Below are 52,571 nucleotides of genomic sequence, written 5' to 3'. Positions count from 1 at the left end.
GCTAATTTGTTAGAAATTATGTCCCAGCCTCAATTATTTCAGTATATAAACTTTAACGTAATCATAATTTCAAATAACATTTTAAGATATTTATTTTTGTTCACATAATTACTGATTATAGGTAGTAAGTTTGTATAATATATCATTTATTGTCTTTCCTCTTTATAAAAAAAAGCAGAGCTATTGTAATTATTAAGATTACTAAAGTTATCAACAAAGATTTTTCTATATCATTAATTAAAAAAAGCAATATCATAAAATTGGAATTATTAGTATCATTAGCGAAAAGAACTTATTCAATTTAAAGTCATCCTTTCAACATTTTTATTTTCTTTGGTAATTCCTTAAAGTCATTAATATTAATAAAAGTACTATATTTATAATATTGATTTATCACAGTTTATTTTTTCAAAATACAATAGTTCTGATAATACAATATTACTTTCAATATTAGTCTGTTTAATATATTATTTTATATTAATTATAATTTGTTTAGTTATTTTTAAATATAATAGGAGGAATTATTATGAAAAATTTTAACTATACTGATACAGGAGATAAAATTATAATAGAAATGTCTTTTCCTCAAAAATTCTCTTTCGTAGGGAGAGCCGATTCAGTATTTAAAAAACTACTAGAAGATAATAATGCTAAAATAACAAAATCTGATAAAGAGTAAATTGAATTTAGAAATATTATTATATAAAATAAGTGGCTAATATCTAGCCACTTATTTTTTCGCAGAAAAAATCTTAAGGGGCTTGGGGATATTCCCCAACAAGCCGGCGACGCTACCACGTATGTGGCTAGCAAAGCCAGTGCTTGCCAAACCACTATATTACTTTAATAACCTTTACATATTTTATATGCTTAGGTTATTCAAGTAATAACTTTCGAAGAAAGCGTGGTGGGAATGAATGAGTGAACGAGACACATTTGTGGCTAGCGACGATGCTGTTAAGAAAAACCGTAAACCTAACCGTAAGGAGCGTAAACAAATTAGTTTTCGAGTGAACGAAGGCGAATATTTAAAGTTACAACAATCTGCGGAAACTTTAAATATGAGTGTGCCTGCTTTCGTTAAGAAAAAGGCACAGGGAAGTCGATTGGTCGCACCAAAATTTGATAAAGAAACGCGACAATCGATAGCTAAGGATTTAAGCAAGCTAGGATCAAATGCTAATCAAATTGCTAAATATTGTAACTAACATCAATATGAGGCGCCGAATTATGAAGCATTAGAATATAATATCGAAGAATTACGTAGAAGGTTGGATGAAATATGGAAAGTCCTAAAATAAATATGATTTTAAGTCTAATTTTATTTATTGTCTGTTTAATTATGATTAGCTATTTTATTTTTTATGCACATCAATTTTGGGCAAGTATCTTTTTTTTACTTTTAGCCTTTATAGATGTTATTAAATGCTATACATCTTATAAAGAAATGAAAGAACGTGATATAAATGGCCACAGCTAAAATAAGTTCAACGAAATCAACGTCACGGGCTATTAATTACGCTGAAAAACGGGCTGAAGAAAAAAGTGGCTTAAATTGTGACATAGACTATGCCAAGGGAAGTTTCAAAGCGACACGTGAACTGTATGGAAAAACGGGTGGCAACGAAGGTCATGTGGTTATCCAGTCATTTAAGTCTGGCGAAGTAACACCAGCACAATGTAATCAACTTGGAATGGAATTAGCCGAGAAGATAGCACCTAATCATCAAGACAAGAAGAAACTCGTTTTCAACTCGTTTCAAAACAAAGACAAAGGAGATAATTATGAGTCAATTTAACCGAATTTTTGACGGTAACAATTATTTCGAATGTGATAAATGTGGAAGTTTAGCAACCATCGATGAAGATGGGAAGTTAATGCGAATGATTACGAATATACAAGGTTTGCCAGTAATTTACGAAGAAAAAAATAAAGAATCGTTTATAGATGAAAACGGAAACTTAAAATGCGACTGTAGTGATTAAAAAATTTAATATCGCTTTATTCCAATTGCTTTATTGACGTTGAGCCTCGGAACCCTTAACAATCCCCAAAACTTGTCGAATGGTCGACTTAATAGCTCATGCTATGCCGACATTCGTCTACAAGTTTAGTTAAGAGTTCTTCTCAACTTCAATAAATTTTCTCGGCATAAATGCGTGTCTAATCTTTTTTAGAACGACTAATCAAAAAATAATCTAAAAAATCACAAACCAAAATTAAAAAAATAAAAAAGCCTAAATACTCTCTCGATTTGTGAGAAAGTATTTAGGCTTTTTGAATTAATAAATTTCTTACTTCTTATGTTTATTTAACAATTAGTACTGGGACAGAACTTCTTTTAGCAATCTTATGTGTAACATCTCCTAAAACATGTTTAATATTCAAATCGACTCTATGATTACTCATAATTACTAAATCAAATTCACCATTATTTATATCTCCAGAAGTAATTTTTTCTAAGATTGTATCTTTAATATGCCCAAAATCTACATCTATTTTATATTGAATACCTCTTTTTTCTAATTCACGTAAAAATGGAGTGAGTTTTTTTTCTTTTTCTCTAATAATATCTTCTTTATGCTTATTATAATACTTTATACTAATTGCAAGATCATTTTCTGTTACAACGTGATAAATTACAACAACTGAATCTTCATCGGTGACTTTTTCTAAATAGTCAGGGATAGCACTAAAATCATTTTCGAAATCATAGGGTAATAATATATTTTTGAACATCTACACCAGCCTCCTATTACTTATTATTTAGATGTCTATTACTTATATATACCCTGAATATATATACTTATTCTGGTTCTGTTGCAAAGTGAAAAATATAGCTAACCACTATTTGAAATTTTAAGATACTTTTTTAGAGCATTTAGAGAGATTTATAGAATAATAAACAGGTTAAAAAGTAATAGGAAAAATAGGATTTGGATAAAAAAATCAATCCTATTTATAGCATTGACGTCGACTGAAGCCTATGAAATCAACTAAAATAATAGTATTCAGACAATTTAAAGTGGTCTTGTAACAATTGTAAATAGTATGCAATATTAGAGGTTATAGTATCGATAAATTCTTATTCAATATTAACTATAAGTATTGTTATATCAGCGTTTATGATAATTTTAAAAAGAGCACTTAATTAAAAGAAAATAGAGATATAGATGTATTCTAATATTGATTGGACCATTTCAATTAATATTATTAAATAAGCAGTTAACATAAGTGATAATTATCAGAAGTTCCGTCACTATAAAACTAATTATTATCCATTTTTATCCTTTCTTTAAGATTGAGAGATAGTAAAAAAGTTAACTACACTTGTAGCTAACTTTTTTTGTTCGAAGAAAATAAAAATGCACCTAAGAATAATAAAGGAAAAATAACGAATAAACGAGTAATAAAAAAGTTGGTAGGTAAAAATATATAAATAATAAAAGATAATATGAAACAAAGAAAATATATTTTTTTATTTGTACTCATGTCATCACATCTCCAGTATTATTGTATTATAACTTTTTTAATTGTTCTTTAGGTTGCCAATCTCCGCTATTAGTTCAGAACATTATCTAAAGATTGCTACCAATCTAAAAATATAATACTAATGTAGGAGGCTAATAGATAAATGATAACTTTTATATACCAACTTATTTTATTTTTTATAATTATAGGAACGTATGCTTTAATGCGTGGAGGATATATGGATATTGAATGGAATTTTTTATTATCTATGTATGGCATGTTCGTTGGATACTTGGTAATGTTCTATTTTTCGATTTATACTAATACTGACTTTAGTAGAAGAACAATAAAAATAATAGCAACAATCAGTATTATTTTAATGACTATTATCTTAGTTATTTTAGGACATTTGTTGTTTATTTTATTAACAGAATAAAGATACAAAAGGGCTTTTCTAGACATGAATATATAATCTACTTTTTATTTTTATATAGATAATTACCAATAAATTCTACTAAAAAATGAATAATTGTACCTAAAATAATAGCTGATAAACAAAGTAAGGTGATACTATAATTGTCGCTTAATGAAAATAAAAAATACAATAAAATCAAAACTCCAACTAATGTTATTTTAAAAGTCTTTTTATCTACTTTTGCCATCTCCTTTTCTAAGTTTAAGTTAACAATAAATAATATTTATTATCATTTATGATTATCAAAAGTTATGTTAATGGAATAAATTAATAAACTTTTCATTAATAGAACAATAATATAGATGTCATACAGCTGAGACGTTTGAGCGTCTCAGCTTTTTGCATAATAAAAGAGCAGTTATAATCGATTGTTATTATGACAAATGTAATAGTTAAAATCACACACAGAATGTGCTTAACACGTCATATCACATATTTAAAAGGAAGTGAGTGACTTAATAAATATATTCAAGATAAGTTATAACTACAGATTATTTCATTTGTATATTTATATCATTTTGTCGATTATTTCATAATGTGTAAGATAGATATATTTTGAAGTAATTAAGTAAAAAATAAACAAATTTTTCAATTTAATTTAAAAATTTAAAAAATTCCGTGAAATATATTTCGTTTTTTAGTAAACTGTCTACTAAGGAAGAAAGTAAGTAGTGAGATATTGTTTGATTTGAAGCCATACCTCACATCTAAATTAAATATAAGGGGATGACAGTAGATTATGGATTTATTAATTGGTACGTTGTTTTTAGTTTTAGTCTTAGTGATTTTTACGTTATTTACATATAAAGCACCTAGTGGTATGCGTGCGATGGGAGCTTTAGCTAATGCAGCCATTGCGACATTTTTAGTAGAAGCTTTTAACAAATATGTAGGTGGAGAAGTATTTGGTATTAAATTTTTAGAACAACTAGGTGACGCTGCGGGAGGTCTTGGTGGTGTCGCTGCTGCTGGGTTAACGGCCTTAGCTATTGGTGTTTCACCTGTGTATGCATTAGTTATCGGAGCTGCTTGTGGTGGTTTAGACTTACTTCCTGGGTTCTTTGCTGGGTATATTGTAGGTTATCTTATGAAATATACAGAAAAATATGTTCCAGATGGTGTAGATCTTATTGGTTCAATCGTTCTTCTTGCACCACTTGCACGTTTAATTGCGACGGGTTTAACGCCAGTAGTGAATAATACATTACTAAAAATTGGTGACATTATTAAAAGTAGTACGGACACAAATCCAATTATTATGGGGATTATTCTTGGAGGCATTATTACTGTTGTAGGTACAGCACCGTTAAGTTCAATGGCTTTAACCGCATTACTTGGTTTAACTGGCGTGCCAATGGCCATTGGTGCTATGGCTGCATTTAGTTCGGCATTTATGAATGGTACGCTGTTCCATCGTTTAAAATTAGGAGATCGTAAGTCAACGATTTCAGTAAGTATTGAACCGTTATCTCAAGCTGATATTGTCTCTGCTAATCCGATACCAGTGTATGTGACAAACTTCTTTGGAGGAGCTGTTGCAGGTTTAATTATCGCTTTATCTGGTATGATCAATGATGCGACAGGTACAGCAACACCCATTGCAGGATTCTTAGTGATGTTTGGTTTTAATAGTCCAATGAAAGTGATTATCTATGGTGTTGTAATGGCAATTGTGGGTGGTTTAGCAGGTTTTCTTGGTTCTCTTGTATTCAAAAAATATCCGATTGTTACAAAACAAGATATGATAGATCGTGAAGCAAAAAGAAAAGTTAAAACAGCATAAATATGAGTGACTTCTTTGTCAAAATATGGCAAAGAAGTTTTTTGTTGTATGTTTTAAATTTTCTATCTTATGTTTTTTGTGTAATAATATAATAAAAAGTTACACATATTGTAACGTTCATACACATCATGTGTATTGAATTTTAAATGCTAAATCTCTGACAAAGGAGTGGGCTAAGATGCAAAATTTAAGAAATAGAAATTTTTTAACATTACTTGATTTTTCAAAAAAAGAAATGGAATTCTTACTTAATCTCTCTGAAGATTTAAAACGTGCAAAATATGCTGGTATTGAACAACAAAAACTTAAAGGTAAAAATATCGCTTTAATTTTCGAAAAAAATTCTACACGCACACGTTGTGCGTTTGAAACAGCAGCTTATGATCAAGGTGCTCATGTGACGTATCTTGGGCCTACAGGTACACAAATGGGAGTAAAAGAAACGGCTAAAGATACGGCTCGTGTTTTAGGTGGTATGTATGACGGTATCGAATATCGCGGATTTTCTCAACGTACTATTGAAGAAATTGCAGAATATGCTGGTGTTCCGGTTTGGAATGGTTTAACGAATGAAGATCATCCAACACAAGTGCTTGCTGATTTTTTAACTGCAAAAGAAGTATTAAAAAAACCTTATGAAGACATTCATTTCACATATATTGGTGATGGACGCAATAATATGGCAAATGCATTGATGCAAGGCGCAGCTATTATGGGAATGACATTCCATCTTGTGTGTCCGAAAGAGTTAAGACCTAAAGATGAGTTACTAAAAACATGTCAGTCATTGGCTGATAAAAACGGCGGTACTATTTTAGTGACTGACAATATTGACCAAGGGGTGAAAGGATCGGATGTGATTGCTACAGATGTGTGGGTATCGATGGGTGAACCTGACGATACTTGGGAAGAACGTATTAAATTATTAGAACCTTATCGTGTAACAAAAGAATTAATAGAAAAAACAGGCAATCCACATACCATTTTTGAACACTGTTTACCTGCTTTCCATAATGCAGAAACAGAAATTGGTAAACAAATTAAAGAAAAATATGGTTTGAATGAAATGGAAGTCACAGATGAGGTCTTCGAAAGTGATCGTTCTGTTGTCTTTCAAGAAGCCGAAAACAGAGCACATACGATTAAAGCAGTAATGGTGGCAACTTTAGGCGAATAGAGAAAAAAGGGGGACCTATGGATGTCTAAAATCGTGGTCGCATTAGGTGGCAATGCTTTAGGGGAATCACCGAAAGAACAATTAGAGCTTGTAAAAGGAACAGCTCAATCATTAGTTGGTTTAATAAACAAAGGATATGAAGTTGTCATTAGTCATGGGAATGGACCACAAGTGGGAAGTATTAATTTAGGATTAAATTATGCAGCAGAACATGAACAAGGCCCGCCTTTCCCATTCCCTGAATGTGGCGCAATGAGTCAGGCGTATATTGGCTATCAAATGCAAGAAAGCTTACTTAACGAACTCCATACTTTAGGTATCAATAAAGAAGTTGTAACACTCGTAACACAAGTCGAAGTAGCGAGCGATGATCCAGCGTTTCAACATCCAACGAAACCTATTGGCTTATTTTATACAGAAGAACAAGCAGATAAAATGAGACAAGAAAAAGGATATACATTTATGGAGGATGCAGGACGTGGGTATCGTCGCGTTGTGCCTTCTCCTCAACCTATTAATATTGTTGAACTTGATAGTATTGAAACACTCATTAAACATGGCACGCTTGTCATTGCAGCTGGTGGTGGCGGTATCCCAGTTGTTAAGGAACAAAGTGGTCGTTATCAAGGTGTCGATGCAGTCATTGATAAAGATAAGACAAGTGCATTACTTGCAGCTCATTTACAATCGGATCAATTAATTATTTTAACAGCTGTTGATTATGTTTATATTAATTACGGAAAAGACAATCAAGAAGGACTAGGTGACGTCACAGTCGATGATATGAAAGGATATATTGCCGATAATCAATTTGCGAAAGGCAGTATGTTGCCAAAAGTAGAAGCAGCTCTTCAATTTATTGAAAAGAATCCCAAAGGTAGTGTGTTGATTACTTCTTTATCAGGTTTAAATGATGCGCTAGAAGGTAAAATTGGTACACGTATTACAAAATAAATAGTTATATTAAATCGCTTGAGCCTAATATATGTATTTTACATATGTAGGCTCAAGTTTTTTTATGAGTTACTCAAATATCTAATAGTTACAAGTTCTACTTCGGATTGTCTGAGGTTATATTCATAGACCATTTCATTTTAAAACATCCTTTGATTTAATCAAAGAATAATGTAAACTTATTATTATATAAAGTTTACAATTATGAGTTTTATTAGTGTATTTTAAAAGATAGGAGTGACAAACATCATGACATTAAATCTAGCAGAACGTGTATTGAATGGAGAAGCGTTAACTAAAGAAGAGTGTCTAAGTCTATTTCAAGACGAAACGATTGATACGTTTGAATTATTAAATGAAGCCTATATAGTAAGAAAACATTATTACGGTAAAAAAGTAAAACTGAATATGATTTTAAACGCGAAAAGTGGCATATGTCCGGAAGATTGTGGTTACTGTGGTCAATCTGTCAAAATGAAAGAAAAACAACGTTATGCTTTAGTGGACCAAGAACAAATTAAAGCAGGGGCACAAGTCGCGACAGACCATAAAATTGGAACGTATTGTATTGTAATGAGTGGACGTGGTCCTTCGAATAAAGAAGTAAATCATATTTGTGATACGGTAGAAGATATTAAAGCTATTCATCCACAACTTAAAATTTGTGCGTGTTTAGGTTTAGTCGATGATGAACAAGCGACACAATTAAAAGAAGCCGGTGTTGATCGCTATAATCATAATTTAAATACAAGTGAACGTTACCATGAGGAAGTTGTTTCAACACATACATATGAAGATAGAGTGAATACGGTTGAAATTATGAAAGAACATAATATTTCACCATGTTCTGGTGTGATTTGTGGCATGGGAGAAACAGATGAAGATATTATCGATATGGCATTTGCGTTAAAAGAGATTGATGCAGACAGTATTCCAGTAAACTTCTTACATCCGATTAAAGGTACCAAGTTTGGTGGGTTAGACTTGTTATCTCCAACAAAGTGTCTACGTATCTTAGCTCTGTTTCGATTGATTAATCCTACTAAAGAAATTCGAATTGCGGGTGGTCGTGAAGTCAATTTACGTTCACTTCAAGCAACTGCACTTCAAGCAGCCAATTCTATCTTTGTAGGCGATTATTTAGTAACAGGCGGACAACCTAATGAGCTTGATTACCAAATGATTGAAGATATGGGATTTGAGATAGACGGGTAGTGAACATATTATAAAACACCTTCTAGCAGTTTTGGTTAGAAGGTGTTTTATTTAATATCTATTTTTCAGTATTTTTTCTTGCTTTATACGCATGAGTTGCTGCTGCACTTGCATTTTGAGAAGCTTCTGCGGCATTTTCATTGGCTGCTCTAGCGCTATGTGCCGCTCTTTCTGCCCATATTGCAGATGCTTGGGAATTGGATGCTGCTAATTCTGACGCGTATTTTGCTGCTTTAGCATCTACACTTGTTTGAGTAACAGTAGAAAGAATTTGTTGTTGTTGCCCTTCCATACGTGCTTGATGTGATTCTGTTTCATATAAATTAATGGCTTCTTTTAAAGTATCAGCGCGTTGGTTATAAAGATAACTAAACATTGAACGTAAAGAATGAATGTGAGTATAAGCTTTTGGAATACGTTGTTGGGCTTTAGAAGCTGCTACAGTGTGGTGTATATCAGTTAATGTGTGTTGATGACGTTGAATATTATGTTGATGCTGTTGAATATCGGGTTGATCTTTCAGCTCTTTTTCAGCTTTTTTATATCCTTTCGATTTAGTAATTGATTTGTTTTCAGGTCTGATATTTTTATTTTTGACGAACCAGACGATAAGTAAAATGAGTCCAATCATCATAAGGCTAGTTGAGTGATAGATAAACAATGATATGAGTATCATCACAAGACTCGGTAATAATAATATTAACATGTTTTTCTTTTTGACTTGTTTTAATGTTAAGTGTTTTATCTCTTGTTCTTCTTGACGAATGAGTTTATTTTGAAACTCTTTTTGATCATGTGCTTTAATTAATAATGCGATATCTGACATTAACTGTTCTTTTGTTTGATACATATATTAACTACTCCTTATTCCATATTGAAATCTGAGAATTTAACTTGTGTAACGTCTTTATCTTTAGGTGAGAGGTCAACGAGTTTTTGATGTTTATTATCTAATTTAATCATTGTATATTTATAATCGTCATCATCCGCATCATCTCCTCTAAGGGCTGAAGGATTTGCTGTAAAGGTTCCAATATACTCTACATTTTTAGTGGGATATTGAGATTGACCTGTTTCAACGCTTGTATAAAACATAAAACTATCTTTGTCGGTAGCGGATTGATTCATCGCCTTACCAATATCATTTTGGAAATCTTTTTTAGAAATGTTATTTGTAGTTAGTAATGTGAATAAAGGTTTTCCGTTATCTGTGGTTAATTCTATATAGCTTTTAACATCTTGATAAGGTGTTTCGTCATAGTCAACGTCTTTACTATCTAGTGTTTTTTTGACTTCGTTGGCATCTAACTTACTAATTAAGCTAGGTGGAATTTCTAAAGAATCATCGAATGCAATCATTTTCATCTTGCCGGCTTTCGTGAGGTATATCCAATCTACTTTTGATTCTCCATTGGAATTACTTACGGTATATAAAAAGTGTTCCTTTTTATCATTAATAATATCTTTAATAGAAATATCTTTTTTATGTTCGATACTTTGGCTACATCCTGTCAGTGAAAAAGTGAATATTGCTAAGCTCATTATGATGAGGAAAGGTTTGAATTTTTTCATAGTAACAACTCCTTAATAAAATTTTTAAAATGAACATGTAGGATGTATATATTACAACCTACATGTTATGAGGTCATACTTCATTTCTTAGATAAATCATTTGTAGTTTGATAAGTTCTACGGTGAATTGTTTTAATAGATGATCAGGAGAAATCAATCGTAACGAGCGATGATATTGAAAACATAAGTCAATTGCTTCATTAGGATTTAAATTCATTTGAACGTCATATGTTTTATCGTTTTTATTTAAAATTTTAATGTCATCACGTATTTTTAACGTTTCGTATAGCTTAAATGTCACTTCATATGTCACTTGAACACGTAAGTCATCTTGATGTGAATATTTAGGAGAACGTTTAATAAAGTAGCTATTTTTACTTTGTTCAAATTGAATTTGTAACTCAAGATCTGAGTGCAGCGTTGATTCATATAGATAATGTCGAATATTATCTATATCTCGTTGAATCGTTCTAGGATTCACATTAAATTCTGTTGCAAGTTCTAATTTGTTGACTGTTTCATTTTTTAATAATTTATCGTAGATATTTAATACTCTAAATGCTTGTTCCATAGGCGAAAGCTTCCTTTCACAAAACCTAAATTTATTATAAGAAACGACCTTAGACATGATAGGTCATTTCTTTAAAAGTTTTTATTTTATAAAAATTGTATTTTTCGCTTTAAATGGCGTACTATTTAAATTTGAAAATTTAAGTTAGTTATATCGTGTCTAACCTAGTCATTTCCCAGGACATATGAATAAAGAATGAACCATTCTATTAATTCAGATGGATTAGTCGATATGAGTTTTAAATAAGGGCGTAGTGTATGATTTTGATTCAATTTGTGAAAGATTTTAGTGAAATTGCAGTTTAATAATGTTTCATCGTTAGTGCATGATTGACCAAATTCAATACGTTCATATTGAGCGATTATCGTTTGTGGCGTTTCATTTAGATTATTGAGTTCTGTAATGATTTCGTGATATATCATGTCATTCACCTCCATTTCTCACGTTGGAAACTAAAGGCGCCTGACAAGGCGACTTCTTTATTATTAGAAGGGGAGGTACTTTTAAGAAATAGAAATCAGCATAATGAAAAAAATGCCACTCTTATCAATTGAGGTAAGGGTGGCACGATGTTGAGATAAATTTAGAAATGGTATATAAAAGTCTCGCGCATTCATGCGCGAGACTTTTTGTCATTGATATTTCTTCTTTATCCTGATATCAAATCTTTTTCATTTATAGAATAGTCTTGTTTGAGAAGAATATATATAATCATTTAATGACGTTTTTGAAAATTTTTTCCAAAAGAAGAAATTGCCTAATGATGACAATATGAAATGATATAATATCTTTGAAATGATAAGAAATTTTATAGAAAAGAAGGGGTATCATGTCTCAATATGTCATTACAAATGGAAGAATTTATACGGAAGCACAAGTTATTGAAAAAGGGTATCTTGTCGTAGAAAATGGCAAAATTAGTGATATTCAAAAAGGTGATTATAAAGGTCATTTAAATCAAATAGATGTAGCAGGAAAGCATGTGTTACCAGGTTTTATCGATATTCATATTCATGGTGGCTATGGAGAAGATGCGATGGATGCATCGTATGACGGCTTAAATCATTTAGCTAAACAATTATTGTCTGAAGGTACAACAACATTTTTAGCAACAACGATGACGCAATCTGATGAGAATATTGAAAAAGCATTGAACAATATTGTCGCTTGTTATGAAAATCAAACGTTAGGTGAAGCGGCTGAAATCGGTGGCGTACATTTAGAAGGACCATTTATTTCTGAACACAAAGTAGGGGCACAAAACCCTAAATATGTACAACGTCCTACTGTTGAAAAAATTCGACATTTTCAAGAGGTAGCGAAAGGATTAATTAAAATCATTACTTTTGCCCCAGAAGTCGAAGGTGCTCATGAGACGTTAAATGAATTGCGTGATGATATCATCTTTTCAATGGGACATACTGTTGCCACATTTGAAGAAGCAAATGAAGCGGTAGAACGAGGTGCGAAACATGTAACGCATCTTTACAACGCTGCAACACCTTTTGAGCATCGTAATCCAGGTGTGTTTGGTGCCGCATGGACCAATCAAAGTTTAAACACTGAAATTATTGGTGATGGGATTCATTCACATCCTGCTGCTGTAGATATTGCATATAAGCAAAAAGGAGCTACTCACATGTATTTAATTACAGATGCCATGCGTGCCAAAGGTATGAAAGATGGTGAGTATGATTTAGGTGGACAAAATGTGATTGTTAAAGGGAAAGAAGCACGTTTAGAAAATGGCACACTTGCAGGCAGTATTTTAAAAATGAATGAAGGACTGCATAATTTAATTCAATTTACGCATGATAGTTTAGACCACTTATGGCGAGTGGCAAGTTTAAATCAAGCCATTGCACTTAATATTGATAAGCAAAAAGGAAGCTTAAGCATAGGAAAAGATGCAGATATCGTAATTGTAGACGACCATATACAAGTAGATACAACGATTAAATCAGGTACCATTCATCATTTTTAAGACTACTCGCATGGTGAAAAATGAATAATTTAGTATCTCTTTATCTTTTTAGGTTTATATATATGAAGTTTAGTGTATATACATAGTAAATCTACATAATATATGAATTCTAAGTAAAGGAGGGATAGATAATGCAAAATGATTTAAGATTTCCAAGTGCAAAAAATTTCTTTACTACTTTAGGATGGTTATCGGTCATTGCTTTATTAGCAGTTGTAGTAGTCAATGCGCTTTATAATAGTTCTTTTAAAAGTTGGTCAGATATCAGTGTGAATTTCACTCAAACGGATTTAATTTTCTTGATTACTTTCGCAATTATTGCGATAGTTTGTATTATTATTTCATTGCTTTTAAAATTATTTAAACATCCATAGGAAGTAAAGTTAATATATTAAAAGGGACAGAACTCGAACGTTCTGTCCTTTTTAGTGGTTTAAATAATTAAATATGACATCATCAATAATAATATCTACATTCGGATGCGTTTGTAAAATAGAGGCAGGTAATGTTTCAGTTTTTGAACCATTCACTAAACGCTCAATAGCTTCTTGTTTACGTTCTCCAAAAGCTAATAAAATGATACGTTTTGCGCGCATAATAGATTGTAATCCCATAGAAATGGCTTGTTTTGGAACATCATCAATCGTATCAAAATGAATACTATTTGCTTTAATCGTAGAATCAGTTAAATCTACAACGCGTGTTTGACTATCAAAAGATGTACCTGGTTCATTGAAACCGATATGGCCATTTTCTCCAATACCTAATAATTGAATATCGGGTTGTCCTATAGAGAATAGACGCTGTTCATAAGCATATGCTTCGTCTTCAAGATCAGGTGCGTCTCCTCTTGGAATGTAGATATGATCTTCATTCCATTCGTTATGATTAAATAAAAGCTCATGCATATATGTGTAGTAGCTTTGAGGGTGTGATGAATTAAGACCCACATACTCATCTAAGTTAAATGTTTTAATATCATTTAAATTCACACGATTTGCCGTTAATAATTCAGATAATCGTGGATAAATCTCTGTCATCGTATTACCTGTCGCTAATCCAAGAGTAGCTGTCGGCGTGCTTTGTATTAACTTTAATAACTCAACTGCTACATAATCACTTGCGATAGATTTGTTTTTTAAATTGATCAATTTCATCATCTAAACGCCTCCATATGTTTATGAATGATTTTTTACTGCTTCAACAAATCGTTCGGTAATTTGTTTAGGTCGTGTAATCGCACCACCAACTACTGTACAATGAACACCAAGTTCGTTCACTTTTTTATACATGTCAGGTGTGATGACATTACCCTCTGCAATGACTTTTGTGTTTACTTGATTAAGTACTTCCTTTAAAAATTCAAAATCATTTTCATATAATATATGACCCTTTGTATAAGATGTATACCCTCTTAGAGTGGTTCCAATATAGTCAAAACCTAATTGATCTGCATAAATAGCTTCTTCAATCGTTGAGATATCAGCCATAATTTCAATATCAGGCGCTTTTTCTCTAATATATTTCACAAGTTCTTCAAGAGATTCTTTTGGACGTTTTTGTTTAGTAGCATCTAAAGCAATGACTTCACAACCGCTTTCAATGAGTTCATTTACCTCTTTTGAAGTTGCAGTTATAAATACACTTGAGTTAGTGTAATCTCGTTTAACAATTCCGATAACTGGTAAATTGATCTCCTTGCGAATAGCTACAATATCTTCTATAGAGTTAGCACGTATACCTACTGCACCGCCTTGATAAGCAGCTAAAGCCATTTTTGACATAATGAACGAAGAATGTAAAGGTTCTTCAGGTAAAGCTTGGCAAGAAACGATTAATCCTTGTGGTAACATATCATTCACTCCGTAACATTTATATTTATAAATAGAATATATCGAGTTTGTGGTTATTTATACAATACTGTTGAATTGATTTACTCATATCATAACATTAAGAAAATTATTATCAATTTAAAATTATAAATTGAAAAATATTTTCATTTATAATAAATTAGATATAAGCTATTTAATTGAGTAAAGAGGAGGATTGTAAAATGAAATTTGAAAATAGAGTTCAGCGTTGTCGTCATTTATTAACAAAAACAGATAAACGAATTATAGAATATATACAAAAGCATCCACTTGATGATAGTTTCTCAACAATTAATTCGTTGGCTTATGCAATTGAAACATCGCCAGCTACAATAACGCGTTTCAGTAACAAATTAAATTACGATAATTTTCAAGATATGAAGTTTAGTTTGCAACATGAAAAATCAGAGAAATCTGTAGAAAATGCACCATTAGTACAACTTATACATCGTTATCATCAAAATATCATTCAACAAACTGGAGAGTTTATTTCTGAGGAAAAAATTAAACGCTTAGCACATAATTTAAAAACATGTAGACAGGTGAATTTCGCAGGTTTAGGGAGTTCAGGTTTAACAGCAAGTGAATTTTATTATCGTGCCATGCGTATGGGGATAAAAGGTTTAGTATCCACAGATGCTCATCAAATGAAGATTTCTGCGTCATTATTATCATCGAATGATATGTTTGTAGCAATTTCAAATAGTGGGGAAACAAGTGAGCTTATCGATGCGGCTAAAATAGCACGAAATCAAGGCGCTTATGTTGTTGTAATTACTAATTTTGAAGGAAGCACAATTACTAAAAATGCAGATTTAGTGCTGATTACGTCTGCGCAGTCCAATAATAATGATTCAAGATTTATTAATTCACAGATTGCAACTCACTTTTTATTAGATCTTGTGAGTTACATTCTTCTTGGAGATCCTTACATGCATAAACTCTATCAACAAACACGTCAAGTTGTTCTAAACCATGGGAGCAAATAAATAAGAGGACTAGAATGCGTAGTCCTCCATGTTTATAACTACTATTGTATTGCACCGTACAAAGCTGCATTATTACCACTTCGAGTCGTCTGAAGACGTGCTATTCCATAATGAGGCGGAAGGTAATAATGAATTTTAGGCTTAATATATTTTAATAGTTTATCTTTTTGAGAAGAGATACCTCCACCAATCAAGATAAGTTCAGGATCATAGATAATTTGTAATTGAGCGATACCTTCAGCTACTGAATGGCTCCACTCTTCTAAAATATTGATTGCTACAGTGTCATTTTCTTCAGCTAATTCAAATAATTTTGGTACGTTAGTGTCATACTTAAAGTGATGTAATAGCATTAAATCTTTTAGCGCTGAAGTTGAAGCCCTTTGTTCAAATGTTTTGTCATCGGAAGAACGATAAAGCAAATAACCAATTTCATTTGCTCGATGACGTGCACCTTGATAGATTCCAATAGATTTATTATAAAATGCACCGCCAATTCCTGTTCCTAAAGTAAGACAAAAGATGTTATTTTCTTCATAATTATGCAAAGAAAGTTCCCCAAGTAATGCTGCATCTACATCGTTGTAAACAGTTATATTTGAGGACAATTCCTTGAAAACATTTAAAAAATTTGTGCCATCAAAATTTTGAATAGTTGGTCCAGTGTAAACAATTTCTCCACGAGTTGAATCTACAACGCCAGCACTTGAGATACCAATTTGAGGATTTTTAAGCTGATATTTTTTTATAAATGCATCAATGATTAAGTATATTTCGTTCGTTATTAAAATGTGAATATTGTCTGGAGTAGCAATAGTTTTATAATCAATAATGTTTAATTCATTGTTAATTACTGCAAGTTTTATATTAGTGCCCCCGATATCAACTGCAATTTTATACATATAAAAAACCTCCTTAGTTTTCTTTATAACTACTATAAATCATTTTTAGTCCTCTAGTTTTAATTTGAAAATTATTTTCATTAAATTTAGAATTATTTGTTAATATTTTTCATATAGTATTGTATAAAAATATGATAGCGTTTACAATTCGAAATATAAATAGAATATATTGCTGTTGAATTAATAATAAAATTATAAAAAATTCAGATCATATATTGGAGGATTTCGAATGGAAGAACAATTAAAAGGATTATATGCAGCATTACTTGTCCCATTTGATGAAAATGGTCAAGTTAAAGAAGAAGGATTAAAACAAATCGCAAAGAATGCAATAGAAGTTGAACAATTAGACGGTTTATATGTAAATGGAAGTTCTGGAGAAAATTTCTTAATTAGTAAAGAACAAAAGAAACAAATCTTTAAAGTTGTAAAAGAAGCGGTTGGAAATGATGTGAAATTAATTGCTCAAGTAGGTTCACTAGATTTAAATGAGGCCATCGAGCTTGGAAAGTATGCCACAAATTTAGGATATGATGCATTATCAGCAGTAACACCATTCTATTATCCGTTTTCTTTTGAAGAGATTAAGCAATATTACTTCGATATTATTGAAGCAACGCAAAATAAAATGATAATTTATGCCATTCCGGATTTGACTGGTGTAAATATTAGTATCAACCAATTTGAAGAATTGTTTAATAATGAAAAAATTGTAGGAGTAAAATATACTGCGCCAAATTTCTTCTTACTTGAAAGAATTAGAAAAGCATTTCCAGATAAGTTGATTTTGTCTGGATTTGATGAAATGTTAGTTCAAGCAGTTATTTCTGGAGTAGATGGTGCAATTGGTTCTACATATAATGTGAATGGCCGTCGTGCACGTCAAATTTATGATTTAGCTCGTGAAGGTAAAGTTGAAGAAGCTTATAAAATTCAACATGATACTAATAATATTATTGAAACAGTTTTAAGCATGGGTATTTACCCTACTTTAAAAGAAGTATTAAAAACACGAGGCATCGATGGTGGAGTACCTAAACGTCCATTTTCACCATTTAATGAAGCAAATCGTAAAGAATTAAATCAATTAATTGAAACTTATAACTTGTAATTACGACACAATTTAAACGACAGAATATAAACAAGGGGTGTTCCTTATGCAACATATAGGATTTGGGTTATGGAATTGGATAGCAGTTATCGTCTATCTTGTGGCAATGTTATTAGTAGGTGCCTATTTTACTAAACGTGCAAGCCAAGATACTGATAGTTTCTTTAAAGCAAGCGGACGTTTACCATCGTGGGCAATTGGTTTTTCTATTTATGCGACTACATTAAGTGCAATTACGTTTATGTCTACACCTGAAAAAGCTTTTTTAACTGATTGGGCCTATATAGCAGGAAATATTGCAATTGTAGCAATCATTCCAATATTAATTGCTTTTTATGTTCCATTCTTTAAAAAATTACATGTAACTTCAGCTTATGAGTATTTAGAAGCACGATTTGGACCAAGTATACGTTTAATTGGATCATTATTATTTATTATTTTTCACTTAGGACGTATTGCAATCGTTATTTATTTACCAACTTTAGCAATAACTGCTGTATCTGATATTAATCCATACATTGTAGCAAGTTTAGTAGGTATTTTATGTATTTTATATACATTTTTAGGTGGATTCGAAGGAGTCGTTTGGAGTGATTTTATCCAAGGTGTCATTTTACTTGGTGGAGCATTGCTTATCATTATCATCGGTGCTTTTGAAATAAAAGGTGGATTTGGCACAATTGTACATGATGCTATTGCGAATAAAAAAATTCTTAGCGCAGATAATTGGAAACTTAACTCAGCAGCAGCGGCGATCCCAATTATTTTCCTGGGAAATATTTTTAATAATTTACATCAATATACAGCGAGCCAAGATGTAGTACAACGTTATCAAGCATCAGAATCTATGGAAGAAACCAAAAAATCATTATGGACAAATGGTGTCTTAGCACTAATTTCAGCGCCTATTTTCTATGGCATGGGTACGATGATGTATTCATTTTATCAGCATCAAGAAACATTGCCTAAAGGTTTTAATACATCATCAATTGTTCCATATTTTATTTTGACTGAAATGCCCCCATTTATTGGTGGATTACTTATTGCAGCAATATTCGCTGCAGCACAATCAACAATTTCATCAAGTTTAAATTCAATTTCAGCATGTACTTCTGAAGATATTAAACATCGCTTCTTTGGAAAAAAGGATGATAAATCAGAAGTGAAATTTGCTCGATTAATTATTGTGATAGCAGGTTTATTAAGCTATGGTATTTCGATGTATTTAATTGCAGCAGATTCTAATAATTTATGGGATTTATTCTTACTTATTACTGGATTATTTGGTGTGCCGTTAGCTGGAATATTTGCAGTTGGGATATTCACAAGACGTGCAAATACATTTGGTGTCATTGTCGGACTATTTGCAGGAGTAATTATCGCTTATTTACTTCATGGAATAGGTGGAGGAAACTCACCATTTTACGTATCAATTATTTCATTTTTAGTTGCTTTTATTTTAGGTTATATCGTAAGCTTGCTTGTACCATCTAAAAATGTAAAAGATATTACTGGTTTAACGATTTACGACAAAAATAAAGCTTCTACATATATATCTAAAATAGCAAAAAGAAATTGATTTTTAATATTAAGAGAGTAGGAAAATGAATTCATTGTCAATTCAATCTTACTCTTTTTTCTATGCTATGATAAATTTATATACATCACTTATATTGGAGAATAACAATGAAAATAATAAAAATTATTGGTATGTTTCTTTTAGCGATAATCATTATGGGAATTTCTCAAATAATCTCGCTATTATTTGATATAATTATACCATTTTATGGAATCGGAACGATTTTATCGAGTATCACTTATATTTTACTTACATTTCTCGTCGTAAGATGGATAATTACTCATGTATTTAAAGAAACTCTATCTTCATATCGAATGACAAAACCTGTATTTCATCCGATTTATTTGATTTTAGGGATTGCATTACCGTGCGTAATATATGCGATTTATTTTATTTTTATACCGGGAGATTTTAAGGTACATCATTTTAATTCAATCAGTAAGACGATACACGACTTGAGTTACATTATTTTTATGCAAGCTGCAGCTGGTGCTATTGTCGAGGAAATGGTGTGTCGAGGTCTTTTAATGGGCTATATTGAAAAGAAAACAAACATTCGAATAGCAATCATCGTTACTTCACTGTTCTTTGGCGTCATTCATTTATTGAATGGTGCTCTAAATGTGACAAGTTTCTTTTTATTGTTAGTTAGTGGCACTTTAGTTGGTATGATGTTTGGTATAGCAACGTATCGATTTAACACCATTTGGGCGAGTATCACCTTGCATTTCTTTTGGAATGTCTTTCAAGTTGTTTATATCACTACAAAAGAAACTGACTATAACGTCTTTCAATATGTTTTACGTTTTAAAAATATGGTGCTTACAGGAGGACAGTTTGGTTTTGAAACATCTATCGTCTCTACGATAGGCTATATCATTGTGATTATTGTTCTGTTAATGTGCTGTACGCCATATAAAGGTAGCAACTTATAACACATTCAAAAGTAGTTGTAATTGTTTTATACTTAAAGTAAAGATAAATAAACGTAGTTAAGGAGAAAAGTTATGAAAAAGATAGTGGTAGTAACGCTTATTCTCATATTATCTATTGGCTTAGTGGGATGTCATCGATTGTCTAAAGAGGATAGTGACCCTTCGGACAAAGCGGATACACAAGAAGAACATTCAACAGAAGAAAATAAGAATTCTGATGATCAAGATATCAGTCTAGAACCAGATACAAAGATACCGGATCATGTTTTTGAAAAAACATCAGTACGACATACACAGATTTCTGAAAAAACGATTAAAAAAGATATTAAAACGTATATTAACATTGATAAAAAAATCAATGATACGATGAATACATATAAAATGAAATTATATTCCAATCAAAAGTTATCTAACACAGAAGCGAACAAATTAAAAAAGCTTGTTCAATTAGAGAATGAGAATGATACAAATTTTGCACAATACATTCAAAATAATCAGATGCCAAATAATGATTATGTGATCTATACTGATAAAATAAGTCGTTATATTTCAACAGCCAATCGCATAGAGCAAAAAAGTTTAGAAATCTCATTAAAATCGGATGATGATACATCTATTTTTAATGATATTGAGCAAGTGAATAAAGATCAAGACATTGTAAATGATCAAGAAAAACAAGATATTGCCAATTTCTTGGAAGATAAAAATATTAAAACTGAAACATTTAATGAGGATTCAAATCATATTGATATAGATTGATCGAATGAATTAAAAAAGGAGTGGACCGACGAATTCAAAATGAATTCCGTTCCACTCCTTTTTTGGCGAAATAGTTGTCGACTTCATTTAACAGGTATCCTTTTTTAGCTAAACATTGCGATAAAGTAACTCACAATAATCACAATACCCGTTACACCATTATGAATCATATGAACCATCATACTATCTCTAACGTTATGACGACGATGATAAGCGAGATAGAACACCATCCCCATTATGATATACATTAAGACCGCAACCCAATTTGAAATACCATGTTGGGAAGCAAAAATAAGTGAGGATAAAATAAATGGTAACCAGAAACTGCTACGTTTAAATAGCGTTTCTTTAAAGATACCTCGATAAATTAATTCTTCTAAATAGGGCGCTACAAACGTAAGGGTGAGTGCAAATACTATGACAGGAAACGCTTGTCCAAGTTGATCGGGAGAAGGTTTCGCGCCTTGAAAGTTACCCAGTAATGCCTTATCATTTTCTGTCTGTGCTTGACCTGTTATTGCCATCATTAGAAAACTCATTCCAATGACAATAACGCGAAGTAATAGTGCCCATCCGATATTAATCATAATATCTTTGCGTTTAAACGGTTTAATTGGCTCATATGTATGCCGTTGATAATAACGTCTAACCAGCCAAATAACGACAGCGGCTAACAGCATAAATAATAATGTTGCTAATGTTCCACTTGTAACATCCATTTTTGCAGAAAAATTAGTAATAAATAAAATAAGAACAATAGGAATCTGAGCAAGTAACATCCATCCTATAAAAATAAGAACATTTAAGAAGCGATTCCCTTTAGGATAATGTTCATCTTTTTTATGATAATGAGAGTCAAGATTTGAATCTGAATGCATACGTGTTTCTGTAATACCTTGTTGAGTCATGGTTGTATCACCTCTAATGTTTTTATTTGAACTACGTATACTGCAACTTGAACATAACATACTCTGATTTCAACCTACAACTTACTTTATAAAATATTTGAACTATTTATGAAAAGAGTGAGACAAAACTCGTTGTCCCACTCTTTATTTTGAATTAACCAATATTTAAATGTTTACCAGGTAAAGCTTTCAATAAATATGAATCATGTGTAATGATAATTAACTGTAAATGTTGAAATTCTCTTAACATTTGTAAGATGATATCTTCGTTCACCATATCTAAATTTGTTGTTGCTTCATCTAAAATCAAGACATCTGGTTCTACAAGCAAAGCTTTTGCTATCCATAGCCTTTGGAATTGGCCACCACTTAAAGTACTCACTTTTTTACCAAGTAATTGTGATTCTAACTTACATTGCGACATGACTTCTTTTATTCTGTCCTCATGTATAGCTTTAGGATAATGAAAATGAATTAAAGGTTGTTTTAATATCCAATGAACTGTTTTATTTGGATCAAGTGTACTCGAATGATATTGAGGCACATATTGGATATGTTTCATCCATTTGTGTTGTGAAATATGGCCAAGTTCTAAATCGTTATATATGAGTGTACCTTGATAATTTGAATCTAATCCTGCAATAATTTGAGCCAAAGTAGACTTTCCGCTTCCACTTACGCCACTTATCAATAAATGATCGTGTGTCTCTAATGTATAATTAAAATTTTTAAATATCTGTTTATTAGAAAAAGCTTTATTTAACTGTTTAATCTGTAACATATTGATATCTCCTATTAGCTAGTTCAATCAATTGCTTCGTGTAAGCATGCTGAGGATCACGTAAAATATCAGAAGCACGCCCTGTTTCTACAATGTTTCCGTTTAGCATGACACTGATATGTGTTGCATAGTTTAAGACTAAGTTTAAATCATGAGTTACAAATAGCACTGTCATATCATGTTCTGTCACTACATGATGCAGTAGAGCCATTAAACTATGACGATTGTGTTGATCTAGCGCACTAGTCGGTTCATCTGCAATTAAAAACTGTGCTTCTCTTACAATAGCCATGACAAGTGCAACTCGTTGTGCCATACCACCACTCAATTCAAAAGGATACTGATAATAAATGGATTCAGGTTGGTCCAATCCGAGATGTTTAAATTGACGTAATACAAATGCTTTTTGTTGATCACGTGTTAATGAAGATGACATAGAGTCAAACAATGCATCAAAGTGTCGCTTGATACGAACATTTTGGAAAAAATTACGATTCGCATCTTGGAACATTGCATCTGTTTGCGTTAAATCGAGATGAATCTCACCACGATAGGTTAAATCATCTTCTTTCATATTCAGTACAGTACGTGTAAGTAAAGATTTACCACTCCCACTTTCTCCAATTAAACAATGAAAGCTTCCTTTTTCAATCTTTAAATGTATCTGTTTAAGTAATGGTTCATGTTTGTGATAAACAGATACATCATTGATATAAAGGACTGTATCTAATGTAGGTGACGACGATTGAGTATTTGACATATGAGTGCGAACCCTCCTAATAAGACACCTGGAAAGATAAATAACCAGGGCGCAGAATAGAAATAACTTTTACCGTCATGTAAAATGGCGCCTAATTCAGGAATAGGGGGTTTTACTCCTAAACCAATAAAGGCGAGACCGGAAATACTTAACATTAACTTACCAAAATCTGCAGTAACAAGTGCCATAATGTCACTGATGAGATGTGGCACAATGTGATGTATTGTAACTTGGAACTTCGACATCCCACTAAGTGGCGCAAATTTAACGAACGGTTGTGTCATCGTGTCACGTGCTAAATTTCTGAAATACCGCAAATAGCGACCGAGCCAGCCGATGATGAGTGCAAGACATAATCCTACTACAGAATTATTAATAAAACCAAGGACGACAAGCGCGATAATGATAGCTGGTAAAGCGATTAACATATCTGCAAGTGCCATAATGATAGAATCTAACCATTTACCTACTATAGCTGAAATAAGACCAATGATCAGTCCAAGCACGATTGTCCCTATCATAATGAATGCAGTAAGACCAAGTGTAATCAAGCTACCTACAAATAGTCGTGTTAGAAAATCTCTACCCAAATCATCCGTACCAAGTAAATGATGTAAACTTGGGGGACGTAATGCTTGAGATTGATGAATTTGATTTGCTTTATCATATAGGGCATAAGCGAGTACAGCTAAAATGATTATTGCAATAGGCCATATGAAATGTTTAATCTTCATACGTTACTCGCCCTCCTAACGTTTTCGACATATTCAAACGAGGGTCACTTTTTTCTAGTAAAATATCACCCAGGAAATTCAATATCATAATGATTGTAATCATCATCATTAGAATACCTAGAATGAGTGGATAATCCCGAAGATTAATACTAATAATAAGCAATTTTCCTAACCCTGAAATACTAAAAATGACTTCTAAAATAATGACTCGACTGAATAAACGAATAAAATTATTAATTGTAATCGTAAGTAATGGCGCTAAGATGTCTTTAACTTGTACGTAAATACGATCTTTTAATTTAAACTGACGTAATGAGGCAAGTTGGTATGCTTCATTACGAAGTGTACGTTCAAATAGATGACTGCTGAGTAAAACCATATGACTCCCTTCAACTAAGACTAAAATAGCGATAGGTAGAATAAAGTATTCAAAGCTATAACTTCCAACAAATGGTAGAAGATGCCATTTCACACCGAAATAGTAAATAAAAATAATGGCTAACCAATATTCTGGTAGTGATGTCACCACTTGAGACGCACGTAATATGAATATAGACCACTTTTTCTTAGGATAATTCCCACAGAGATAGCCAATAATATAGCCAAGTGGAAATAAGATGATGGCTGAGATAAAAATAAGTTTCAAGGTAGGAGCAACGGCTTTAGCAATACGGTCAGTGACAGGCTCGCCGTTACTAAAGCTCGTGCCTAAATCGCCTGTAAATGCATGGCCTAACCATTGTAAATAACGAATAGGCAATGCTTGGCTTAATCCAAGTTTATCTTGAGCCATCTTAATTCGTTCATCTGTGATTTGTGCCACACCATGTTCATGTAGATATTGAATCGCTGGATTTCCAGTTGTATGTTCAAGTAGCACAAATAAGATAAACGAAATAATAATGAAATATAATATAAGTTTAAGTAAATGTTTAATCATACTAATCATGATGAGATACCTTCAATTTATCGTAATTAATGGGTGCATCCGTTTGTCCTGAGAATTCGAATTGCTTAATTTTAGGACTTGTAACAAACACTTCGTTTGGATAAGCAATTGGCACTTCAAGATACTGTTGATTGATGCGATGTGAGATGTGATTAAATGCACGTTGTTGATCATCCTTATTGGTAATGGTTGAGAAGCGGTTAAGCATTGTTGTTAGCTGAACATCGTTTGCGAACATACCGGGCTTATCTCCGTCTTGCTTAAAGCGTGCATTTAAAAAGTTATATGGCATGAGCGCATTCGTATAAGAACGATAGAAAATAAGATCATAATCTTTTCGGATAGTGAGTGTTTCATAATACGTTTGGGCATCTAAAACGTTAATATCCAAATGAATACCTACGTTTTTCAAATCTTGTTGCATAATTTCTGCTTTTGTTTTCCATTCAGGAAATTCATCAGTTTGTAGCGCTAATTTTAAAGAAAGGTCTCGTCCATTTTTTTCAAAGTAGCCCCGATCATTTTTTTTATAGCCTAATTGTTCTAATAAGCGTGTCGCTTGAGTAGGATTATATGAATGGGTGTGTTGATTTGTATCATTCACGAATTCTACGCCGTCTTGGAATAATCCTTTAAGCTGCTTATTTGATGATAAATGATCAGTATTAATCGCTTTACTAATTGCTTCACGTATTGTTTTATTTTTTAGGAACATGACTTCTGGATTAAAGGCCATGAACTGTGTTTCTGTACTTGGATATTGTTTTACCTTTAAATCTTGATTACGGTATGATTCCTTGATTTGTTGAGGAGTCAAATGTCCTAGTGAACCCCCTGTAATATCAATAGAATGACTTTCCATTGCAAGATGTCTCGAATCGCTATCTTCAATTGTTTGAAAAATTAAATCGTAATCCAGTGGATGATGGTTGCGATAATATGGATTTGGTTTAAAAGACACAGTCTCATTTGTTGAATTTGCTACTTTGAATGGACCTGTACCAATCGCTTTTTCAAATTGACCTGTCGTTTTACCATCTTTGACGGCATTTGGACTCATGATACGAAGGGGGCGGACTTGTGATAACTCATTTAATACCTGATTAGATGGTGTTTTTAAATGAATGTCTACGGTATAGTTATCTTTAAGAGTGACCGATTTCAGTTTATCCAAGGTTTCCATAGGATTCGTTTTATCGGTTGCTTTCGCACGTTCAATTGAAAATTTGACTGCTTTTGCGTTAAAAGTTGACCCATCATTAAATTTAATGTTGTGTTTTAAATGGAATGTATAATCTTTTCCATTATTAGATACTTCCCAAGATTTAGCTAAACCAGGCTCAATCTTTCCATTTTCTCCATATGTAACAAGAGGTTGATATATTGCACTGTAGACAGGCATCGGAACATCAAACGCTTGTGCATCTAACTGGGTCGGGTTAAATTCTCGTGCAAGAGATACTTTCACTTCTTTGTGTTGATGTTGATCATGTGTACATCCAGTTAATAGTAGGGAGGCACACATTGCGAATGACAAAAGCAGATGCTTTTTCAAATTTAAAACCTCTTTCAATTTATATTCGTCACTTATTAATGATACATGGAAACATTTATTTTGAAAATAAAAATGTCTACAAAATTATATGTTTTGTAGACAAAAAGAATCGTTTTAATTATAGAATTTGTATCTTACATATCACTAATTATCTTATTTTCTAATGTGTTTCTCCTAAAGCTACCTTAACATCAGGGTGGTCTGAAATCGCATTGATTGCTGCTGTAAGTCCTTTTGTAATCGTATCTAAAGACAGCGAAGGTGTATTAGGTTTATCTATGACTTGTTCTGGAATAAAGGGCACATGGATAAAGCCAAATCGTAAGTTAGGATAATACTTATCTGCAAGGTAGCCTAATTGATAAAGCACATGATTGCAGACAAATGTGCCTGCGGTATTCGATAAACTTGCTGGAACACCCGCTTTTTTAATTGCTTCGGTCATTGCCTTAACAGGAAGATTTGAAAAGTAAGCTGGCGCTCCATCTGGATGAATGGCAACATCAATGGGTTGATGTCCTTTATTATCTGCAATACGTGCATCATCAATATTAATGCCTACACGTTCAGGTGTAATATTGAAACGTCCCCCTGCTTGTCCAATCGATAATACCACGTCGTAATGATGATGTTCTAATTCATGTTGAATCACATCTTTTGATTTGTGAAATACAGTTGGGATTTCTAATGTTGTAATGGTATGTGCCCCAATAGTAGGGTCCAGTTGTCTAACCGCTTCTAATGCCGGATTTACCTTTTCTCCGCCAAACGGATCAAATGCAGTTACTAAAATATTCATAAGAAAACCTCTCCTTTAATTTTTTAAAATGCCCAAAAATACATTAATATGATATGAACTACAATTAATATTAAAGCAATAGGAGCTTGAGCTTTTATAACACCAAATTCTTGTTTCATTTCTAAAAGGGCTACTGGTAATGTATTAAAATTAGCAGCCATAGGTGTTAATAAAGTACCACAAAATCCACCAGTCATTGCTAGAGCACCTGCAATAATTGGATCACCACCTTGAGAAATCACAAATGGTAAACCAATACTAGCCGTTATAACAGTAAAAGCAGCGAATGCATTACCCATTAACATAGTAAACAACACCATTCCTAAGATATATGCTGTTACACCTAAAAGATGATTACCTTCAGGTAAAAAAGATGAAATTCCTTTAGAAATGACCTCTCCAACACCACTTACTGTAAATAATACTCCTAGAGCAGCCAAAAATTGTGGTAAGATTCCTGTCGTTCCTACTTGTTGAGTCAGCCTATCACTATCATATAAAGCAAAAGATAATTTTGGTTTAATAATTAATACTGCAGTAACTAATCCAATTATTGATGAAATTCCTAGTCCTATGGCACCACCTAAAGGGGTCCAATTTGAAACAACCACAGCAACTACTGCTAATACTACAGCAGGAATAAATAATTTATTACCATATTTATGAGATCCATCTTCTACTTCTTTATCGGTTACATCAATAATATTTTTAATTGTAACTTGTTTAAAGAGCGTTAAAATACCCATCATAAGAACTAAAATACCATTGATTGCATTTGGGATATAAGGACCAACTATAAATAAGATTCCTAAAATAGTCCAAAACGCAGCAGTTCCTACACTTTTCATTTTATCTTTTGAATTTAAAGCACGATAAGCTGTATAAAAAAATTGTAACCCAATTAGTATGTAAAATATTTCTAAAATGTGGTTTAAAGTAGATTGAGACATTATTTATTCACTCCTTTATTACCATATTTTTTATTAAAGTAACGATCTAATAATATATTTTTAATCCATACTAAAATTAGAGTAATAATAGCGATAGGAATTGATGCAAGTACTAAATTAATTGCATTAACTTTTATGTGAAGAGACTGAAAAGTACCGACCATTAGTAAAATGCCTGCAGCTCCAACGAATAAATTTTGGCCAAAGAAGTTACCATAATTTTCCATTGCAGAGGCTTCAGCTTTTAATTTTTCAATATCTTTTTCATCAATGTCTTTTTCAGAGAGATTGTAACGTGTTCGAAGTGTGCCTTGGACCATTGGATTGATTAATGGCCTGACAAATTGGGGATGTCCACCTATACGTATTGAAGCGACACCAGCTATTTCTCGAATAATTAAATAGAGAGTAAGCAAACGTCCAGTTGTAATTTTTTTAACATTACTAATTAACTTTGAAGATTGTTGTTTTAAACCAAATCTTTCTATTAAACCTACCATTGGCAAAGTTAACATAAAGAGAGTTACGAGTCTTTGATCTACAAATGCTTTTCCTAAAGTAGAAAGCACTTCAGTTATATCCATTCCTGAAACTAAGCCAGTCACTACTGCAGCAAGTAAAATTATTGCTATAGTATCGAATTTAAGAAGAAAACCTACAATAATGATTAAAATTCCAATTAACTTAAACCATTCCATTAAATCACTCCTTATTTATTAATTAGTATGAAATATAATTTGATATTATATTTTTATACCAGTTAGTAGTTTTAATTTTCTTAATATTAGCATAATTTTATTTTATATTAAAGAGTACATAAAAGATAAATAATATTAAATATAGAGATGTAATAAATTAAAATAAGAAAATTTAGATGTGAATTTTTTCGGATTTAAATATGAAAGAAATTACATATCTAAATCTATAAGAAATCGCTTACAATTATAATAGGAGGATTAATAAAATTGCTAAGTAACAGACAAGTGAGAATTTTAGAGCTTTTAATTAATCAAGAAGATTATCTAACTATTTCAAGTATCGCTAAAAAATTTGGAATTACACAAAGAACTATACAATATGATTTTGAATTTATTGAAAGTATACAGAATAAATTTAATTTTAAGTTAATTAGAAATAAAGCTTTAGGAGTTAAAATTCAGATTGAAGATAAACGGTTATTTCAAGAATTAAAGAATTATACTTCTCAATATATACATTGACTTTACTTTATTTAATAGCTTCTTTATTTGCTGGTATAGGTTATGTAGATAGTAAAATTAGTAGCGGGCAAAATTTTATAGTATTTTCATTAATACAAGGGGTAACGTTTGCAGCCGGTGTGTTTATTATCTTAACAGGTGTTCGTTTGATATTAGCTGAAATTGTGCCAGCATTTAAAGGTATCTCTGAAAAATTAATTCCTAACTCTAAACCTGCATTAGATTGTCCTATAGTATTTCCGTACGCTCAAAATGCTGTATTAATTGGATTTTTCGTCAGTTTTATCACAGGGGTAATTGGAATGATTATTTTATTTTTAACTGGAGGAATTGTAATACTACCAGGAGTAGTTGCTCATTTCTTCTTAGGTGCTGCTTCAGCTGTATTTGGTAATGCTCGTGGAGGTATTAAAGGAGCAATAGCTGGTTCTGCGTTAAATGGTATTTTAATTACATTTTTACCATTATTGTTTATTCCTTTCTTAGGAGATTTAGGATTAGCGACAACTACCTTCTCAGATACAGACTTTTTAGCTGTGGGTATTGTTTTAGGTTATATTGTAAAATTCGGCGGTATTGTAGGTGCAATCTTATTTATAGTCATAATAGGCATATTAGCAATATTGTTAAAAAGAAAAACAAAAAATGAAGTGTCAGAATAAATAAATAAAAAAACATCCTCGTGCAACATTTTCACGAGGATGTTTTTTAAATTGTTATCCATTCACCTTTTCAGTATACAATCCTTTATCCTTTCTCGAAAAGACTACCAAATCGTCACTATGTATTAAGTCATCGGTGAGTTGTAATTCTGTAATAGTATTCGAGTCATAATATTTAATATAGAGTGTTTTTGTCGTTAAATTAAAGACAGTTTGATATAACGTATAATAAAATCCATTGTCTGAAGGACGAACAGCGCCTTTTGGTACACTCACATGGTCTAAAATTCTAAATGCATCTAAGATAGGATGGTCATCGCTATCTGGTAATAAGTGATGAACAAGATAAGCTGCGCGAACAAAGCGTTCGCCAGATGTATAACCTCCAGGTAAACCGAATGTGCCATTCATATTCCCTAAGTTCAATTGTTTTGAAAATGTATTGTCAATGTTATATGGTGTCACATGCATATAGTGTTTCAAATTTTCATAATGCCAATTTAAATCTGGGTTATTTGTGAGTACGCCAATTGGATTATCAATCACGACGATGCGACCATCATTAAATGTCACTTCCACAGTGCGCCCTGTCGCATCAGATAAATGATAATGTAATGGAGGAACTTCGTTAATATCACTATATGAATAGGCTACAACGTTAACTTGTTTCGCATTTTCAATAAGTTCTTCAATAGTTCTGTTATAGCCGAGCGCCCACACAAGGACTTCTGTTTGCGAAATATTGATATAGCCTTCACGAATGTCTGTCGCATATGACGCATATCCACGATCGTATTGATTTGACATGGCAAGTCCATGTTCATTGACGCCATCTCCAAAAACAAATCCCTCCATATCAGAACCAGCACCTGCAAAGGCATACAACGTTTCCCCTTCATAGTCGACATGCGATTTAAAGGAGTATCCTCGAGGTTGAACTGCAGGAAAGCCGTTCAAAGGATAATCGTAATCCATCGTTCTTCCAAAAATAACATCTCCATTGCTGGCTTGAAATGTAATGCCTGTACACATATCGTCGTCTCCTCGTAAATTAATTTTTAATTGCTGTTTTAAAATATAAACCTAAAACAAATGTTAACACATAAGCAACGCTACTAATTACATATGCCCACATCACTCCTTGATTATCTACAACAAGAGAAATACCTAAAGTACCAAGTGAGAAAAATACACTGTTTAATAAATTATTCAGTATATAGGTGGATGTTAGGGCTTCTTTTGGTACTTCACGTTGTACAACTGAGTTTAAAGAAATATAGCGTGAATCTTCGAAAATTCCCATTAATAATGAAATTAGTAAAGCAAGTAACACAGATTGATGTAGGATAAAGCTGGCATTAATAAAAGCTAATATGAGCGGAATATAAATAATAATAGGGTAACTTATTTTTGTGAAAAATTGATCTTTATCATTCATCCATAACCCAGCAATAATTGTCCCACTAAAGAAGGCAGCATTGATGAGTCCAAACCAAAAATCATCGACATGTAAAAATGTTCTCGTATATGTAAGAATAATTGCAGCAACCCAAATGGACGTTGCGACAGATTCGAAAATTATAGATAGATTTAGATATAAACTCAGTTTATTGAAATAGTTATGACGTAATACAGTTTTAAAGCTATTTAATATATTTTCTTTTTCATTATTATAAATATGCCGTTCTGAAAGTTGAATAATAAAGAAGTAGGATAGGATTTCTAGTACAAGCGCAAATAAAAATAAATATTTAGCGCCAATCAGACTCATCAGAAATCCACCTAATGCCCATGTCGACAATTGAACCATACTACTCATCATATTCATTAAAGCGTTCGCCGACGTTATGTATTCTTTCTTTTCAATAAAAGGAATCATCGCGTTCTTAATTGGATTGGTAAATCCATCAAATAGAGCATTTATAAATAGTAGAATAAAAATAAATATTGGAGATTCCTCGAATATAAGTAGACTTGCGATGATGGATAGACTCACAAGTTTAAGCCCTTGGAAAATCCATAATACTTGTTTTTGAGTAAAATACTGATAAATATAATTTGAAATAAAGCTACTAACAAAGAGACCGGAAGTAAAAATAATTGGAATCATAGAAGCGGCAGTCGTTTTTGAGGTCATACTATATACTATCGAAATTAAGCCGACAACGGTTAACACGTCTCCAGTATTTGCGAATAGCTGACTATAAAAAAGATGGAAGTAATCTTTACTGTGCTTCTTCATAACAATCACCTTAGGTAAGTTTCAATTTAAGTTATTATAGCACAGTAATTATGTAAAAGTACCCTTTAAAAGTAGGTTGATACTTATAAAGGGTACATGTCATTATGCGTGAATATGTTCAGGAACATCTTTAAAGTTTTCTAAACGACGATTCCATTCCTCATCACTAATATGGTGTTTTGCAACGTAGCGATTACGTTCATGTTTGGCACAGTCATATGAACATGCGCCAAGATATTTTGCTTCATTTTTTTCGGATACTAAAATTTGTTTATTACATTCTGGATTTGCACAGTTAATATAACGTTCGCATGGAGTGCCATCAAAGTGTTCTTTACCAATCACTGTTTTATCTACATGGTTCACATCGACACTAATACGTTCATCGAAGACGTACATTTTGCCATCCCAGTACTCACCTTTTGTTTCTGGGTCTTTACCATACGTAGCAATACCGCCATGTAATTGTCCTACATTTTCAAAGCCTTCTTTTACAAGCCAGCCTGAGAATTTTTCACAACGGATGCCACCCGTACAATACGTCACAATGTTTTTACCATCTAATTTTTCTTTATTTTCACGAATCCAATCTGGTAAATCTCTGAAGCGTGTAATATCTGGGCGAATGGCGCCGCGGAAATGACCTAAGTCAAATTCATAATCATTACGTGCATCTAAAATAACAGTATCGTCATCTTCTAATGCAGCTTTAAACTCACTAGGTGAGTAATATTTACCAGTTGTCACACATGGATCTACATCATCTTCTAAACCTAAAGCAACAATTTCTTTTCTAGGACGTACGTGCATTTTTTTGAATGCATGCCCCTCAGCTTCATCAATTTTGAAAGTCATATCTTTAAAACGTTCATCTGCATGCATATGTTCAATATATTGATCTGTATCTTCTTTTGTACCAGATAATGTACCGTTGATACCTTCTGTAGATACTAAGATTCTACCTTTTAAGTTATGCTCTTTACAAAATGCTAAATGTTCGGTAGCAAATGTGTCAGGGTCATCAATTGTTGTATATTTGTAATACAATAACACTCTATAATCCATTTTCTGATTCTCCTCTAAAAGTTAATTTATCTGTATGTTAAACGTATCTAAATTGTTATTTATATAAAAATCGACATTATAATATTTTAACAAAATTATAACTTCTTTCAATATTTGCGCTCATAAATCAGTCAATTGACCTATACAAGGAGAATCATTTTACTTATTGAAATCGATTACATATAGTAAGCTTAAGTTTAGAATGTTTCAAGCGTATAATAAACTATGTAAATGAATGACATAAGGAGGCTTATTTAATATGTTGGATAATAAATTACCTAAATTAACGTATAGTGGTAAATCTAAAAGTGTGGTTCCTATTGTTTCTGAAAGTGAATTACAAACAGTTACAGCTGAACCATGGTTAAAAATTTCAGATGAAGGACTTCAACTTGAAGGACTTATTTTTGATAGAGCACATAACTTATTTTTATGTGAAGTATTTGGTGGAAAGATTTTTAAAGTTAATCTGCCAAGTAAAGATATTTCTGTAGCGTTTCAATCAGAAAAACAAAATCCAGCCGCAGTAAAAATTCATAAAGATGGACGACTGTTTACATGTTACTTAGGTGACTTTGAATCTACAGGTGGTATTTTCGCAACAGATGAACATGGAGAACACTTTGAAGACATTATTTCAGACATCAATACAGATTATTGTATTGATGATATGGTATTTGATAGTAAAGGTGGTTTTTATTTCACCGACTTTAGAGGGTATTCAACGAATCCTAAAGGTGGCGTCTACTACGTTTCTCCTGATTTTAAAACGGTGACACCCGTGATACAAAATATTTCTGTTGCTAATGGTATCGCACTTAGTACCGATGAAAAAGTACTGTGGATAACTGAAACAACGACGAATCGACTTCACCGTATTCAATTAGAAGATGATGGTGTGACTATTGCACCGTTTGGAGCAACCATACCGTATTATTTCACTGGTCATGAAGGACCTGATTCTGTTTGTATTGATAGTGATGACAACTTATATGTTGCAATGTATGGACAGGGTCGTGTTCTGGTCTTTAATAAGAGAGGGTATCCTATTGGTCAAATCTTGATGCCAGGTCGTGATGAAGGGAAAATGTTGCGTTCTACACATCCACAATTTATTCCAGGTACAAATCAATTGTTAATATGTACCAATGATATTGAGAATAATTCAGAAGGTGGATCAATGATTTATACAGTTGAGGGATTCGCTAAAGGACATGAAAGCTATCAATTTCAATCGTAAATAGCTATAAATTACAATTAAAAACATCCTTACTTATCGTAGTGAGGGTGTTTTTGAATTGTATTATTGTGGATAGGATTTTAATTAAAAAAAAGATAAGTATCATGTGAAACATAAATAGATATCGATTATACTAAAGAAAAGAATATGACATACATCATGTATGAGAGGAGTATTGGATGAAAGACAATTGGATAAAACATAAAGCAGATAGTCTCGTAGGATCATTCTATGACCAACAATCATATCAATTTCAACAAGAAGGGTTTGAAACGACACTTTCCTTTGGAACAGCAGGTATTCGTGGTCAATTTGGTTTAGGTCCAGGACGTTTAAATCGATATACCATTCAACGTCTAGCTTTAGGAATTGCATATTATTTACAAGATAATATGACACAACCTTCCATTGTCATTCATTATGACATTCGTCATTTATCAGCAGAATTTGCAGACATTATTGCGCATATTTTAGCGTCTCATCATATTAAAGTATATGTATCGGATACATATCAAACGACTCCGCAGTTATCTTATGCAGTGAGATATCTTCAAACGTCTGCAGGCATTATGATTACAGCTAGTCACAATCCTAAAGATTATAATGGCATTAAAGTATATGGTGCTGATGGAGCACAGCTCGACGATGTCGCCTCACTTGAAGTGGCTAAGTATATTGAACAATTAGATGATCCACTTCATTTAGACATTGAATTAAATGAGACGTTAATTAAAGAAAATATTTTACCTTTACCAAAAGATATTAATCAGTACTATTTTGCGGAAATTAACCAATTGATTGGTGACATACCTCCATCAAACTTAAATGTGGTGTATACGAGTTTACATGGTACAGGAACACCTATTATTCCGAAGTTGCTAAGCCATCTTCACTTTAATAAGATTGAACTTGTTGACTCACAATGTAAAATTGATCCTGATTTTAGTTCTGTAAAAAGTGCCAATCCAGAAGAACATGAAGCGTTTGATTTAGCTATCAAACAAGCCCAATACTCTAAAGCGGATTTAATCATTGCGACAGACCCTGATGTGGATCGAATGGGATTCGTTGAACGAGATCATGATGGTCATATTCACTATTTTAATGGCAGTGAGATTGGTGCGTTAATGATTAAATATTTAGTCGATCATACGACGCTTCCTAAACATCCAATCATGATTCAATCCATTGTAAGTGGTGAACTAGGGAAACGTTTCGCAAAGCAACATGGGGTTACTGTGAAGGAAGTCTTAATTGGTTTTAAATTTATTGCTAAGGCGATTCGTGAATTACGTGAGGATGAAACATTTATTTTCGCTTATGAAGAAAGTTATGGTTACCTTGCGGGTGAATTTGTAAGAGATAAAGATGCGATTCAAGTTGTTCCGTTAGTCATTAAATATGCGTCTATTTTAAAAAATGAAGGTAAAACATTACACGATGCCTTAACGGATATATATGAGGAAGTAGGATATTATCGCGATCAACCTACATCTAAAATATTTGAAGGAAAAAAGGGGCAACAAGAAATTGCAACGTTAATGGAACACCTTCGTCAACACATTCCAGATACGTTGGGCGGATTAAAAGTGATCGCAGTTGAAGATTATCAAAGCCAAGAGAGAATAAATAAAGATGATGGTACTACTGAGTCGATAGCTTTACCAAAGTCAAATGTGATTCGGTTAATCTTTGATGAAGGATTTGTCGCATTACGTCCTTCAGGAACAGAGCCTAAACTCAAATTCTATCTTTCACTTAATGTTGATGATTTTGAACAAGTGTCGCATGATATCTATCAATATATATTTAATGATAATAAATAAAAATAGAAAAATAAGTGTAAAAGAATAACACCTTATATCGAGTCTTTATACTCAAGATATAAGGTGTATTTTAATTAATTTATTAATATTTTCTTAAAAAGTCGAGTTGGCGATGATACAATTTATCTGCAATATAAGCTTGGACGCGTGTAAGCACTTCTTCAATTTCTTGTGTCAGATTAGATAATACACGTACTGTAAAACCATGTGTAGGTAATTGTGTAATACCAATACGGCAATCGTATTGTTTTGTATAATCTTTAATTTCATCATACACATCTTCAATGAATTTTTGCGTTATATCAGGGTGTATACAATAAGCCGAACCAAGATGGGTATAATTTTCCATATAGCCAACCGAACTCATTTTTGTTTCACTTGGATGCATGCGTAAATTATCATAAGTGATAAGCGCATCATCTACATAGATTTCATTAATTAAATGCATGTAGTCGTAAGTGAATGGTGTGTCTTTTTCAGAATAGCCTGGGGTTAAAATATCGGTATAGAACATGGATGCACATTTATCTAAATTAAAAATGTTATGTTGGAAAAACTTTGCTCTTTCATAAGCAATAATAGGGTCTCCTACATATTCCATATAACCATCTTTTGCTATATTGAATGTTTGATATTGTTTCACGCAATCGTTTAACGTCTTATAAATTTTAGTTGCACCTTGAGAGGTCAAAGTGACTTTAGCATCTTCTTCAACATTAATATCCATACGATAACGATCGCCATCTAAATAACCACCGCCAACATTTACGATATAAAATGTTGGAATCGTAGAGAAATTTAAATAAATTGGACGAATAACCTTTAACGCTTTTTCGAAAAAGATATTACGGGCAACAGAACGCTCACCATTATTAAAAACAGTGAGATTCAATTGTCCAGTCCAAAAAGGTTTTGAATCGAATTGATGTTGTACCATTAAGCTAATCCTTTAAGTAATACATCGCGTTCAATCCATTCAATGACATTATCTAAACCATCGTCGGTTTTTAAATTTGTAAATGTGAAGGGACGATTGCCACGAAATGTTTTAGTATCTTCTGCCATTTGGTCAAGTGATGCGCCAACAAATTCTGCTAAATCTGTTTTATTAATGATAAAGTAATCAGATTTAATCATACCTTGTCCACCTTTACGTGGAATTTTTTCACCTTGAGCTACATCGATGATATAAATAGAGAAATCTACTAATTCAGGACTGAAAGTAGCAGCTAAGTTATCGCCACCTGATTCGATGAAAATAAGTTCAATATCCTCATGACGATCTAATAATTCATCGATTGCAGCAAAGTTCATTGATGCATCTTCACGAATTGCTGTATGTGGACAGCCACCCGTTTCCACACCGATAATTCTATCTTCTGGTAAAACACCAGTATTCACTAAGATTTTTTGGTCTTCTTTTGTGTAAATATCGTTTGTAATCACGCCAATACTCATATCTTTTGATAGACGACGTACAAGTTTTTCAATTAATTGTGTTTTACCTGCACCTACAGGACCGCCTACACCAATTTTAATTGGATTTGCCATGTATATTACCTCCTATGAAATAAAGATTCTCACGTTTACGTTTTCATGCTCCATTTGATTCAGTTCTAAGCCAGGAGCTGTTAAACCGAAATCATCTTCGCTTAATGTGAGAATGTGTTGTCGTGTCCGTTCGATATGTGGAATCATCTCCGTCACAACTTGTTGTCCTATTGTTTGACCTAAGGGAATTGCACGTACTGCATTTTGCGTTAAACTGGAAACGTTCTGATATAGATAGTAATCAATAATCGTTTCAATATCGACGCCTAAATAATGTCCTAGCATTGTAAAACAAATAGCTGGATGCAGTTTTGCACGTTTATCTTTCATTTGTTGATGATACCAATTAATCCATGGACTATCATAAAGTTCTATAGCAAGTTTTACCATACGTGTACCCATTTGTTTAGTACCTACACGTGTTTCTCTTGGTAAACTTTGGACATAAATTAATTGATCAAGGTGTAATACTTTTTCTGTATCACCATTATTTAAAGCGTTATAAACTAAACGCATTGCAAGGCCATCTGAATAGGTTAACTGCTCATTTAGAAAGAGTTCTAACCATTCTCTAAATGATGTAGCATCATGAACTGTCTGACGTTGAATATACGTTTCTAGTCCAAATGAATGACTAAATGCGCCAGTAGGGAATTGTGAATCACAGAACTGAAATAGTCGTAAATGTGAATGATCAATCATGTGAATGACCTATATGTCTGAAGGCTTTATTCACTTTTCGATCTTCATGGCTATAGGGAATACCTAGCGTTTTTAATAAATCTTCTACTAGGTAGTCATATTGTACAAGCATTTCAGTTTCTGTGAATTGCGCAGGTAAATGACGATTACCTAATTGATGCGCAATATCTCCCATTTCTTGTATGTTACGCGGCTTAATGACAAGTAAATCTTCCGAGTTTACATCTACTACAATCATATTGTTGTCATCTTGATATAAAATATCGCCATATTGTAAATCGATAGGTTGTTTTAAACGAATACCGATTTCATTACCGTGATCTGTTGTGACACGTTGAATACGTTTAACCAAATCAGAGTTTTCAAGATATACTTTTTCTACATGCTTTTGTTTTTCCTCTGCAGAAAGGTTAGCGATATTGCCTTGAATGTCTTCTACTATCATCTGAGTACCTCCTAGAATAAGAAGTATCTTTGTGCTAATGGTAATTCAGTTGCTGGTTCACTTGTGATTTTTTCACCATCTACAAATACTTCATATGTTTGTGGATCAACATCTAATTTAGGTGTTGCATCGTTATTTTTCATATCTTTTTTAGTAAGATTACGGATACCATGGACTGGTCGAACCATACGTTCTAAGTTTAGTTGGTTATAAATACCATTTTCGTATGCTGTTTTAGAAACGAATGTAATCGCAGTGTGTTGTTTATTTGCACCATATTGACCATACATTTTACGATATTTCATAGGCTCTGATGTTGGAATAGAAGCATTTGCATCACCATTCACAGCTGAGTTAATCAATCCACCTTTAACAACAAGTTCAGGTTTTACACCGAAGAAAGCTGGATTCCATAGAACTAAGTCAGCTAATTTACCTTTTTCGATTGATCCAACATAGTCAGAAATACCATGTGTAATCGCAGGGTTAATTGTATATTTTGCGATATAACGTTTAATACGATTGTTATCGTTATAGTCAGTATCACCTTCTAGAGCACCACGTTGTTCTTTCATACGATGAGCTACTTGCCATGTACGTGTAATGACTTCACCCACACGTCCCATAGCTTGAGAGTCAGAACTTACCATGCTAAATACACCCATATCTTGTAATACGTCTTCAGCTGCAATCGTTTCTTTACGAATACGTGAGTCTGCGAAAGCAATATCTTCAGGGATAGATGCATTTAAATGGTGTGTAATCATAACCATATCTAAATGTTCATCTACAGTATTATGTGTGTAAGGTAATGTTGGGTTTGTAGATGAAGGTAAAATATTCGGATACGATGCAGATTTAATTAAATCTGGCGCATGTCCACCGCCAGCACCTTCTGTATGGTACATGTGTAAAACACGGTCTTTTACAGCGGCCATTGTATCTTCCATGAACCCAGCTTCATTTAATGTATCAGCATGTAATGCAATTTGTACATCAAATTCATCTGCTACATCCAATGCATGACTTAACGCTGAAGGAGTTGCACCCCAGTCTTCATGTACTTTTAAACCGATCACACCAGCATGAATTTGTTCAATTAATGCAGTGTGGTTTACAGCTTGTCCTTTACCAGTGAAACCAACATTAATTGGTAAATCTTCAGCAGCTTCTAGCATACGATGGATATGCCAAGGTCCAGGTGTAACGGTTGTAGCTTTAGCGCCTTCTGATGCACCCGTACCACCACCAATATGTGTTGTCACACCACTTTCAAGCGCAACTTCTGCTTGTTCGGGGTTAATAAAGTGAACGTGTGTATCGATACCACCAGCTGTTACGATTTTACCTTCAGCAGAGATAATATCAGTTGTTGAACCAATAATAATATCTACGTTATCCATGATATCAGGGTTACCTGCTTTACCAATTGCAAAGATATAACCATTTTTAACACCGATATCTGCTTTAACAATTTTGTCATAATCTATAATTAATGCATTTGTTAATACTAAGTCAGCCACTTTGCGGTCATCACGTGTAACGTTAGGGTTTTGAGCCATGCCATCACGAATAGATTTACCGCCACCAAACGTTGCTTCTTCACCGTAATTTGCATAATCTTTTTCAACAGTTGCAAATAAGTTAGTGTCACCTAGTCGTACTGCATCGCCAACAGTTGGACCATATAAACTTGTATACTGAGATTGAGTCATTTTAAAGCTCATTACTGTTTACCTCCCATTTTGTTCACATTTTTTTCGCCATTATCACCTTTTGGCGCAGCATATTCATCATTTTCACCAGTTGGACGATAAACGCGATCTTCGTCAATTTCACCGTTAACTAAACCTCTGAAACCATAAATTTTACGGTTACCAGCATATTCAACGAGTTGAACTTTTTTCTCATCACCAGGTTCAAAACGAACAGCAGCACCAGCAGGAATATCTAAGTGTTTGCCATATGCTTTTTCCCGATCAAATTTTAAACCTTCATTGGCTTCAAAGAAATGGAAATGTGAACCAACTTGAATTGGACGGTCTCCAGTATTTTTAACATTGATCACTGTTTCAAAATGACCTTGATTAATTTCAACTTCTGTATTTTTTATTTTAATTTCACCAGGTTTCATTTAAAAATCCTCCTTACACGATTGGATGATGAATAGTGATTAATTTAGTTCCATCTGGGAATGTTGCTTCAATTTCAATATCAGTCAACATGCTATCGACACCTTCCATGACATCATCTTTATTTAAAATTTGTTTACCGTAACTCATTAAATCAGCTACAGTTTTACCATCACGTGCACCTTCTAGTAATTCATCACTAATAAGTGCTAATGCTTCTGGGTAATTTAATTTTAAGCCACGTGCTTTGCGTCGACGCGCTACTTCAGCAGCTACCACGATCATTAATTTATCTTGTTCTCGTTGAGTAAAATGCACTGTTATACCTTCTTTCTTTTAAAAATAAGTACTGCAACATTAATCATAAAACTGTAGAATATTTTTAACAAGTAATTTATCTTTTAAATTTATTTAAAATCACTTTTTAAATTAAATTTGTATATATTTTTAATGTTACAAAAGTGTTTAAAAGATATAATAATTAGAAAGGAAATGAATAAAATAATAAAGGTGAGTTTATGAAATATGTAGAGATTTTCTTAAAAAATATTGCTCAAGTCGTATTTATGAATAATAAATGGTCAGGGCTGTGTATTCTTATAGGATTATTTATTGCAAATTGGAAAGTTGGATTAGGAGCAGCAGTGGGAAGTCTCATTGCACTTGTTCTAGCGCCGTACTTTAATTATAGTGAGGATGAAATTAATAATGGATTAGCTGGATACAATTCAGTATTAACAGCAATCGGGTTAGCATTATTCTTAGAAGTATCTTTAATGAACTGGATTGTACTTATTGTGGCAACGATTCTTACTTTACCAGTTGGAGCTGCAATCCGAGAAATTTTAAAACCATATGGTCTACCCATGTTAACTTTTCCATTTGTCTTTATGACTTGGTTAATTTTAGCAATGGGCATGCAATTTTCAAAAATGCATATCACAATAGATATTTTGCCTACTAAAATTAAACATCCAGACATCAGTCATTCACATGTGAATTTTATTAGTGGTATCATTACAAATTTTAGTGAAATTTTCTTAGTGACATCAATCATGGGTAGTCTGTTAATTATGATTGGTATTTTTATTGGTTCAGTAAAAGGCGGAATCTATGCAGTAGTATCAAGTGTTTTAGCAGTGATATGTATCACATTACTAGGTGGAGACTATCCCACTATTACTGATGGATTGTATGGCTATAACTCAATATTAACGGGTATTGCTTTGGGTGCGACGTTTAAAACAAAATTCAGTCGGATTCTTGCAGTGATTACTGGTTTATTATTAACAGTAGTGATGCATGGTGCATTAGCTACAACATTAGCTCCAATTGGTCTTCCTATTTTCACCGCTCCATTTATTTTTGCAACGTGGCTTGTGATGTTTGCAGGTAAAGAGCAACATGAAGTTAAAAGTTAGAACATATTAATGAGAGTGAGACCGCATTTCTTTTTGAATGTGTTGTCTCACTCTTTTTTTATTATTTATGCTAATTTAGATATGATATGGATGAGAAAGAAAAAGGAGAGGGTTAATATGAAACGTATTTATGTTGTGGGAAGTATGTCGATGGATTTGGTTGTGTCGACTGACCAAGTGCCAAGTAAAGGTGAAACAGTATTAGGAAATACATTTTTCACTACACCAGGCGGTAAAGGCGCGAATCAAGCAGTGGCAGCAGCAAGATTAGGTGACCATGTTCACATGGTAGGGTGTATTGGCGATGATATGTTAGGTAAACAAATTCTTGAAAATCTAAAGCATAATCATGTAAATGTTGAATATGTAAAAAAAGTAAAAGGACCTTCAGGTACCGCCCACATTACACTAGCTGATAATGATAATAGTATTATTGTTGTACCTTCAGCAAATCATAAAGTCACAGTCTCTTTGGTAGACTCAGCTTTGTCAAAAGCAAATAAAGGAGATATTGTGTTACTTCAACAAGAGATTCCAACTGATGTTGTTGCTCACACTGTTCATTATTGCTATGAACATGAACTTACTTCTATTTTAAATCCAGCTCCATATAGAGACATTTCAGATGATATATTGGAACAAGTAACATATTTAACACCAAATGAAACTGAAAGTGAAAATATGTTTGAAGGAGACATTGATCAAGCGTTAGAACGTTATCCTGATAAATTGATTGTGACACAAGGTGCATTAGGTGCTGTATTTTACGATGGTTTAGAACAAATTGAAATTCAAGGAATTGAACGAGAAGTAAAAGATACCACAGGCGCTGGGGATACATTTAATGGTGCGCTTGCAGTCGGATTACAAAAAGACGATTCACTTGCTAAAGCTATTGCATTTGCTAATGTCGCCGCTAGTCATTCAGTTACAGCACTTGGCGCACAAGGTGGTATGCCCACAATAAATGATATAGCTCAAGATTTAGATATGTAGGTTTTGTATATAAACGTGTTAAGTCTATTTTAAAATAAGCGTATTCAAAAGTTGAAACACATCTATTATAAATAATATAAAATTATTATATAATGTTGGAAGGTATTATAATATTTATATAACTTAAAGGAGTAACTATATGACTAAGACATATTTACTTAGCACGCTTATTGTTTTAATATCTATAGTTTTATGTGCATGTCAATTTTCAACATTGTCATCATCAAAGAAAGACACTAAAAAGGATAAAGAAAATATCGCAAATATATATGCGAAAAAAAGTACTCAGAATAAAAAAGATTGGCAAGTGTATCAAGGTGATATTGCACATGTATTTTATCATCCAGTGATTACTGAACCTAAAGTAGCTTTTACACAAGAGAAGAATCAAGCTAAGGGTAATTTTGATTGGATGATTACAGCTGATGAGTTTAAGCGTTCATTAAATGAACTCTATAAACACCATTACATATTAATAGATCCACATGAGGCTTATGATTTAAAAGGAAAGACAGTTACTAGAAAAGAATTAAAATTACCTAAAGGTAAGAAACCATTAATTTTATCCATTGATGATATGAATTATTATGAGTACATGAGAGGTCATGGATATGCAGATCGTTTAGTGTTAGATCAGAAACAACATGTCGTTTCTGAAACTAAAGATAAAAATGGTAAGGTAACAACAAGTGAAACAAATGATATTGTACCTATATTGAATCAATTCGTGAAAGACCATCCTGACTTTTCACTCAATGGTCAAAAAGGCGTCGTTGCGCTAACAGGATACAATGGCGTGTTAGGTTATCGAACAAATGAGTTAAATAATAAAGATTATCTAAAACGTAAAGAAGATGCTAAAAAAGTTGTCAAAGCAATGAAACGAGATGGTTGGACATTTGCAAGTCATTCATGGGGACATATCGATTTTGCAAATAGCTCATATCATCAAATTGTTCGTGACACGAAACGTTGGAAAAACGAAGTAGAGCCCATTATAGGAAAAACAGACTTATTTATATATCCACACGGTGCTCAAGATAGAGGGTCTAAAGCATATCAATATCTTGTTCATGATGAAGGATTTAAATTTTTAGCAGGTGTAGGACCAAATAATTTTACAGATATCGGCAATGATAGTGTCTATCAAGATCGTGTTGCGATTGATGGATTAAATTTATATGATTTTAAATATAAATTAAAGCCATTTTTAGATCCGAGTAAGGTGTATAGTGAGAAAGATCGTCAATATTTTAAAGGAGATAAATCCTATCAATAGTATGCTATAAACAAAAGAGTTGGACAAAATTCATAAGACCATTTGTTCAACTCTTTTTTATTTTATAATTAAAGAATATATATTAGATACTTAGTTGTAATTCGCCTATAAAGTTGTTATAAAATATATTATACAATATTATAAAAATAAAAAGTAGGTAATATAATGTTTTTGAAAGTAACACAAAGTATTGGAATACTTAGTTTATTTACATTATTAGGAACGTCAATCTCTCATGCAGCAGAAACACCCGTTGATATTACAAATAAAGAAGGTAATGTCGCAGTAAGTTCAAATTATGAACCTGATGGTGTAACGCTTACGACACAACAAGGCCAAATATTATATAATTTCCAAGGAAATAAAGAAGCGGATCCTGCTTCTTTGTCTAAAATGATGACCCTTTATTTAACATTAGAAGCAGTTCATCAAGGAAAACTTAAGTTAGACGATAAAGTTAAAATCACGAGCGCGTATGATCAATTATCTAAAAAGCCAAATTTAACATCTGTCCCTTTAAATCAAGGTCAAATATATACTATTAAAGATTTATTAACACAGGCAGCCTTACCTTCAAGCAATTCAGCCGCAATGATTTTAGGAGAACAAGTGAGCGGCAATACGTCAACGTTCACAGACAAAATGAATGCACAAGCTAAGGCTTTTCATATGAAACATACACATTTTGTGAATCCAGCAGGTGCTGCTAATGATTTACTTGGACAACAAGCACCAAAGAAATATAGAAAAGATATTTATCCTAAAAGTACGTCAGAAGATATTGCGATATTATCTCATCACTTAATCGCCAAACATCCGAAAATTTTAAACATAACGCAACTTAGTCAAGATACTCAAAAAGGTTATACTTTTAACAATACTAATTTATCAATTAAACATGAGCCACTTTACTTAAAAGGTACAGATGGATTGAAAACGGGTACGAGTGATAAAGGATATAATATTGCTTTAACTAACCAACAAAATCACCTTCGACTCAATGAAGTGGTTATGAATGTGGCACCGTATATGGATAATAATGCCAAATACAATCGTAATCGAATAGGGAATGCGATTTTTAAACATTATCGCGAAGAATATGAATACAAAAAAGTATTATCTAAAGGAGAACATAAGATTGACGGTAAGACATATAAAGTAGATAAAAATTTATATGATACCGTTCCTAAAGATAACAAAAAATGGGATATACGAATCAATAAAGATGGAAAAGCCTATGTGCATTATAAACGTGATTTCTTACCAGAAACGACGTATCCACGAGTAAATGCTAAAAAAGTATGGAAATGGTTCTAAATAAAAGCGGGATACACTTTACCGTACTATTAATTGTGAGATGAATGTCAAACAATTTAATAAGTCAGTACGATATTTGTTTCCCGCTCTCGTTTTATTTTAATAACTTTAAATGAACTTCTCTCGCTCCACAAATCATGGTAACGATATCTGAAGACACGTCATCAATGGATTGTTGACCATACTGAATCCAGTTTAGAATAACGCTTAAAATGCCTCCAGCTAGAAATTCTCCATAAATGAACTCATCTATGTAAAATTGTCCAATTTGTTTATCAAATTCAATTTGTCGTTTAACCACTGCATAAATTTGATTATATAAAATTTGATAAACTTCACTATAAATATTGATAGAAATGACACTTTTTACCATTGCTTTGTTATCACTAATGAAAAGTAAAATATCTTTCATAAATTTATTGAAAAATTGTCTCGGATCTTTTGGATCAATTTCAGGCAAATGTAACGTTCGAAAATATTCAATTAATGTACCAACAATATGATTAAGTAAATCATACTTATCATTGAAATGACGGTAAAATGTAGAACGACGTACATTTGCTTTTTCGCATAAATCTTGAATCGTGATATTGTCAAAAGATTTCGTTTCAAGCAAATCTGAGAATGTAGTAATGAGTGCTTTTTTTGTTCGTTGTACACGTAAATCTTGATTATTCATGTTGTTCACCTCTCATTTAGGACATTTTATCAAAAATGTCACTTAAGTTACATTTTCACTTAACTGACTCACAATAATATTTTATAAAATGATTATAATATAAGCGAAGGGTAGATTAATTTCTAAAGCATTTACTTATAGTTTACTACTTTTCATAGATAACTAAAAAATATAAATTGGGAAGTGAATCATATGTACTATAGTAATGGAAATTATGAAGCATTTGCACGTCCGAAGAAACCTGAACATGTAGAACAAAAGTCTGCTTATTTAATTGGCTCTGGATTGGCTTCTTTAGCTGCTGCATGTTTTTTAATTAGAGATGGGCAAATGGATGGGTCAAACATTCACATTTTAGAAGAATTATCTAAATCTGGTGGAAGTTTGGATGGAACTGAACTTCCAATGAAAGGCTATGTCATGCGTGGTGGCAGAGAAATGGAGAACCATTTCGAGTGTTTATGGGATTTATTTCGCTCCATCCCATCACTTGAAATTGAAGATGCTTCAGTTTTAGATGAGTTTTATTGGTTAAATAAAGAAGATCCAAACTACTCACGATGTCGTGTTATTGAAGAAAGGGGTCAACGCTTGCCTACAGACGGAGACTTTACTTTAACGAAACAAGCAATGAAAGACATACTTCAATTATGTTTGATGAAAGAAGAAGATTTAAATGATGTAACAATTTCAGATGTCTTGTCAGAGGATTTCATGAATTCGAACTTTTGGATTTATTGGAAAACGATGTTCGCATTTGAACCTTGGCATTCTGCGATGGAAATGCGTCGTTATTTAATGAGATTTGTGCATCACATTGGAGGATTAGCTGATTTTAGTGCTTTAAAATTTACTAAATACAATCAATACGAATCACTCGTACGCCCTATGGTTGCATACTTAACGTCCCATGGTGTGCAATTTGAATATAATGTTCAAGTGCTTGACGTTAAAGTAGATGTTACTACCAAAGACAAAGTTGCTAAAACAATTGAACTAAAACGAAATGGTAAAAAAGAAACGATTCAGCTCACACCCGATGATCTCGTATTTATTACTAATGGTAGTATCACAGAAAGTTCAACATATGGTGATAATGACACACCCGCACCTCCTACAAAAGATATTGGCGGAAGTTGGAACTTATGGCGTAACTTAGCCAAACAAAGCCCTGAGTTTGGTAATCCTGAAAAGTTTTATAAAGATTTACCAGATAAAAGTTGGTTTGTCTCAGCAACGGTAACGACAAATAACAAGACGGTCATTGAAGCTATCGAACGTTTATGTAAACGGGATCCATTAGCTGGAAAAACAGTTACAGGTGGGATTATCACAGTGAACGATTCTAAATGGCAAATGAGTTTTACTGTGAATCGTCAACAACAATTCAAACAACAACCTAAAGATGAAGTGAGTGTATGGGTATACGCTTTATATTCAGATGAGAAGGGCGATTATATCCATAAACCGATTGTTGAATGTAGTGGTCATGAAATATGTCAAGAATGGTTATATCATATGGGATTACCTATTGATCAAATAGAATGCCTCGCAACACAACATTGTAATACGATTCCTGTATATATGCCTTATATTTGTTCATATTTCATGCCAAGAGCGATTGGCGATCGACCACTTGTTGTCCCTCAGCACTCTCGTAACTTAGCCTTCATTGGTAACTTCGCAGAGACAGAAAGAGATACAGTGTTTACTACAGAATATTCTGTAAGAACAGCGATGGAAGCAGTTTATCAATTACTGGACATAGATAGAGGTGTTCCAGAAGTCATGGCGACAGAATTTGATATTCGTGTCTTATTAGATGCGATGTATGAACTTAATGATCGTAAAGACTTGAAAACATTAGCCGAGCAAAATAAAATACAACAAGTTGCATTACACACGTTCTTGAAAAAAATAAAAGGTACGTTTGTAGAAGAACTCTTGAAGCAACATAAATTATTATAATAGTGTGTAGGTAAATGTTAACCCCCGCGTGTTTGAGGGCATGCGGGGGTTAAATCATTATTATTCAATATATCGTCTTAAATGTTTTGCTGTAACAGAGTTGTTAATATCTAGGAGTCCTTTAGGTTCTCCAGCATACAATAATTGTCCTCCATGTTTACCAGCAAATGGTCCAATGTCAATAAATCCATCTGCTTCTGTCATCATTGTTAAATTATGTTCGATTAAAATAACAGTATTCCCTTTATCAATCAAATGATTAAAGCATTCAACGAGAATAGATAAATCGTCTTCGTAAAGTTCTGTTGTAGGTTCATCAAAGATAAATATTTTTTAAGTTATTTTGTGTTGCTCAATAATTTCGATATCGGACATGGTTTTTACCTCATTGCTATTATTACGCGACAGTAGTAAATGTATTCACTTTTCTAAAGGAAGAATAGTAACGTCAAGATTAAAATAGGTTTTTAAAAAATCTTTATAATTTTCACGTGTGACAGCGAATTGCTCTTTTTTATATCTTTTAGTAAGGGTAAGGTGATGATAAGACATCGTAGCTCGACCAAAATTTTGTGGTTTTGTAATCATGAGTTGCTTTACAAATATAGATTCAGGATGTGAGGTATTGTAGTTAATCATTTTATCAAAATCATGAATATCACGAGAAATAAACTCTGCTTTATAACGTGTTATCCACGTTGTTTCTTCCAGTTTTTGAAGAAGATACGTCGTAGGGGTTTCAAAAATGGCACGAAATTGACCTGTCTTTTCAAACACAATTTGTGTCGCTTCAATTGAAGTTATTGGGAGTGCTTGTAATGGTAAATCGCCAAATCCCACATCAGCAATATAGTAACCATTGTTAATAAGAACAACTAGTGATAAATGAGAGCCTTTAGGGCTGTAGTTGCCATTAGGCTGATGAACGGTTGCTGACATTCGAAACACTTTAAAACCTTTAGCTTCTAAGTAGCTACCGAAGAAGTGATTCATTTCATAGCAAAACCCACCACGATGTTGATATATAAATTTATTAAATAAATAATCTAAATCAACTGAAATCTTTTCTTTATTTTGAACACTAATATTTTCAAAAGGAACGGTTAGCATAAAGCGTTCCATATAATAGTTAAGTGCATCTAAAGTAGGTTGAGGATAACGTTGAGACTCAATATTTAAATAATCTTCAATTGCTTTAATATCCATAGTTTCTCCTCCTTAATCAATATGTATCCAAAATATAAAATAGAGCAAACGTGTGTTCTTCAATGAACACACGTTGGTGATTATAGTTCTTGTTTCTTAAAAATAGATAGTGATGAAAAATAAGAAATGACAAAAATAATAACACCAAGCAATGCATAACTACCAGTTGCTACTAAAACGAGTGGGTTTGAAGCGATTTTACTTATTGAACCTGCTTTTATGAGTATTGGCATAACAGCAAAGAACCACATGGATAAAAATAATGCAACAGCAACAACTGCTGTAGTAAGCATAATGACATTTGAATTCTCAGGACCAAATTTAAATGTGAGTGGAAACATTAATGCATACGTACAAGCCATCCCAATACCTATGAATGCTGAAAATAATGTAACCATAATATCTTGAGTCACGATAAGACAAATGATGGCGCCAATTATCAAACCAAGTAAAATGAGTAAACCATAAAAGGCAAAGTATGCTTTTACATAAGTATGTCTATGTGTAGGAAGGGTAGACACATAGTACATCCATTTAGAATCTTTTTCACGTTTTAAGTTATCTGATACGGGAGATAATAACATGACCATTAGCATGAAACAACACATCATTGGACTAAAAAATGCAAACACAATACTTAATACGATACCAATAATTAAATAGGTTATGAGCGATTTTTTAGAAGCATAAAAACTACTAAGTATAAGTCCTTTCATTATTTATCACCTCGCATAATTAATTTTGTAGCATCATCAATACTTTGAAGCGGGCGTGCTTGTTCAAAGTGTTGACGTTGCTTGACTAACGTTTGACGTTGACCATGACGTATTCGTGAAGCAATGATTACCTCTTGAGGTAAGTCTAAAGGGGAAGTTTCATCTGTTTCGATAATGCCATAATCAGTTAGTAATATATGTTTGTCTTCTTGTAAAAGAATATGACCATCGCGCATAAAAATAAGTTTTGTAGCAAGTTGTTCCATATCCTCTGAAATATGAGATGAAAGTAAAATACCATGCCCTTTTGATACATAATCTTCGAGAATTTCTAACACTTCTTCTCGTCCTGAAACATCCATACCAGCTGTTGCTTCATCTAAGATTAATAATTTTGTCTCATGAGAAAGTGCGATGGCTAATGCTGCTTTCATGCGCATCCCTCTAGAAAAAGTAGAAATTTGATTATTTTTAGGTAATTCAAATGATTGAATAAGATTGAAAAATTGATCACTATTCCAATGTTTAAAAATATTTAAAAATACTTTATCAATCTCTGTTATTGTCAATTTATTCGGTACACGTAAATCATCAAAAACTACACCCACGTGTTCTTTATAATCTTTATCTTTTTCGGAAATAATTTGATTGAAAAAAGAAATCTCTCCTGAATCTTTAAATCGATTACCCACTAATGTGTTAATAAGTGTGGATTTACCTGATCCATTTTTACCAATTAAGCCAATGACCTCACCTGGATTTAAAGTAAATGAAATATCATTTAATTCGAAATTTGAATTCTTATACGATTTATTAAGTTGTTGTACTTGAAGTAAATGTGTCATCTAATGATCCTTTCTTTATAGAAATGAAAACTATGAATGATAAAATTTATATGTTTTTAATAAATGACTAAATCCATTATAAATAAACAAAATGATTAAAATAAAGATCCCTAATGTTTGGGAATGGCCAGTTTCTAATGAATAAAAGCCTAAAAATATTGCACCAATCATAATTAAAGATAGGTTAATATAGAATGTTTTGAACAAGGAGTTAAAGTAAATATGTCGTTCTCCTTCATCTAAAATATTAATTAATTTCTCAGCATAATTTTTT

General features: G+C 32.5%; 54 protein-coding genes and 5 pseudogenes. 25 read left to right on the top strand and 34 right to left on the bottom strand.

Annotated elements, in window-relative coordinates:
• Nucleotides 1-526 precede the first annotated feature (526 nt).
• The 4 genes and pseudogenes from HMPREF2647_RS11255 to HMPREF2647_RS01480 all read left to right on the top strand — a co-directional run bounded on the left by HMPREF2647_RS11255 (nt 527) and on the right by HMPREF2647_RS01480 (nt 1,986).
• The gene (locus HMPREF2647_RS11255; protein WP_017175576.1) at nt 527-679 is read left to right on the top strand and encodes a hypothetical protein; all 153 of its coding nucleotides are present in this window, start codon (nt 527-529) and stop codon (nt 677-679) included.
• A 238-nt stretch (nt 680-917) separates the two neighbouring features.
• Nucleotides 918-1,301: pseudogene (gene mobC / locus HMPREF2647_RS01495) on the top strand (plasmid mobilization relaxosome protein MobC).
• A 165-nt stretch (nt 1,302-1,466) separates the two neighbouring features.
• Nucleotides 1,467-1,730 (top strand): annotated as a pseudogene (locus HMPREF2647_RS01485) (relaxase/mobilization nuclease domain-containing protein); the annotation flags it as partial.
• Between the two features lie 55 nt (nt 1,731-1,785).
• Nucleotides 1,786-1,986, top strand: coding sequence for a hypothetical protein (locus HMPREF2647_RS01480; RefSeq protein WP_017175580.1), 201 nt, complete (start codon nt 1,786-1,788; stop codon nt 1,984-1,986).
• A 322-nt stretch (nt 1,987-2,308) separates the two neighbouring features.
• On the opposite strand, the gene HMPREF2647_RS01475 is transcribed toward HMPREF2647_RS01480, so the two are convergent.
• A complete protein-coding gene (locus HMPREF2647_RS01475) occupies nt 2,309-2,740 on the bottom strand; it encodes a universal stress protein (RefSeq protein WP_017175581.1) in 432 nt (143 codons plus the stop codon).
• Between the two features lie 895 nt (nt 2,741-3,635).
• Here HMPREF2647_RS01475 and HMPREF2647_RS01470 point away from each other — a divergent pair.
• Nucleotides 3,636-3,908, top strand: a complete 273-nt coding sequence (locus HMPREF2647_RS01470) for a hypothetical protein (RefSeq protein ID WP_017175582.1) — start codon at nt 3,636-3,638, stop codon at nt 3,906-3,908.
• A gap of 777 nt (nt 3,909-4,685) precedes the next feature.
• Here HMPREF2647_RS01470 and HMPREF2647_RS11410 read toward each other — a convergent pair.
• Nucleotides 4,686-4,769: pseudogene (locus HMPREF2647_RS11410) on the bottom strand (hypothetical protein); the annotation flags it as partial.
• Between HMPREF2647_RS11410 and HMPREF2647_RS01465 the strand changes: the two are divergent.
• The 4 genes from HMPREF2647_RS01465 to bioB all read left to right on the top strand — a co-directional run bounded on the left by HMPREF2647_RS01465 (nt 4,729) and on the right by bioB (nt 9,076).
• On the top strand, nt 4,729-5,730 hold the full coding sequence (locus HMPREF2647_RS01465) for a PTS sugar transporter subunit IIC (protein ID WP_231451771.1): 1,002 nt from the start codon (nt 4,729-4,731) through the stop codon (nt 5,728-5,730). The pseudogene HMPREF2647_RS11410 and the gene HMPREF2647_RS01465 sit on opposite strands and share 41 nt — an antisense overlap.
• A gap of 178 nt (nt 5,731-5,908) precedes the next feature.
• Nucleotides 5,909-6,907 carry an ornithine carbamoyltransferase gene (gene argF, locus HMPREF2647_RS01460; protein WP_048761618.1) on the top strand — a complete coding sequence of 333 codons (999 nt, stop codon included), beginning with the start codon at nt 5,909-5,911 and terminating at the stop codon, nt 6,905-6,907.
• A gap of 21 nt (nt 6,908-6,928) precedes the next feature.
• A complete protein-coding gene (gene arcC, locus HMPREF2647_RS01455; RefSeq protein ID WP_017175585.1) occupies nt 6,929-7,861 on the top strand; it encodes a carbamate kinase in 933 nt (310 codons plus the stop codon).
• Nucleotides 7,862-8,110: 249 nt separating this feature from the next.
• Entirely contained in the window at nt 8,111-9,076 is a 966-nt protein-coding gene (bioB, locus tag HMPREF2647_RS01450) for a biotin synthase BioB (protein ID WP_017175586.1), read from the top strand.
• Nucleotides 9,077-9,134: 58 nt separating this feature from the next.
• On the opposite strand, the gene HMPREF2647_RS01445 is transcribed toward bioB, so the two are convergent.
• From HMPREF2647_RS01445 to HMPREF2647_RS01430, 4 genes are all read right to left on the bottom strand, one after another.
• Nucleotides 9,135-9,926, bottom strand: coding sequence for a hypothetical protein (locus HMPREF2647_RS01445; RefSeq protein WP_017175587.1), 792 nt, complete (start codon nt 9,924-9,926; stop codon nt 9,135-9,137).
• 14 nt (nt 9,927-9,940) lie between these two features.
• A complete protein-coding gene (locus HMPREF2647_RS01440) occupies nt 9,941-10,648 on the bottom strand; it encodes a hypothetical protein (protein WP_017175588.1) in 708 nt (235 codons plus the stop codon).
• A gap of 73 nt (nt 10,649-10,721) precedes the next feature.
• Nucleotides 10,722-11,219, bottom strand: a complete 498-nt coding sequence (locus tag HMPREF2647_RS01435; RefSeq protein ID WP_017175589.1) for an HTH domain-containing protein — start codon at nt 11,217-11,219, stop codon at nt 10,722-10,724.
• A 164-nt stretch (nt 11,220-11,383) separates the two neighbouring features.
• Nucleotides 11,384-11,641 (bottom strand): hypothetical protein, encoded by a 258-nt coding sequence (locus tag HMPREF2647_RS01430; RefSeq protein WP_017175590.1) that lies wholly within the window; start codon nt 11,639-11,641, stop codon nt 11,384-11,386.
• 407 nt (nt 11,642-12,048) lie between these two features.
• On the opposite strand from HMPREF2647_RS01430, the gene nagA reads away from it, so the two are divergent.
• Both nagA and HMPREF2647_RS01420 read left to right on the top strand, forming a co-directional pair.
• Nucleotides 12,049-13,203 (top strand): N-acetylglucosamine-6-phosphate deacetylase, encoded by a 1,155-nt coding sequence (gene nagA, locus HMPREF2647_RS01425; RefSeq protein WP_017175591.1) that lies wholly within the window; start codon nt 12,049-12,051, stop codon nt 13,201-13,203.
• Between the two features lie 131 nt (nt 13,204-13,334).
• Nucleotides 13,335-13,577, top strand: a complete 243-nt coding sequence (locus tag HMPREF2647_RS01420; protein ID WP_017175592.1) for a hypothetical protein — start codon at nt 13,335-13,337, stop codon at nt 13,575-13,577.
• A gap of 51 nt (nt 13,578-13,628) precedes the next feature.
• Here HMPREF2647_RS01420 and nagB read toward each other — a convergent pair whose 3' ends face one another.
• Both nagB and HMPREF2647_RS01410 read right to left on the bottom strand, forming a co-directional pair.
• A complete protein-coding gene (nagB, locus tag HMPREF2647_RS01415) occupies nt 13,629-14,360 on the bottom strand; it encodes a glucosamine-6-phosphate deaminase (protein ID WP_029376794.1) in 732 nt (243 codons plus the stop codon).
• Nucleotides 14,361-14,381: 21 nt separating this feature from the next.
• Nucleotides 14,382-15,056 carry an N-acetylmannosamine-6-phosphate 2-epimerase gene (locus tag HMPREF2647_RS01410; protein WP_002449363.1) on the bottom strand — a complete coding sequence of 225 codons (675 nt, stop codon included), beginning with the start codon at nt 15,054-15,056 and terminating at the stop codon, nt 14,382-14,384.
• A 200-nt stretch (nt 15,057-15,256) separates the two neighbouring features.
• On the opposite strand from HMPREF2647_RS01410, the gene HMPREF2647_RS01405 reads away from it, so the two are divergent.
• Complete coding sequence (locus tag HMPREF2647_RS01405) at nt 15,257-16,063, top strand: MurR/RpiR family transcriptional regulator (RefSeq protein ID WP_049334876.1); 807 nt, start codon at nt 15,257-15,259, stop codon at nt 16,061-16,063.
• Between the two features lie 41 nt (nt 16,064-16,104).
• Here the strand turns inward: HMPREF2647_RS01405 and HMPREF2647_RS01400 are convergent, their stop codons facing one another.
• Nucleotides 16,105-16,965, bottom strand: coding sequence for an ROK family protein (locus tag HMPREF2647_RS01400; RefSeq protein WP_070859435.1), 861 nt, complete (start codon nt 16,963-16,965; stop codon nt 16,105-16,107).
• Nucleotides 16,966-17,194: 229 nt separating this feature from the next.
• Between HMPREF2647_RS01400 and HMPREF2647_RS01395 the strand changes: the two genes are divergently transcribed.
• The 4 genes from HMPREF2647_RS01395 to HMPREF2647_RS01380 all read left to right on the top strand — a co-directional run bounded on the left by HMPREF2647_RS01395 (nt 17,195) and on the right by HMPREF2647_RS01380 (nt 21,349).
• Nucleotides 17,195-18,076: an N-acetylneuraminate lyase gene (locus tag HMPREF2647_RS01395; RefSeq protein WP_049418090.1), complete on the top strand. Its 882-nt coding sequence runs from the start codon at nt 17,195-17,197 to the stop codon at nt 18,074-18,076.
• A 46-nt stretch (nt 18,077-18,122) separates the two neighbouring features.
• Nucleotides 18,123-19,655: a sodium:solute symporter family protein gene (locus HMPREF2647_RS01390; RefSeq protein WP_002454702.1), complete on the top strand. Its 1,533-nt coding sequence runs from the start codon at nt 18,123-18,125 to the stop codon at nt 19,653-19,655.
• Nucleotides 19,656-19,762: 107 nt separating this feature from the next.
• Nucleotides 19,763-20,590: a CPBP family intramembrane glutamic endopeptidase gene (locus tag HMPREF2647_RS01385; protein WP_069723683.1), complete on the top strand. Its 828-nt coding sequence runs from the start codon at nt 19,763-19,765 to the stop codon at nt 20,588-20,590.
• A 72-nt stretch (nt 20,591-20,662) separates the two neighbouring features.
• Nucleotides 20,663-21,349 (top strand): NDxxF motif lipoprotein, encoded by a 687-nt coding sequence (locus HMPREF2647_RS01380; protein WP_049434703.1) that lies wholly within the window; start codon nt 20,663-20,665, stop codon nt 21,347-21,349.
• Nucleotides 21,350-21,453: 104 nt separating this feature from the next.
• Here HMPREF2647_RS01380 and HMPREF2647_RS01375 read toward each other — a convergent pair whose 3' ends face one another.
• The 9 genes from HMPREF2647_RS01375 to HMPREF2647_RS01330 all read right to left on the bottom strand — a co-directional run bounded on the left by HMPREF2647_RS01375 (nt 21,454) and on the right by HMPREF2647_RS01330 (nt 29,483).
• On the bottom strand, nt 21,454-22,257 hold the full coding sequence (locus tag HMPREF2647_RS01375) for a CPBP family intramembrane glutamic endopeptidase (RefSeq protein ID WP_002449357.1): 804 nt from the start codon (nt 22,255-22,257) through the stop codon (nt 21,454-21,456).
• Nucleotides 22,258-22,411: 154 nt separating this feature from the next.
• Complete coding sequence (locus tag HMPREF2647_RS01370) at nt 22,412-23,038, bottom strand: ATP-binding cassette domain-containing protein (RefSeq protein ID WP_002449241.1); 627 nt, start codon at nt 23,036-23,038, stop codon at nt 22,412-22,414.
• Nucleotides 23,025-23,798, bottom strand: coding sequence for an ATP-binding cassette domain-containing protein (locus HMPREF2647_RS01365; protein ID WP_017175528.1), 774 nt, complete (start codon nt 23,796-23,798; stop codon nt 23,025-23,027). The genes HMPREF2647_RS01370 and HMPREF2647_RS01365 overlap by 14 nt, the downstream gene beginning before the upstream one ends.
• Nucleotides 23,765-24,532 (bottom strand): ABC transporter permease, encoded by a 768-nt coding sequence (locus tag HMPREF2647_RS01360; RefSeq protein ID WP_002449346.1) that lies wholly within the window; start codon nt 24,530-24,532, stop codon nt 23,765-23,767. Before HMPREF2647_RS01360 ends, HMPREF2647_RS01365 begins: the two co-directional genes overlap by 34 nt.
• Nucleotides 24,522-25,481, bottom strand: a complete 960-nt coding sequence (locus HMPREF2647_RS01355) for an ABC transporter permease (protein WP_002449445.1) — start codon at nt 25,479-25,481, stop codon at nt 24,522-24,524. The genes HMPREF2647_RS01360 and HMPREF2647_RS01355 overlap by 11 nt, the downstream gene beginning before the upstream one ends.
• Entirely contained in the window at nt 25,474-27,036 is a 1,563-nt protein-coding gene (locus HMPREF2647_RS01350) for a nickel ABC transporter substrate-binding protein (protein ID WP_070859433.1), read from the bottom strand. The genes HMPREF2647_RS01355 and HMPREF2647_RS01350 overlap by 8 nt, the downstream gene beginning before the upstream one ends.
• 160 nt (nt 27,037-27,196) lie before the next feature.
• Complete coding sequence (gene pcp / locus HMPREF2647_RS01340; RefSeq protein ID WP_070859429.1) at nt 27,197-27,835, bottom strand: pyroglutamyl-peptidase I; 639 nt, start codon at nt 27,833-27,835, stop codon at nt 27,197-27,199.
• A gap of 23 nt (nt 27,836-27,858) precedes the next feature.
• Nucleotides 27,859-28,785: a DUF979 domain-containing protein gene (locus HMPREF2647_RS01335; protein ID WP_070859427.1), complete on the bottom strand. Its 927-nt coding sequence runs from the start codon at nt 28,783-28,785 to the stop codon at nt 27,859-27,861.
• A complete protein-coding gene (locus tag HMPREF2647_RS01330; protein WP_070859425.1) occupies nt 28,785-29,483 on the bottom strand; it encodes a DUF969 domain-containing protein in 699 nt (232 codons plus the stop codon). Before HMPREF2647_RS01330 ends, HMPREF2647_RS01335 begins: the two co-directional genes overlap by 1 nt.
• Nucleotides 29,484-29,768: 285 nt before the next feature.
• Here HMPREF2647_RS01330 and HMPREF2647_RS01325 point away from each other — a divergent pair, with 285 nt between their 5' ends.
• Nucleotides 29,769-30,005, top strand: coding sequence for an HTH domain-containing protein (locus HMPREF2647_RS01325; protein WP_256326476.1), 237 nt, complete (start codon nt 29,769-29,771; stop codon nt 30,003-30,005).
• A pseudogene (locus tag HMPREF2647_RS01320) lies at nt 29,990-30,667 on the top strand (PTS transporter subunit IIC); the annotation flags it as partial. The gene HMPREF2647_RS01325 and the pseudogene HMPREF2647_RS01320, both read left to right, overlap by 16 nt.
• Nucleotides 30,668-30,721: 54 nt before the next feature.
• Here HMPREF2647_RS01320 and HMPREF2647_RS01315 read toward each other — a convergent pair.
• The 3 genes from HMPREF2647_RS01315 to HMPREF2647_RS01305 form a co-directional block, all read right to left on the bottom strand.
• The gene (locus HMPREF2647_RS01315; protein WP_070859421.1) at nt 30,722-31,699 is read right to left on the bottom strand and encodes a choloylglycine hydrolase family protein; all 978 of its coding nucleotides are present in this window, start codon (nt 31,697-31,699) and stop codon (nt 30,722-30,724) included.
• A gap of 19 nt (nt 31,700-31,718) precedes the next feature.
• A complete protein-coding gene (locus tag HMPREF2647_RS01310) occupies nt 31,719-32,909 on the bottom strand; it encodes an MFS transporter (protein ID WP_070859419.1) in 1,191 nt (396 codons plus the stop codon).
• A 102-nt stretch (nt 32,910-33,011) separates the two neighbouring features.
• Nucleotides 33,012-33,974 carry an oxygen-dependent tRNA uridine(34) hydroxylase TrhO gene (locus HMPREF2647_RS01305; protein WP_070859417.1) on the bottom strand — a complete coding sequence of 321 codons (963 nt, stop codon included), beginning with the start codon at nt 33,972-33,974 and terminating at the stop codon, nt 33,012-33,014.
• Nucleotides 33,975-34,233: 259 nt separating this feature from the next.
• On the opposite strand from HMPREF2647_RS01305, the gene HMPREF2647_RS01300 reads away from it, so the two are divergent.
• Both HMPREF2647_RS01300 and HMPREF2647_RS01295 read left to right on the top strand, forming a co-directional pair.
• Entirely contained in the window at nt 34,234-35,214 is a 981-nt protein-coding gene (locus tag HMPREF2647_RS01300) for an SMP-30/gluconolactonase/LRE family protein (protein ID WP_049418084.1), read from the top strand.
• 179 nt (nt 35,215-35,393) lie between these two features.
• Complete coding sequence (locus HMPREF2647_RS01295; protein WP_049418082.1) at nt 35,394-37,040, top strand: phospho-sugar mutase; 1,647 nt, start codon at nt 35,394-35,396, stop codon at nt 37,038-37,040.
• 82 nt (nt 37,041-37,122) lie between these two features.
• On the opposite strand, the gene HMPREF2647_RS01290 is transcribed toward HMPREF2647_RS01295, so the two are convergent.
• From HMPREF2647_RS01290 to HMPREF2647_RS01260, 7 genes are read right to left on the bottom strand one after another with little or no spacing between them, the layout of a single operon-like run.
• The gene (locus tag HMPREF2647_RS01290; protein WP_049434708.1) at nt 37,123-37,977 is read right to left on the bottom strand and encodes an urease accessory protein UreD; all 855 of its coding nucleotides are present in this window, start codon (nt 37,975-37,977) and stop codon (nt 37,123-37,125) included.
• Entirely contained in the window at nt 37,977-38,591 is a 615-nt protein-coding gene (gene ureG, locus HMPREF2647_RS01285) for an urease accessory protein UreG (protein WP_049434709.1), read from the bottom strand. The genes HMPREF2647_RS01290 and ureG overlap by 1 nt, the downstream gene beginning before the upstream one ends.
• 12 nt (nt 38,592-38,603) lie before the next feature.
• A complete protein-coding gene (locus HMPREF2647_RS01280) occupies nt 38,604-39,293 on the bottom strand; it encodes an urease accessory protein UreF (protein WP_049434711.1) in 690 nt (229 codons plus the stop codon).
• Entirely contained in the window at nt 39,286-39,738 is a 453-nt protein-coding gene (gene ureE, locus HMPREF2647_RS01275; protein ID WP_002449547.1) for an urease accessory protein UreE, read from the bottom strand. The genes HMPREF2647_RS01280 and ureE overlap by 8 nt, the downstream gene beginning before the upstream one ends.
• Before the next feature lie 11 nt (nt 39,739-39,749).
• Nucleotides 39,750-41,465, bottom strand: a complete 1,716-nt coding sequence (gene ureC, locus HMPREF2647_RS01270; protein ID WP_049415848.1) for an urease subunit alpha — start codon at nt 41,463-41,465, stop codon at nt 39,750-39,752.
• A complete protein-coding gene (locus HMPREF2647_RS01265) occupies nt 41,465-41,872 on the bottom strand; it encodes an urease subunit beta (RefSeq protein ID WP_017175515.1) in 408 nt (135 codons plus the stop codon). The genes ureC and HMPREF2647_RS01265 overlap by 1 nt, the downstream gene beginning before the upstream one ends.
• 13 nt (nt 41,873-41,885) lie before the next feature.
• Nucleotides 41,886-42,188, bottom strand: a complete 303-nt coding sequence (locus HMPREF2647_RS01260) for an urease subunit gamma (protein ID WP_002449337.1) — start codon at nt 42,186-42,188, stop codon at nt 41,886-41,888.
• Between the two features lie 200 nt (nt 42,189-42,388).
• Here HMPREF2647_RS01260 and yut point away from each other — a divergent pair, with 200 nt between their 5' ends.
• The 4 genes from yut (at nt 42,389) to pbp4 (ending at nt 46,883) form a co-directional block, all read left to right on the top strand.
• Nucleotides 42,389-43,291, top strand: coding sequence for an urea transporter (yut, locus tag HMPREF2647_RS01255; protein ID WP_049434713.1), 903 nt, complete (start codon nt 42,389-42,391; stop codon nt 43,289-43,291).
• A 117-nt stretch (nt 43,292-43,408) separates the two neighbouring features.
• Nucleotides 43,409-44,287 carry a ribokinase gene (locus HMPREF2647_RS01250; RefSeq protein WP_070859415.1) on the top strand — a complete coding sequence of 293 codons (879 nt, stop codon included), beginning with the start codon at nt 43,409-43,411 and terminating at the stop codon, nt 44,285-44,287.
• Between the two features lie 139 nt (nt 44,288-44,426).
• Complete coding sequence (locus HMPREF2647_RS01245; RefSeq protein WP_049437011.1) at nt 44,427-45,566, top strand: polysaccharide deacetylase family protein; 1,140 nt, start codon at nt 44,427-44,429, stop codon at nt 45,564-45,566.
• 165 nt (nt 45,567-45,731) lie between these two features.
• Nucleotides 45,732-46,883: a penicillin-binding protein PBP4 gene (pbp4, locus tag HMPREF2647_RS01240; RefSeq protein WP_049434720.1), complete on the top strand. Its 1,152-nt coding sequence runs from the start codon at nt 45,732-45,734 to the stop codon at nt 46,881-46,883.
• A gap of 94 nt (nt 46,884-46,977) precedes the next feature.
• Here the strand turns inward: pbp4 and HMPREF2647_RS01235 are convergent, their stop codons facing one another.
• Nucleotides 46,978-47,562 (bottom strand): TetR/AcrR family transcriptional regulator, encoded by a 585-nt coding sequence (locus HMPREF2647_RS01235; RefSeq protein ID WP_002449257.1) that lies wholly within the window; start codon nt 47,560-47,562, stop codon nt 46,978-46,980.
• A 192-nt stretch (nt 47,563-47,754) separates the two neighbouring features.
• Between HMPREF2647_RS01235 and HMPREF2647_RS01230 the strand changes: the two genes are divergently transcribed.
• Entirely contained in the window at nt 47,755-49,530 is a 1,776-nt protein-coding gene (locus HMPREF2647_RS01230; protein WP_070549273.1) for an oleate hydratase, read from the top strand.
• 60 nt (nt 49,531-49,590) lie between these two features.
• On the opposite strand, the pseudogene HMPREF2647_RS01225 reads toward HMPREF2647_RS01230, so the two are convergent.
• The 5 genes and pseudogenes from HMPREF2647_RS01225 to HMPREF2647_RS10940 all read right to left on the bottom strand — a co-directional run.
• Nucleotides 49,591-49,860 (bottom strand): annotated as a pseudogene (locus HMPREF2647_RS01225) (excinuclease ABC subunit UvrA); the annotation flags it as partial.
• Between the two features lie 90 nt (nt 49,861-49,950).
• Complete coding sequence (locus tag HMPREF2647_RS01220) at nt 49,951-50,736, bottom strand: arylamine N-acetyltransferase (RefSeq protein ID WP_064207151.1); 786 nt, start codon at nt 50,734-50,736, stop codon at nt 49,951-49,953.
• 80 nt (nt 50,737-50,816) lie between these two features.
• A complete protein-coding gene (locus tag HMPREF2647_RS01215; RefSeq protein ID WP_002449477.1) occupies nt 50,817-51,452 on the bottom strand; it encodes an ABC-2 transporter permease in 636 nt (211 codons plus the stop codon).
• Nucleotides 51,452-52,297: an ABC transporter ATP-binding protein gene (locus tag HMPREF2647_RS01210; protein ID WP_002449350.1), complete on the bottom strand. Its 846-nt coding sequence runs from the start codon at nt 52,295-52,297 to the stop codon at nt 51,452-51,454. Before HMPREF2647_RS01210 ends, HMPREF2647_RS01215 begins: the two co-directional genes overlap by 1 nt.
• A 30-nt stretch (nt 52,298-52,327) precedes the next feature.
• The coding region (locus tag HMPREF2647_RS10940) for a DUF3169 family protein (protein ID WP_141756744.1) at nt 52,328-52,571 on the bottom strand (244 nt) is incomplete at its 5' end.

Source organism: Staphylococcus sp. HMSC035D11, assembly GCF_001836075.1.
Classification (GTDB): domain Bacteria; phylum Bacillota; class Bacilli; order Staphylococcales; family Staphylococcaceae; genus Staphylococcus; species Staphylococcus hominis.
Note: the sequence above shows the minus strand (reverse complement) of the source record. Positions and strands in the feature narration are given on the sequence as shown.

What these genes read in the sequence shown, in the direction of transcription:
- HMPREF2647_RS11255 (WP_017175576.1), top strand. Translation starts at nt 527, where the DNA reads ATGAAAAATTTTAACTATACTGATACAGGAGATAAAATTATAATAGAA.
- HMPREF2647_RS01480 (WP_017175580.1), top strand. Translation starts at nt 1,786, where the DNA reads ATGAGTCAATTTAACCGAATTTTTGACGGTAACAATTATTTCGAATGT.
- HMPREF2647_RS01475 (WP_017175581.1), bottom strand. Translation starts at nt 2,740, where the DNA reads ATGTTCAAAAATATATTATTACCCTATGATTTCGAAAATGATTTTAGT.
- HMPREF2647_RS01470 (WP_017175582.1), top strand. Translation starts at nt 3,636, where the DNA reads ATGATAACTTTTATATACCAACTTATTTTATTTTTTATAATTATAGGA.
- argF (WP_048761618.1), top strand. Translation starts at nt 5,909, where the DNA reads ATGCAAAATTTAAGAAATAGAAATTTTTTAACATTACTTGATTTTTCA.
- arcC (WP_017175585.1), top strand. Translation starts at nt 6,929, where the DNA reads ATGTCTAAAATCGTGGTCGCATTAGGTGGCAATGCTTTAGGGGAATCA.
- bioB (WP_017175586.1), top strand. Translation starts at nt 8,111, where the DNA reads ATGACATTAAATCTAGCAGAACGTGTATTGAATGGAGAAGCGTTAACT.
- HMPREF2647_RS01445 (WP_017175587.1), bottom strand. Translation starts at nt 9,926, where the DNA reads ATGTATCAAACAAAAGAACAGTTAATGTCAGATATCGCATTATTAATT.
- HMPREF2647_RS01440 (WP_017175588.1), bottom strand. Translation starts at nt 10,648, where the DNA reads ATGAAAAAATTCAAACCTTTCCTCATCATAATGAGCTTAGCAATATTC.
- HMPREF2647_RS01435 (WP_017175589.1), bottom strand. Translation starts at nt 11,219, where the DNA reads ATGGAACAAGCATTTAGAGTATTAAATATCTACGATAAATTATTAAAA.
- HMPREF2647_RS01430 (WP_017175590.1), bottom strand. Translation starts at nt 11,641, where the DNA reads ATGATATATCACGAAATCATTACAGAACTCAATAATCTAAATGAAACG.
- nagA (WP_017175591.1), top strand. Translation starts at nt 12,049, where the DNA reads ATGTCTCAATATGTCATTACAAATGGAAGAATTTATACGGAAGCACAA.
- HMPREF2647_RS01420 (WP_017175592.1), top strand. Translation starts at nt 13,335, where the DNA reads ATGCAAAATGATTTAAGATTTCCAAGTGCAAAAAATTTCTTTACTACT.
- nagB (WP_029376794.1), bottom strand. Translation starts at nt 14,360, where the DNA reads ATGAAATTGATCAATTTAAAAAACAAATCTATCGCAAGTGATTATGTA.
- HMPREF2647_RS01410 (WP_002449363.1), bottom strand. Translation starts at nt 15,056, where the DNA reads ATGTTACCACAAGGATTAATCGTTTCTTGCCAAGCTTTACCTGAAGAA.
- HMPREF2647_RS01405 (WP_049334876.1), top strand. Translation starts at nt 15,257, where the DNA reads ATGAAATTTGAAAATAGAGTTCAGCGTTGTCGTCATTTATTAACAAAA.
- HMPREF2647_RS01400 (WP_070859435.1), bottom strand. Translation starts at nt 16,965, where the DNA reads ATGTATAAAATTGCAGTTGATATCGGGGGCACTAATATAAAACTTGCA.
- HMPREF2647_RS01395 (WP_049418090.1), top strand. Translation starts at nt 17,195, where the DNA reads ATGGAAGAACAATTAAAAGGATTATATGCAGCATTACTTGTCCCATTT.
- HMPREF2647_RS01390 (WP_002454702.1), top strand. Translation starts at nt 18,123, where the DNA reads ATGCAACATATAGGATTTGGGTTATGGAATTGGATAGCAGTTATCGTC.
- HMPREF2647_RS01385 (WP_069723683.1), top strand. Translation starts at nt 19,763, where the DNA reads ATGAAAATAATAAAAATTATTGGTATGTTTCTTTTAGCGATAATCATT.
- HMPREF2647_RS01380 (WP_049434703.1), top strand. Translation starts at nt 20,663, where the DNA reads ATGAAAAAGATAGTGGTAGTAACGCTTATTCTCATATTATCTATTGGC.
- HMPREF2647_RS01375 (WP_002449357.1), bottom strand. Translation starts at nt 22,257, where the DNA reads ATGACTCAACAAGGTATTACAGAAACACGTATGCATTCAGATTCAAAT.
- HMPREF2647_RS01370 (WP_002449241.1), bottom strand. Translation starts at nt 23,038, where the DNA reads ATGTTACAGATTAAACAGTTAAATAAAGCTTTTTCTAATAAACAGATA.
- HMPREF2647_RS01365 (WP_017175528.1), bottom strand. Translation starts at nt 23,798, where the DNA reads ATGTCAAATACTCAATCGTCGTCACCTACATTAGATACAGTCCTTTAT.
- HMPREF2647_RS01360 (WP_002449346.1), bottom strand. Translation starts at nt 24,532, where the DNA reads ATGAAGATTAAACATTTCATATGGCCTATTGCAATAATCATTTTAGCT.
- HMPREF2647_RS01355 (WP_002449445.1), bottom strand. Translation starts at nt 25,481, where the DNA reads ATGATTAGTATGATTAAACATTTACTTAAACTTATATTATATTTCATT.
- pcp (WP_070859429.1), bottom strand. Translation starts at nt 27,835, where the DNA reads ATGAATATTTTAGTAACTGCATTTGATCCGTTTGGCGGAGAAAAGGTA.
- HMPREF2647_RS01335 (WP_070859427.1), bottom strand. Translation starts at nt 28,785, where the DNA reads ATGTCTCAATCTACTTTAAACCACATTTTAGAAATATTTTACATACTA.
- HMPREF2647_RS01330 (WP_070859425.1), bottom strand. Translation starts at nt 29,483, where the DNA reads ATGGAATGGTTTAAGTTAATTGGAATTTTAATCATTATTGTAGGTTTT.
- HMPREF2647_RS01315 (WP_070859421.1), bottom strand. Translation starts at nt 31,699, where the DNA reads ATGTGTACAGGCATTACATTTCAAGCCAGCAATGGAGATGTTATTTTT.
- HMPREF2647_RS01310 (WP_070859419.1), bottom strand. Translation starts at nt 32,909, where the DNA reads ATGAAGAAGCACAGTAAAGATTACTTCCATCTTTTTTATAGTCAGCTA.
- HMPREF2647_RS01305 (WP_070859417.1), bottom strand. Translation starts at nt 33,974, where the DNA reads ATGGATTATAGAGTGTTATTGTATTACAAATATACAACAATTGATGAC.
- HMPREF2647_RS01300 (WP_049418084.1), top strand. Translation starts at nt 34,234, where the DNA reads ATGTTGGATAATAAATTACCTAAATTAACGTATAGTGGTAAATCTAAA.
- HMPREF2647_RS01295 (WP_049418082.1), top strand. Translation starts at nt 35,394, where the DNA reads ATGAAAGACAATTGGATAAAACATAAAGCAGATAGTCTCGTAGGATCA.
- HMPREF2647_RS01290 (WP_049434708.1), bottom strand. Translation starts at nt 37,977, where the DNA reads ATGGTACAACATCAATTCGATTCAAAACCTTTTTGGACTGGACAATTG.
- ureG (WP_049434709.1), bottom strand. Translation starts at nt 38,591, where the DNA reads ATGGCAAATCCAATTAAAATTGGTGTAGGCGGTCCTGTAGGTGCAGGT.
- HMPREF2647_RS01280 (WP_049434711.1), bottom strand. Translation starts at nt 39,293, where the DNA reads ATGATTGATCATTCACATTTACGACTATTTCAGTTCTGTGATTCACAA.
- ureE (WP_002449547.1), bottom strand. Translation starts at nt 39,738, where the DNA reads ATGATAGTAGAAGACATTCAAGGCAATATCGCTAACCTTTCTGCAGAG.
- ureC (WP_049415848.1), bottom strand. Translation starts at nt 41,465, where the DNA reads ATGAGCTTTAAAATGACTCAATCTCAGTATACAAGTTTATATGGTCCA.
- HMPREF2647_RS01265 (WP_017175515.1), bottom strand. Translation starts at nt 41,872, where the DNA reads ATGAAACCTGGTGAAATTAAAATAAAAAATACAGAAGTTGAAATTAAT.
- yut (WP_049434713.1), top strand. Translation starts at nt 42,389, where the DNA reads ATGAAATATGTAGAGATTTTCTTAAAAAATATTGCTCAAGTCGTATTT.
- HMPREF2647_RS01250 (WP_070859415.1), top strand. Translation starts at nt 43,409, where the DNA reads ATGAAACGTATTTATGTTGTGGGAAGTATGTCGATGGATTTGGTTGTG.
- HMPREF2647_RS01245 (WP_049437011.1), top strand. Translation starts at nt 44,427, where the DNA reads ATGACTAAGACATATTTACTTAGCACGCTTATTGTTTTAATATCTATA.
- pbp4 (WP_049434720.1), top strand. Translation starts at nt 45,732, where the DNA reads ATGTTTTTGAAAGTAACACAAAGTATTGGAATACTTAGTTTATTTACA.
- HMPREF2647_RS01235 (WP_002449257.1), bottom strand. Translation starts at nt 47,562, where the DNA reads ATGAATAATCAAGATTTACGTGTACAACGAACAAAAAAAGCACTCATT.
- HMPREF2647_RS01230 (WP_070549273.1), top strand. Translation starts at nt 47,755, where the DNA reads ATGTACTATAGTAATGGAAATTATGAAGCATTTGCACGTCCGAAGAAA.
- HMPREF2647_RS01220 (WP_064207151.1), bottom strand. Translation starts at nt 50,736, where the DNA reads ATGGATATTAAAGCAATTGAAGATTATTTAAATATTGAGTCTCAACGT.
- HMPREF2647_RS01215 (WP_002449477.1), bottom strand. Translation starts at nt 51,452, where the DNA reads ATGAAAGGACTTATACTTAGTAGTTTTTATGCTTCTAAAAAATCGCTC.
- HMPREF2647_RS01210 (WP_002449350.1), bottom strand. Translation starts at nt 52,297, where the DNA reads ATGACACATTTACTTCAAGTACAACAACTTAATAAATCGTATAAGAAT.